This window comes from Microtetraspora sp. AC03309 (assembly GCF_020826795.1).
Classification (GTDB): domain Bacteria; phylum Actinomycetota; class Actinomycetes; order Streptosporangiales; family Streptosporangiaceae; genus Microtetraspora; species Microtetraspora glauca.
Genome location: NZ_JADDIL010000079.1, coordinates 1 through 45175, shown reverse-complemented (window position 1 = coordinate 45175; position 45175 = coordinate 1). Strand labels below are relative to the sequence as shown.

Sequence of the window (45175 nt, the reverse complement as noted above, 5' to 3'; positions counted from 1 at the left end):
GTTTCAAGGGAGTCGGTTTCGAGGGGGTCGGTTTCGAGGGGGTCGGTTTCGAAGGGGTCGGTTTCGGGAGCGAGGCGGGCGAGAAGTGCCTGAAGATCGGTCACCGCCTGCGCTACCAGACGGTGCTCTCGGCGGAGCCGATCCAGCGCAGGGGCGAGTTCGGGGAACCGCTTCTCGAAGTCGGCGAAGGCACCGTCCTCGTTGGTGTGATGGCCGTGGAGCGCGTCGCAGAAGAGCAGGCAGTGCTGGGCCAGCTTCCGGTCCAGCTTCCGGTCCAGCCGCGGTCGCCGGGAGCCGGACGGCAGCGCCTTCTCGGTGAGGTGCTGATCAGCGAAGTAGTCGTCGACGTCCTTACGGATCGCGGCGAGTTCACCGCGCAACTCATCGTGTACGCGTACGAGGAACTGAGCGATCGCGTGGTTCCGCCGGCTCTGTTCCGCGCCCGCTGAGCGATCGACGCGGTGCAGTGCGATCACGGGGATGGTGCGCGAGGTTCCGGCCTGGTAGGCCGTGAACGCCGGGTCGAGTTCGCATTGGATTTGGTAGAGCCGGTCGCGTTCCTCACCCTCGATCGGCTCCGCTCGGGCGGCGTAGGTCTCGACCCGTCCGTCGACAGTGCCGATCTCGACGGTACAGAGGGGATCGGACCGCAGGTTGTGATACCAGTCGGGGTTCTTCGGGCGGCCCGCGTTGGAGCCGAAGACGAGGACCCGATCGCCGTCCCGCAAATAGACCGCGGGGTTCGTGTGGGGCCGGCCACTCCGAGCGCCGGTGGTGGTGAGGAGGATGAGTGGGGCGCCCTCGAACATGCCGGCGACCTTGCCGCCGTTCGCGCGGAACTCCGCGATGACCTGCTGGTTGAAGTCCGAGGGTGCCGGTTGCTGCTCTGTCATGGGATCGACCTCTCCGATAGCATCGGCCGAACAGGAGAGTTTGCTTTGCAAGCAAAACTTATTTGCATGCAAAGCTAATCGGGAGGGGTCACGATGTCAACCGGTGGCCGAGGGGACGGCGGATCCGGCCTGGGCGTCGATGATGCGATTCGCACATTGCTGCTGGTCATGCCGCGCATGGTGGGGCGAGTGAAGCGGATCCAGATTCCCGAGGAACTGCGATCGTTCTCTCTCGCGCCCCGGCACCTGTCCCTGCTCGCCTATCTGCTCTTCGACGGCCCGATGGGCGTGAACGAACTGGCCGCCCGGCTCGAGGTCGCTCCGACGACCGTGAGCCTCATGGTCAGCGAGCTGAGCCGTAAGGGCATCCTGGAGCGGCGGGAGGACGACGCCGACCGGCGCAGAAAGATCGTGAGCATCGCCGACGAGCACCGCGCCGCGATCGACGGCTGGCTGGGGCAGGGCGCCACCGCCTGGCGGAAGGCACTCGAACCTCTCACTGCCGACCAGCGGCAGATGTTCATCGACACCCTGGCCGTCTACGAACGGGAGATCGCCGGGGAATGACCGTCGTCGTTGCCGCCGTCCGGGGAAGGCGTCAGGATTCGGGCGGCGGGGCGGTGCTGCCGCGCGGGGTGAGACGGGCGGCCTGGTCTTCGAGCGGGCCGGTCTCCGTGCCGTCGATCAGGGCGAGCAGCCGCTGTGCGGCGTGCGCGCCGTACGCGGGGATGTCACGGGTGAGGGCGGTCAGCGGAGGGCGGACCACCTGGGAGAGCGGGGAGTCGTCCCAGGCCACGATGGACAGGTCGGAGGGGACGTTGAGCCGCATCTCCTGGGCGACGGACAGGCCGGCCACCGCCATGATGTCGTTGTCGTAGACGATCGCGGTCGGACGTCGGGAAGAGCTGAGCAGCCTGCGGGTGGCCCTCGCGCCCTCCTCGCCGGTGTAGTCAGTGTGCACGGTCACGGACTCGGTGATCCCGATCTCGGCGCACACATCCTCGAAGGCCCGGTCGCGGATGACGGTGTGCACCAGCCGCGGCAGCCCGGCGACGCGCGAGACGCGCCGGTGGCCGAGCGCGGCGAGGTACTCCACCGTCTCGCGTATGGCGGCGCCGTCGTCCGACCAGACGGGCACCAGCGAACCGGCGGAGGAGGGGTGCCCGATCACGACAACCGGCATGCCCAGGGCCTGCATCTCCGGGACGCGGGGGTCGTCCACGTGGAGGTCGATGAGGATGGCGCCGTCGACCCGGCCCTCTCCCCACCAGCGCCGGTAGACGGCCATCTCGGTCTCGTGGTCACGGACGACCTGCAGCATCAGGGCGCATGAGTGGTTGGCCAGCTCGCTCTCGATGCCGCTGATCAGTTCCATGAAGAACGGCTCCATGCCGAGGAAGCGCGCGGGCCGGCACAGGGCGAGGCCCACCGCCTCGGCGCGGGCGCCGTTCAACGCGCGGGCGGCGCTGTTCGGCTGCCAGCCGATCTCGTCGGCGATCGCCAGGATGCGCGCCCTGGTCGTCTCGGACACGCCGGGCTGGCCGTTGAGCGCGTAGGAGACCGCCCCTTTGGAAACCCCGGCCTGCCGCGCGATGTCGGCGATAGTCGGTCTTCTCACGTGGCCCCTTGGTTAACCGGTCTAGTGCCAGCACTTTACTACATGAGGCGGATGTCTCGGAGATGTCACACCTACGCTCGGCGCTATTGACACCGTAGACACACCGAATTTACGGTCTCGGTACTTATCCGGTTCAGCGTCGGGCGTTGGCGGCGGGAAGGCGTGGTGCCGACCGACGAAAACGTCATGTGACGCCGTCTGACCGTGCCCTGATGGGCGGGCTTCGCCGTTCGGAAGGGGCATGAGGGAGTGTTCGTGGATCTCTGCCGAAGCGAGGATCGGCCGAATGGACGCCTCGCGAGGCGGAGAAGGAGGTCGGAGCGGAGTCACCGGCCGGCTTTTCCGCACCCCGCGGAAGCCCCGAGCCCGCGAGGAGTGCTCGTGGGTGGGGGACGACGCCGCGAGGCGCCGTCCCGGGCGGCCGCGGTAGGGCGAGAAGATCCACGAAGCACGACCTAGACCGGTTCATGTCGACCATCGGGGCTTCAGCTGTTTCGGACCTCCACGCGGCGATCCGCGAGGGGGAAGGAGAATCACGATGCGAAACCGAGTGCGGATCCTGATCCCGCTCCTCGCGGCCGGCCTGGTCGCCGCGTGCTCCGGTGGCGGCGGAGCGGGCACACCTGCCACCCAGGCGCCGAAGGCCGCGGACGGCGCCGCGCCTCCGGCGGCCGGCGGATCGTTCCCCCGTAACGAGACCCTCTACACGAGCGGCACCCAGTGGGGGCCTCCGGCGAACTGGAACCCGCTGCGGGAGTGGGACTTCGCCACCGGCACCAAGGGCCTCGTCTACGAGACCCTCTTCCTGTACGACCCGGACGCCGACAAGTTCACGCCGTGGCTCGCGGAGAGTGGCGAGTGGACGGGTGACAAGGAGTACACGCTCAAGCTGAGGCAAGGCGTGACCTGGTCCGACGGCAAGCCGCTCACCGCGGACGACGTGGTCTTCACCTTCGAGCTCGGCAAGATGGAGACGGTTCCGTACCACCCGGTGTGGACGTGGTTGCGGAGCGCGGAGGCCGTCGACGCCCAGACGGTGAAGTTCACCTTCACCAAGGCCAACCACCAGCAGTGGGCGAACAACCTGTACAGCAGGGCGATCGTGCCGAAGCACCTCTGGGAGGGCCGCTCCGAGGACGAGGTGATGAACGGCAGCAACGAGCGGCCGGTCGGCACCGGGCCGTACGCCTACCAGTCCCACGACCAGGACCGCATGGTGTGGGTCAAGCGGGACGGCTGGTGGGCGACGAAGGCCCTGAGTAAGGACGTCAAGCCCAAGTACATCGTGGACATCGTCAACTCCAGCAACGAGGTCGCGATGGGGCTGCTGCTCCAGAAGGGCCTCGACCTGAGCACCAACTTCCTGCCGGGCATCGCGAACCTGGTCAAGGGCAACTTCGGGATCAAGACCTACTATCCCGAGCCGCCGTACATGATGTCGGCGAACACGGCGTGGCTGGTGCTCAACACCAAGAAGAAGCCGATGGACGACGCGGAGTTCCGCAAGGCGGTGGCCTTCTCCGTCGACACGAAGAAGATCGTCGAGAACGTGTACGGCAACCTGGTCAAGGCGTCGAACCCGACCGGCCTGCTGCCCCAGTGGGACAAGTACGTCGACCAGAGCGTGGTGAGCCAGCTCGGCTTCTCGTACGACCCGGCCAAGGCCAAGAAGCTGCTCGCGGACGCCGGATACAAGGACACCGACGGTGACGGGTTCGTCGAGACGCCGAGCGGCGGCAAGATCTCGCTGAAGCTGATCGTCCCGGCCGGGTGGACCGACTGGATGGAGGCGATCCGCGTCATCAGCGCCGGCGCGAAGGCGGTCGGGATCAACGTCGAGCCGGACTTCCCCGACTACAACGCGCTCGTGGACGCCCGTAACTCCGGCAAGTTCGACATGGTTCTCAACAACGAGAAGCAGCTCGCGAACACGCCCTGGCTGTACTACGACTACCTGTTCCGCACGCCGGTGCAGAAGCTGCAGACCACGGTCAACTTCGGCCGGTACGAGAACGCGAAGGCGTGGGAGCTCGCCCAGCAGCTCGACGGCGTCAAGCCGGATGACGTCGAGGGGATGAAGAAGGTCACCTCCGAGCTGCAGAAGATCCAGCTCCAGGACATGCCGGTGATCCCGCTCTGGTACAACGGCCTCTGGTCGCAGACCAGCGACGCGGTGTGGAAGAACTGGCCGTCCAGCGCGCCCGGCGCGCCGAAGTACGCGCCGACCGTGTGGCGCAACTGGCTGGAGATGGGCGGCGTCCTGATGCTGACCGAACTCCAGCCGGTGGCGGGCTGACCGTTCGCGCCCCCTTCCCCGCGGGAGGGGGCGCTCACTTCGCGACCGGGAGGTCAGTTTGTGGCGATATTTCGGCAGGAAGCTGCTCATTTACGGTCTCACGTTCTTCGTGGCCGTCACGATCAACTGGATGATCCCGAGGTTCATGCCGGGTGACCCCGTGCAGAGCATGCTCTCCCGGGCGAACATCGCGCAGCCGGAGGCCGTCGAGGCCATGCGCGCGCACTACACGAACCTGTTCGGATTCGACCTGCCCCTGTGGAAGCAGTACGCCAACTTCTGGGCGGCCCTGCTCCAGGGCGACCTGGGCATCAGCATCTGGGTGTTCCCCACGCCGGTCACCGACGTCATCGTCCGGGCCGTGCCGTACACGCTGGGGCTGCTGGTCCCGGCCATCCTGCTCAGCTGGGTCGCGGGCAACCGGTTCGGCGCGTTCGCTGCCCGCAGGAAATGGCTGGACAACACCGCGCTGCCCGTCGGCTACGTGCTGACCGCGACCCCCTACATGTGGCTGGCGATCCTGCTCGCCTGGGGGCTGGGCATCGTCGCCGGCGTCCTGCCGGTCGCCGGGGCGTACAGCTTCGCGATGGAGCCGTCGTGGTCGTGGGAGTTCCTCGGGAGCCTCGTCGAGCACTGGCTGCTGCCGTTCGCCTCGCTGTTCCTGGTCGCCTTCGGCGGGTGGGCGATCGGCATGCGCAACATGATCATCTACGAGCTGGAGGCGGACTACGTCCACTACCTCCAGTCGCTCGGCGCGTCCCGGCGGCTGGTACGGCGGTACGCCTTCAGGAACGCGATCCTGCCGCAGATCACCGGGCTCGCCCTGCAACTCGGCGTGCTGGTGGCCGGGGCGCTGGTGACCGAGATCGTCTTCTCCTATCCGGGCCTCGGGCACCTGATCCTCAAGGCCATTCAGAACCAGGACTTCTTCCTGCTCCAGGGGACCTTCCTCTTCATCGTCATCGGCGTGCTGATCGCTAACTTCGTCATCGACGTCGCGTACGTCGTGGTCGATCCGCGTACCAGGATCGGGATGGGAGAAGCCGCGTGACCGCCGAGCCCCCTGAGTCCGTGGCCGAGTCCGCCGCCGGGTCCGCCGCGGTGACGGCCGCCGGGTCCGCCGCCGTGGCGACCGTCCGGGCCCCGCGCCGCGAGGCGCTGTACTTCGCGCTGCGCAACGGCAAGCTGGTCGCCGGACTGGTCGTCGTCCTGGTGTTCCTGTTGACCGCGCTGCTCGTGCCGCTGACCATCGACTACGGCCCGAACGACTACGTCGGGCCCGCGGCGTCCGCGCCGTCGGGGGAGTACTGGTTCGGCACCACGACCTTCGGCCAGGACGTCTTCGCCCAGTTCGCGTACGGCCTGCGCGCCACGTTCCTGGTCGGGCTCCTCGGCGGGGGCCTGGCCGCCGTCATCGGGATGGCGGTGGGGTTCACCGCCGGATACCGGGGCGGGCTGGTCGACGAGATCCTCAACATGATCACCAATATCGTCCTGGTGCTGCCCGCGCTGGTCGTCCTCCTGATCGTCAACGCGTACCTGGGGGTGCGGAGCGTCGGGGTGCAGGCGCTGTTCATCGGGCTGACGTCGTGGCCGTGGGCGGCGCGGGCGATCCGGGCGCAGACGTTCTCGCTGCGCTCGCGTGACTTCGTGGACCTGGCCAGGCTCAGCGGCGTGCGCACCCCGAAGATCATCGTCAGGGAGATCGCGCCGAACATGAGCTCCTACCTGTTCATGACGTTCATCCTGCTTTTCGGCGGGTCGATCCTGATCGCGGCCTCGCTGGACTTCATCGGGCTCGGCCCGACCCAGGGCGTCTCCCTCGGGTTGATGCTCAACAACGCGGCCCGGTGGAGCGCCCTGCATCTCGGCATGTGGTGGTGGTTCATCCCGCCGGGAGCCGGGATCACGGCCATCGTCGGCGCGCTCTACGTCATGAACGTCGGGCTGGACGAGGTCTTCAACCCCAAGCTGAGGGAGATGTGACGTGTCCCTGAGGGTCACCGACCTCCGGGTCCACTACCGGACGCTGCGCGGCGAGGTGAGGGCGCTCGACGGCGTCTCGTTCACGGTCGCCGACGGCGAGATCATGGGCCTGGCCGGCGAGTCCGGGTCGGGCAAGTCCACGCTCGGCAAGAGCCTGATCCGCCTGGACGGCCGGATGCGCCACGTGGGCGGCACGGTCGAGCTGGACGGCGTCGAACTGCCCGTCGGCGACTCGGCGGCCATGGACCGGTTCCGCTTCAGCGAGGTGTCGGTCATCCCGCAGTACTCCATGAGCGCGCTGAACCCCACCAGGAAGATCGGCAAGATGGTCGCCGAGCTGCTGGCGTCCCGGGGCGAGCGGCTGGACCCGGCCGAGCTGGAACGCCGTCTGGAGCTGGTGGGACTGTCCCGCGACGTGCTCGGCCGCTACCCGATCGAGCTGTCCGGCGGGATGAAGCAGCGGGTGGTCATGGTCGTCTCCACGCTGCTGAACCCCTCGCTGCTCATCGCCGACGAGGTCACCTCCGCGCTGGACGTGTCCAGCCAGAAGGCGGTGGCCCGGACGCTCCTCGGCCTGCGCGACAGGGACCTGGTGACCAGCATGATCGTCGTCACGCACGACATCTCGCTCGTGTACCAGATCGCCGACACGATCATGGTGATGTACGCGGGGCGGCTGGCCGAGAAGGCCCCCGCCGACGTGATCGTCACCGAGCCCCGGCACCCGTACACCCGGCTGCTGATCTCCTCGCTGCCCGAGGTCGGCGTACGGCAGGCGGACAAACGGCTCAGCGGCATCCCGGGCAGCCCGCCGTCCCTGCTCGACCCTCCGGAGGGCTGCCGGTTCCGCGACCGCTGCCCGCTCGCGTTCGACCGGTGCGCGGAGCAGCCGCCGTTCGCCGAGGTCGCGCCGGGTCACTCCGTCGCCTGCTGGAAGGCCGCGTGATGCTGCGACTCGACGGTGTCTCCAAGATCTACCGGGTCGGCGCCTTCGGCGGCCGCGAGCTGCGCGCGGTCTCCGGCGTCAGCTTCGACGTCAACCCCGGCGAGGTGGTGTCCCTCATCGGCGAGAGCGGCAGCGGCAAGAGCACGCTGGGCCGCATGGTGCTGCGCCTCACCCCCGCCAGCGAGGGGACGATCACCTTCGACGGGACGGACGTCTCGGCCATCCGGTCGCGCAAGGCGTACTACCGGCAGGTCCAGGGCGTCTTCCAGGACCCGTTCAGCTGCTACAACCCGGTCTTCAAAGCCGACCGCGTGTTCGCGATGATCAAGCAGGAGTACTTCCCCGAGATGGGCCGGGCGGAGTGGAGCGACCGGGTGGAGTCCTCGCTCGACGGTGTGCGGCTCGACCCTGGCCAGGTGCTCGGCAAGTATCCCCACCAGCTCAGCGGCGGCCAGCTCCAGCGCATGCTGATCGCCCGCGCGCTGATGCTCGACATCCGCCTGCTGGTCGCCGACGAGATCATCAGCATGCTCGACGCGTCCACCCGCATCGACGTGCTCAACCTGCTCGGCGACCTGCGGGCGCGCGGGCTGGGCATCCTTTTCGTCACCCACGACCTGTCGCTCGGCAACTACGTCAGCGACCGGACCGTGGTGCTGCGCCGGGGGAGGATCGCCGAGATGGGCCCGACCGACCGCGTCTTCGGCAATCCGCTGCACCCCTACACGCGGACGTTGCTTGACTCCGTCCCCCGGCTGCACACCAAATGGGCGGACGAGGAGCCGGCCGCCGGACAGACCCCCTGCCCGTTCCACGACCGCGCCCCGGACACCCCGGTGCGTTCGGATCTGGCCGAGGCGGAGAAGGAGCACTACGTGGCATGCGCCGGATCCGGCGCGTGTCCCGCCGCGAAGGAGACAGCGTGAGCTCGTACCACCCGCTGCACGACGGCTGGACCGTCACCGCCGTGTCCTCCACCGGGCAGCACCGGCCGGTGGTGGCCGGAGTCCCGGCGGCCGTTCCCGGCTGCGTCCACACCGACCTGCTCGCCGCGGGCATCATCGACGACCCCTATCTCGATGACAACGAGGACCGGCTGACCTGGGTGGGCCGTACCGACTGGGCCTACGAGACCACCTTCACCTGGGCGGGGACCGCCGACGAGCGGGCCGACCTGGTGTGCGAGGGCCTGGACACGGTCGCCACGATCGTGCTGAACGGCATCCAGGTGGGGACCACCGCCAACATGCACCGGTCGTACCGCTTCTCCGTCCGGCACCTGCTGCGCGAGGGCGAGAACACGCTGAAGGTGCTCTTCGAGGCCCCGTACGGCTACGCGGAGGAGCAGCGCGCCGCACTCGGGAACCGGCCGGGCGCGTACACCGAGCCGTACCAGTTCATCAGGAAGATGGCCTGCAACTTCGGCTGGGACTGGGGGCCCACACTGGTGACCGCCGGGATCTGGCGGCCGATCGGCATCCACACCTGGAGCACCGCCCGGCTGGCCGAAGTCCGCCCTCTCGTCACGCTCGACGGCCCCGACGGGCAGGTGGACGTCCACGTCACCGTGGACCGCGCCGCGCAGGTCCCGCTCACCGTGACCGCGGGCGTGGCCGGCGTCACCGAGTCCGTACGGCTCGCGCCGGGTGAGAGGACCGCGGTCGTCACCCTGGCCGTGCCGGAGCCCGAGCTGTGGTGGCCGCGCGGGTACGGCGGGCAGCCGCTCTACCCGCTGACCGTCCAGCTCGGCGACGGCGACGACGTCTGGACGAAGGAGATCGGCTTCAGGTCGGTCGCCCTGGACCGGTCGGACGACGCCTTCACCCTCGTCGTCAACGGCACACCGGTGTTCGTCAAGGGCTTCAACTGGATCCCCGACGACTGCTTTCCCAGCCGGATCACCAGGGAACGGCTCGCGGAGCGGTTCGGCCAGGCGATCGGCGCGGGCGCGAACACCCTGCGCGTCTGGGGCGGCGGCATGTACGAGAGGGAGGACTTCTACGCCCTCGCCGACGATCTCGGGCTGCTGGTCTGGCAGGACTTCCCGTTCGCCTGCGCGGCCTATCCCGAGGAGGAGCCGTTCACCCAGGAGGTGGAGGCCGAGGCGCGCCAGCATGTGGCCCGCCTGGCCGGACATCCCAGCCTGGCCATCTGGTGCGGCAACAACGAGAACATCGAGGGCCACGCCGACTGGGGATGGCAGGACTCGCTCGACGGTCGCAGCTGGGGCGCCGGTTTCTACTACGACCTGCTGCCGAAGATCGTGGCCGAGCTCGACCCGACCCGACCGTACTGGCCGGGCAGCCCCTATTCCGGCGCCCCCGACCTGCCGCCGAACGACCCGGCGAAGGGGACCGTACACATCTGGACCGTGTGGAACTCCCACGACTACACCCACTACGCGGCCTACACGCCGCGGTTCGTGGCCGAGTTCGGTTTCCAGGGCCCTCCGGCGTACGCGACCCTGCGGCGGGCGGTGCGCGACGACCCGCTGACGCCGGTCTCGCCGGGAGTCAAGCACCACCAGAAGGCGATCGACGGCAACGAGAAGCTGCTGCGTGGCCTCGGCGCCCACCTGCCCCTGCCGGAGGGCTTCGACGACTGGCACTACTACACCCAGCTCAACCAGGCCAGGGCGATGGCCTTCGGCGTCGAACGGTTCCGCGCGCTCGCGCCGTACTGCATGGGCACGATCGTCTGGCAGCTCAACGACTGCTGGCCGGTCACCTCGTGGGCGGCCGTGGACGGCGACGCGCGGCGCAAGCCCCTCTGGTACGCGATGCGCCGGGCGTACGCCGACCGGCTGCTCACGTTCCAGGACTCCTCGGTCGCCGTGGTCAACGACACCGGAGAGGAATGGACCGGCGAGCTGGAGGTCGTCCGCCGGTCCCTCGGCGGGGAGATCCTCGCCAAGGAGCGCCACCTGGTCGCGGTTCCGCCGCGCGGGGTGACCACGTGGGAGCCGCCCGCCGTGCTCACCCGGCCGGGCGGTCCGGGAGAGGTGCTGGTCGCGACGCTGGACGGGGCCCGCGCGCTGCGGTTCTTCGAGGAGGATCCCGCTGTCGGCTATCCGGTGGCCGAGTACGACACGGCGGTCGAGGAGGTCAAGGGCGGTCTGCGGGTCAGCGTCACCGCGCGTACCGTCGTGCGCGAGCTGGCGATCTTCCCGGACCGGCTCGACCCCCGGGCGACCGTGGACGACCAGCTCGTCACGCTGCTCCCGGGTGAGACCGCGGTGTTCCAGATCTCCGGGAGCGATCTGGACCGCGACGCGCTCACCCGCCATCCGGTGCTGCGCTGCGTCAACGAGGCCCGGCCGTGACGGCTTCGGGGCGGGTCGTCCTCGCGCTCGACATCGGCGGGACCAAGTTCGCCGCGGCGCTGGTCCGCGAGGACGGGTCCATGTCCGCGCGGGCCGAGATACCGGTAGGGCCGGACCCGGCGGCCACACTGGACGAGGTCGTCCGGCTCGTCGCCGTCCCCGGTCTGGCGGGCGTGGGCATCGGCTCCGCCGGGCCGCTGGACGCCGTCGCGGGCACGGTCAGCCCGGTCAACATCCCGCTCTGGCGTGATTTTCCCCTGGTCGAAGCCGTCGGCGAGCTGGTGCCGGGAGTGCCGGTCCGGCTCGCGGGCGACGCGCAGTGCATGGCGCTCGGGGAGTGGTGGCGCGGGCGGCCGGGGCGTGAGCCGTACCGGAACCTGCTGGGCATCGTGGTGTCCACAGGCGTGGGCGGCGGCCTGGTCATCGACGGTGTTCCGTACCTGGGGCCGACGGGGAACGCCGGGCACATCGGCCACATCACCGTCGACAGGGGCGGCGAGCCGTGCCCCTGTGGCGGGACGGGGTGCGTGGAGACCTTCGCCAGCGGGCCGAGCATGGTCCGCTGGGCCCTGGCTCGCGGCTGGATCCCGGACGGCCTCGCTCCCGACGCTCAGGCCGCCGCCGGCGCCCCCGGCGCTCCTGGCGCTCAGGCCGCCGCCGACGCTCCGGATCCCGCGGACGCGCGAGACACCCTCGTTGCCGGGGCACCCGATGCCAGGCTGCTCGCGCGGGACGCGGCGCGCGGGAACCCGATCGCTCGGCTGGCCTTCCAACGGGCGGCGGACGCGCTCGGCACGGCGATACTCAGCGCGGCGGCCCTCTTCGATCTTGACAACGTTGTCATCGGGGGCGGGGTGTCCGCGGCCGGGCCCACGCTGCTCGACCCCGTGCGGCAGGCGATCGCGAGGGAGGCCGGGCTCGGCTTCCTGCGCCGCCTGCGTGTCGCGCCGACCACACTCGCCAGGGACGCCGGCCTGTACGGCGCCGCCGCCCTGGCGCTCCCGCCGTGACGGTGCCGCCGTGACAGTGCCGCCGTGACAGTGCCGCCGTGACAGTGCCGCCGTGACAGTGCCGCCGTGACGCTGCCCGTGCCGCCGTCCCGTGTACGCCGTGAAACGTGGGATCTCTCGGTAGCATGGGCCGTCCACGACGGTGCGGATCGACCTGACGAGCGAGGAATGCGCATGGGGTTCAACCCGGGTTCATTCGTCGTTGAGCGTGTCCGGGCAGAGTGAGCCCGGCCTCCCCCACCACCGAGGAAGTCGAGATGGATCTGCTGACCAACCCGATCAAGCCCTATGACTGGGGTTCCCGTACCGCCATCGCGGGGCTGACCGGGAGGACCGCGTCGGGTCCCGAGGCCGAGATGTGGTTCGGCGCCCACCCTTCCGGCCCGTCGCGGCTCACGCGGGACGGGACCGAGATGACCCTCGTCGAGACGATCAGCGCCGACCCGGTGTCCGAGCTGGGACGGCCGTCGGTCGAGCGGTTCGGCGAACGCCTGCCGTACCTGCTGAAGCTGATCGCGGTGGACCGCCCGCTCTCCGTCCAGGTGCACCCCACCGCGGAGCAGGCGGCCGAGGGCTACGCCAGGGGAGATCGGAACTACAGCGACCCCTGGCCGAAGCCGGAGCTGATCTGCGCGCTCACGCCGTTCTCCGCGCTCGCCGGCCTGCGCACCCCCGAGCAGGCCGCGATGCTCGTCGAGCGGCTCGGCGTGGCGGCGTTGAAGCCCGTCGTCGCGCGGCTGGCCGACGGTGACATGCTCGGCGGGTTACGCGTGCTGCTCGACCTGCCCTGCTCCCGGGCGGACCTGGTCCAGTCGATCGTCTGGGCCGCCTCGGCCGTCCACCAGCCGGACTACGAGCTGATCAAGCGGCTGTCGCGGCTGTTCCCCGAGGACCCCCTCGTCTTGGCGCCGCTGCTGATGCGCCGGCACGAGCTCGAACCCGGCCAGGCGATGTACCTCGGGGCGGGCGTGCTGCACTGTTACCTCTCCGGGTTCGGCGTCGAGATCATGGGCAGCTCCGACAACGTCCTGCGCGCCGGGCTGACCGGCAAGCCGATCGACGTGGACGAGTTGCTGCGGATCACCGACGCGTCCGCCGTGCCGCTGCCCGTCGAGCCGGACGATGACGCCTACGTGCCGCCGTGTCCCGAGTTCCTGCTCCGCAGGATCACGCCGGGTGACGGCCGCACGCTCCCCGGCTCCCTGCCGAGGATCCTGCTCTGCACCGACGGCGTGGTGCGGGCAGGAGACGAGGTGAAGCTGCGTCCAGGGGACTCGGCGTACGTCCCCGCGTCCGAGGGGCCGGTCACCATCTCCGGCGAGGGCACCGTCTTCTGCGCGGAACCCCAGATCTCATAGCAGATGTACGGCCAGGCCGTACCCGGCGAACGCGGCCAGGATCCCGGCCAGCAGGCTGCCGACGGCGTTCAGGGCCGCTTCCGCGAACGACCCCTCCTCCAGCAGTCGTACGGTCTCGAACCCCAGCGTGCTGAACGTGGTCAGCGCGCCGCAGAAGCCGGTCGCGGCCAGGGTCATGATCACGCCGCCGGGCTGGGCTCCGACGATGAACCCGAGGACGAACGAGCCGGCGATGTTGACCGCGAACGTCCCCCAGGGGAACACGGTGTCGTGCCACCGCTGGACCATCCGGTCGATCAGATATCGGGTCGGGGCGCCCACCGCGCCGCCGAGAAAGATCAGCAGAAGGGTCACGCCCGGCGCCCGACGTATCGGTAGACCTCGACCGGCTCCACGGTGACCAGGCCTTCGGTGACCAGCTCGTCCAGCTCCGAGACGAAATCGGTGATCCGTTCCTCGGTGTCCACGATGACGATCGCGAGCGGCAGGTCCTCGCCCATGGAGAGCAGCCTGCTCGTGTGGATGAGCGACGACGCGCCGAACCCCTCGATGCCCCGGAACACGCTCGCCCCGGCCAGGCCCTTCCGGTGCGCGCGGTGCACGATCTCGGTGTAGAGCGGCCGGTGGTGGTACTGGTCGGTCTCGCCGATGTAGATCGTCAACCGGCAGGCCTCGCCGTGCAGTCTCATCACGCCTCCTCCCGGGCGTTCCGCCGTACCGGGAGGCGGGTGGCGAGACGGGCGATCGTCATGCCGCACCAGACCGCGGCCAGCCCGGCGGCGAGGCTGGCCGCCGCGTAGGTCACCGCCGTCGCCGCGGACAGCCGCGTGATCTCGACCATGACGGTGGAGAAGGTGGTGTACCCGCCGAGGAAGCCCACGCCGAGGAACGGCCGGACGTACCGGCGCGGCGGCCACACCTGGAGCACGAACACCATCAGCACGCCCAGCACGAAGCAACCGGTCACGTTGACGACCAGCGTCCCCCACGGGAAGCCGCTCGCTCCGGCCGGTATCGCGGAGCCGACGAGGTAGCGCGCGATGCTGCCCAGCCCCCCGCCGACCGCGATCACGCCCAGCACGCCGAATGTGCGCGATCGTGCTCTGGCGGGCCGTGCGCGGAACACGTCGGCCTCGTGCGGCGTCATGGCTCCGATGGTATCGACCGGGTCAGGTCATGGCCCGCGCCCGGCGGCGGGCCAGGCGGTACGCGAGACGCCGGGTCAGACGCTGGGCGAGCTGCCCGTGGGCGACGACGAGCGCGCCGAAGGCGACGGCGAGCGCGGCGAGCAGCGGCAGCCGCCCGTCGTCGGCGAGGAGAATCGCCTGGGCGTCCGCGAAGCCGGTCCGTGCCGCGGCCCACCCCGTGACCGCCGCCGTCACCCACCGGCCCGCCCGCTGTACGGCCGGGCACGCGAGCGCGGTCGCGGCGGCAGGTACGGCAAGCACGGCGAAGACGAGGAGGATCCCGGCCGTCCCGGCGAGCGAGAGCCCGCTCTCGGTGCCGATGGCGAGCGCGATGGCCCGCATGAGCAGGCGGGCGACGGCACCTGCCGACAAGCCCGCACACAGCGCGCCGACCAGTGCGGCGGCAACCGCCGCCCCCGCTGCCACCCGGACCGCGATGCCCGCTGCCGTGCCCGCTGCTGTGTCCGCTGTTGTGCCCGCTGCCGTTCCTGTCGCCCCTTGGAGCGTTCCGGCCTCGCGGCCGCGTGGTTCCTGCTCCATGTCCCGCCTCCACGCCCCGCGTCCACATCGTCCGACGAAAGGCTTTATAGGAGGGGGCGACCCCGCGCGGCAACGCCGAAAGGGAACCGGCATCGGCTCGTTACCGACAGCGCTTGGGCCACGGCGCCAGCCGGGTCGTGGAGACGATCTCCGCCCGGTCGCCGGGAAGGACGCACTCGGCCACCTCGACCACGCGTCCCATGGTGTCGATCGACGTCTTGCGCAGCACCAGCACGGGAACGCCGACGGCCACGTCGAGGATCTCGGTCTCCTCCGACCGCGGGAGCCGGACGGTGACCTCGTCCACGACGCGGTCGATCTCGATGCCGATCGTGGAGAGCTGGTGTGGCGTCCCGCCCGGCCAGGGCTCGTTCTCCGGCGAGAGGAGAGCGGGATTGGCGGCCACCATGTCGTACACGAGCCAGGATCTGACCAGGCTCAGCGGCGCGCTCTCGCCGCGGGCCCAGGTCCGGTACGAGCGGCACAACATCCGCGTGCCCTCGGGCACGCCGAACCACCGAGCCAGCTCGGCACCCGCCGGGGCCGAGCCGAACTCCGTGGAGAACTCCAGCTCTTCACGGGGCAGCCCGGTGTCCCGTTCGGCCGCGCCGGCCCGGCGACGCTCGTCCTCCGGCAGGAGCGCGCGGTCCTTCTCCCACTGGTAGCGGTCCGTCGTCCGCCGGAGCCGCCGGCGACTTGCGGTCACACGGGTTCCCTTCCCCGTGAGAGCGTTCTACGCCCGGCGCCCTGCCGGGGGCCTGTGGCGCCCGGGCTTACGGGGGCTGGCTTGCGATGTCCGGGCGTGCGCCGCCTGGGCTGTGGCGCCCGGGCCCGCGGTGTCCGGACCGACGTCGCCGGGGCCTACGGCACCGTCAACGCGGAGATGATCTTATCGATGGTCTTCTGGCCGGGCTTCTGCTTGGCCAGGTTCTTGCGCAGCGAGCTGAGCTTGGTGTCGTCCGCGGCGTAGGGCCGGTTTTCCATCACTTCCTTCGCCCACCGGTCGGGGTTGGACACCCCGGCAGCCTGGAGCGCCGCGGTGATCTCGTTCTCGGCCGCGTTGTTCGCCGAGACCTTGCCGGTCTTGCCGTTCGTCGCCGCGGCAGGAGAGGCCGCCGTGTCCGACGCCCCGTCGGAGGAGCTCCCGCCGCAGGCGACGAGCGACGCCGAGGCCGCGATCGACACCAGGGCCAACGTCAGCTTGGCTGATCTCACTGTGTCCGTCCTTCATGTTCGTGGTCATGCACCTGAAGGCTGGGGGGACACGCCTTTTCTGGATCTCTGCCGACCATGAATATCAGCTCGGAAACGCCGGACCCGGACCTTAACCTCGGTGTCTGGTCATTCCACGGTCAGGGGACGACATTGGTGATCTCCCCGCAGATGGTGCGCGGCCTTGACGACGTTCGAGAGCGCCGCCTCGACCTCCTCATATGTGCGGGTCTTCAGTCCGCAGTCGGGATTGACCCAGACCCGATCCGCGGGCAGCACCCGCAGCGCCGCCCGTAGCGACTCCTCGATCTCGGCGGTCTCCGGTACGCGGGGCGAGTGGATGTCGTACACGCCAGGTCCGAGCCCGCGCTCGAAGCCGCCGACCACGGGCTCGCGCAGCAGCCGCGCGTGCGACCTGGCCGACTCGACGCTGGTCACGTCGGCGTCGAGGGCGTCGACCGCCGCGATGATCTGGTCGGCGTCGGAATAGCACAGGTGTGTGTGGATCTGCGTCCTGTCGCCCGCGCCCGACGTCGCCCGCCGGTACGCGTCCACCGCCCACGCCAGGTAGGCGTCCTGCGAGGCGCGGCGCGGCGGCAGCAGCTCGCGCAGTGCGGGCTCGTCCACCTGGATGATGGCGACGCCCGCGTCCTCCAGATCCCGCACCTCGTCGCGTACGGCGTCCGCCACCTGGAAGACGACGTCGCGCAACGGGAGGTCGTCGCGGACGAACGACCACGCGACGATGGTGACCGGCCCGGTGAGCATGCCCTTGACCGGCCGGTCCGTCAGCGATCCGGCGTACCGGGCCCACCGTACGGTGATCGGTTCCGGGCGCCGGACGTCGCCGTGCAGGATCGGCGGCCGGGTGCAGCGGGAGCCGTACGACTGCACCCAGCCGTGGCGGGTGACCGCGAAGCCGTCGAGGTGCTCGGCGAAGTACTGGACCATGTCGTTGCGCTCGGGTTCGCCGTGTACGAGCACGTCCAGGCCGAGCCGTTCCTGGAGCGCGATGACCCGCGCGATCTCGGCCCGGACCAGGGACTCGTAGCCGTCCTCGTCCAGCCGTCCGGCCCCCAGCGCGGCGCGGGCCTCCCGGAGCTCGCTGGTCTGCGGGAACGAGCCGATGGTCGTGACGGGCAGCACCGGCAGGCGCAGGTGTTCCGCCTGCGCCGCCGCTCGCACCGCGTACGGGCTGCGGCCCTCGCGCGAGGCCGGTACAGAGGAGGCCGGTTCAGAGGAGGCCGGCACAGAGGAGGCCGGCACGGGGGAGGAGGGAGCTGGTTCGCCGCCGGAAAGCGGCGGTGGCGTGGGCGGCTCCGCACCCGGGCGCGAGGCCGGGCTCACCGGCAGGGGCAGGGGCAGGGCCGGGCTCGCGGCGAGCAGGGCGGCCAGCTCGACCACCTCGGCGACCTTCTGCTCGGCGAACGCCATCCGGTGCCGCAGCGCCGGATCGAGGTCCGTCTCCCGCTCGACGTCGTACGGCACGTGCAGGAGGGAGCAGGAGGTGCTCACGACGACCCGCGCGGTGCGCTCCCGCACGGCCAGGAGGGCGGACAGCGCCCTGTCGGGGCGGGTGCGCCAGACGTCGCGGCCGGACACCACACCGGCGACGACGGTCTTGCCCGAGAGGTCGGCGTTCTCCGGGATCCTGCCGCGGACCAGGTCCAGCCCGATCGCCTCGACCGGCGTGTCGGCGAGGGCCGGGAGCGCGTCGCCCGGATCCCCGAAGTACGACGCGACGAGCAGCGCCGGCCTGGAGGTCAGCGCGCCGAGCCGCCGGTAGGCGGTCCGGACGGCGGCGAGCTCCTCCTCCGTGCGGTCCGCCACGAGCGCGGGCTCGTCGAACTGCACCCAGCCGACGCCTTCGGCGGCGAGCGCCTCCAGCAGCCGCTCGTACGCGGGCAGCAGGTCGGGCAGCCGGTCCAGCGGGGCGAACCCGGACGGCCCGCCCGGCGCCGGTTGCGACAGCAGCAGGAACGTCACCGGGCCGAGCAGCACGGGACGCGTGTCGATGCCCAGCGTGCGGGCCTCCCGTACCTCGGCGAGGGGTTTGTCGCCGGCCAGCCGGAACGCGGTGTCGATCCCGATCTCCGGCACGATGTAGTGATAGTTCGTGTCGAACCACTTGGTCATGCGTAGCGGGGCGAGACCGTCGGCGCCACGGGCCATCGCGAAGTACGCGTCCTCCGGGGACCGGTCCCGGTAGCGCTCGGGCACCGCGTCGAACAGCACGGCCGTGTCGAGCACGTGGTCGTAGTACGAGAACGTGTTGGACGGCACCGCGCCCAGGCCGAGCGCGCCGAGCCGTCGCCAGGTCTCCTCCCGTAGGCGGGCGCCGGTGGCCTCCAGTTCCTCCCAGGCGCCGTGGCCGCTCCAGTACGACTCGAGCGCGCGTTTCAGCTCGCGATGGGGCCCGATTCTCGGATATCCGAGGACCGTGGAGGCGGGAAAGGGCGACGGGCGCACAGCGGCCATGACGACTCCGTGGTGGGGACCGCTCGTGAGCGGCCGGGCGGATCAGACCAGCGCATCGTGCCCGCGTTCCGGACCCGCGCAGCCGATCCATCACCGCCGCTTATGGACAAGCGTCGCGGAAAGCGGGGATGCGCACCGTAGATCTATCAACAGCACTTATAGAGGCCGGTGATACTGGAGCGTGGAACCCAGTCCGCCGGTACGCGACATCCGCTGCTTCGCGCTCGTCGCGCGTCATCGCAGCTTCTCCCGCGCTGCGGCGGAGATGGGCATGTCGCAGCCGGCGATGAGTCAGGCCATCGGCCGTCTCGAACGCGCGCTGCGGCTCCGGCTGTTCGAGCGGACCAGCCGTGAGGTACGGCTGTCGCAGGCCGGCGCGGCCCTCCTTCCGCAGGCCGAGGCGCTGCTGGCGACGGCGGACTCCTTCGCGGCCGAGGCGGCCCGGCTGGCGGAGGCCGCGCGACCGGTCATCCGGCTGGCCTACGCGCCGGTCGTCGGGGCACTCGCGGCGCGGGTCGCCCGGCGGTTGTCCCGGCGCAGGCCGGCGATCGGCGTCGAGCTCCGGGCCGCCGGGTGGAACGCCGCCACCGCCGCCCTGACCGAGGGTGACGTGTCGGCCGCCATCCTCAGCGCGCCGTTCCCGCTGGGGCTGACGACCGCGGCCCGATTCCACGTGCCGGTCGGACACCTGGCGGTGCCGGCGGGCGACCCGCTCGCCACCCTGACGAGGATCGGGCCGGAACGGCTCGCGGGGCATCGGATCATCGTGCCGCGTAACCGCCCGCCGGGCGGCATGTGGGCGCGGTTGGCCGGCCGGCTGCGAGGGCCGCACCAGCTGCACGCCGTGGCGGACGAGATCGACGACTTCACGGCGGTGCTGGACCTCGTCGCGGCCGGCATCGGGCTGTTGCCCGTGCCTCATCTGGTCGTCAGCTCGATCCGCCGCCATGATGTGCGGTTCGTGCCGTTCGGCGCCGGTGACCTGCGCATGACGTACGGTCTCGCCTGGCGTCCCGAGCGGGTGTCCGGCGAGTTGATGGCCCTCGCCCAGACCGTTCAGGAGTCCCTGTGGACCAGGTAGCGGGCCGGCCGTTCAGGGAAGCGGGAGCTCCAGTGTGATGGTCATGCTTCCCGTCCCCGCCAGATCGGTGGAATAGACCCCGCGCCGCGCCTTGACCTGGGTGCGCAGCACGCTCATGCCGGCGTCGTCGCCGGAGGCGTTCCTGTGAGCGGTGCCCTTGCCGGGGGGATCCGTACGGCCTTCGCAGGAGACCGTCAGCCGCAGCGTTTTCCCCGTGGTCATCGCCACCGACACCTCCCGCGCGCCCTCCACGCGGGCCAGCGCGTCCACCAGGACCCGGTAGGCGAGCCGGGCGAGTTCGTCCGGCACCTCCTTCGTCGGCAGTGCCCACACCTCGACGGGAACGGCCACGCGCTCCGCCCACCCGGCCAGGAGGGATTCCACCGCCTGCCCGAGGTCGCGTCCGCTGACGTCGCCTGCCGACGCGGACACATCGAAGATCGAGGTCATGTCGTTCCCCTTCATGAGCACACCGCTGTGGGTCGGCACGGGTCGCGTGCCTGGGCCATCACCGCCCCCGTGGTCCGGTATGCCGGAAGTAGGCGATTACGCCGAATCTTAATGATCTCGCCTGTGTGGTCCCGTTCCATAGGGCTCGGTGTCCTGCTCTACCGGGACACATTGTCAGAACCGCCGCATGGCATGAGAACGGGGCGGGGAGCTCATGACTCGATGGGGAACGCCACCACCGTGGCTCCGAGGTGCACCGTGTCGGGAGTGCGCGGGGCCTGCGCCGCGTCGTGCAGGTCGAACAGCGCGTTGATCATCCGCTCGCGGACGTCGTCCCACACCTCGGCCCGTACCCAGAGCTCCGCGTCGGCGGTCACGCCGGACCGCGCGGGGTCCCTGCGCGCGGCGCGCTCGCGCAGGGTCTGCACGAGCGTCTCGACGATCAGCGGGAACTCGTCGCGCTGGTCGGTGAGCGGCATTCCCCGCACCGCGCGGTAGCGGCGTTCCCGGCCCCCGCGCCGGGACCGGATCTCGACGAGTTCGGCCAGCCCCGCGGTGCGCAGGCGTCGCAGGTGCTGGCTGGAGAGGGCGTGCGAGATCTCCAGCTCGCGGGCGAGTTCGGCGGCGGACATGGGGGCGGCCCAGAGCAGCGACAGCATGCGCAGCCGTACCGGATGCGCCAGCGCCTTGAGCCGGGGATCCGCTTCTGCCATGCCGGTCAGTAAACACCACACCGATGCCCACGCATTGACGTGGGGATTGGTCGAACGGATCACGGGATCCGTGGCGGTGACATCGGTGCTCGGGCAGCGCGGCGCGGCCCTGTTCGCCGTGGCCGGCTACCAGATGATTCTGCTGGTCGCGGCGGCGCCGGGCGTCATCTCGGTCCTTTACGGCCTGGCCCGGCCGGTGGCGCACCGGACGCGCCAGGCGGGCCGATCCGCCCTGAGTCCGGTCTGTTCGCCTTGATCATTCATAGGTCCGCCAATAGCCTGCCGTGCGGATTCGGCGGACGACCTCCGATTGGCGGAACACATGAAGACGACGATGACGATGGGCCTGTCGGTGACGGCGGCAGCCCTCACCGCGGGCGCATTGGTGAACGTGTCGCCCGCTGCCGCCTCCGGCGCGCGTACCGCGGAGGCCGCCCTGCCGTCCTGCCCGCAGGTCTTCGGACACGGCGGCTACCCCGAGGGCGCGAACGGCTGGGCGAAGGACCAGGTGCGCCAGCCCAACAACTATCGCGCCGTCGATGCCCAGAAGGCATGGGGAGCCGACGGTGTCGAGGCAGACGTCCAGCTCACCCGGCAGGGGACCAAGGCGGTGATGTGGCACAACACCTCCACCAACGGCCTGACCGGCGGCAAGCAGAACATCACCGACATCTGGTGGGCGGCGGGCACGGGAAACCTGAAGGGCCGCCGCATCACGCGTGGTCCGTACAAGGGCGAGCGGGTCTACTCGCTCCGGGAGTGGCTGGACCACGTGAGATCCCAGGGCCTGATCGCCCTGCTGGAGATCAAGCCGGAGACGAGGAGCATCCTCGGCGATCCCGCGTACGCGGCGAAGGCGTGGAAGGAGATCTCGGACCCGATCAAGGAGCGGCAGGGCTCGCAGCGGATCCTGGTCTACTCGCAGGACTCCTGGATCCAGGGGGAGCTGGCGAAGCGCCATCCCGGGCTCATCAAGGGATCCGCCGCCAGGTGGACCGACAGCGTGGCCTGGAACGAGCCGGTCCCCGCCTGGAGCGGCAACGTGGCCCAGTGGCAGGCCGTACTCAAGCAGGCCCCGCGTAGCGTGATGACGAACTACACCAAGGACTATCGGGCCTGGCTGAAGGGCAAGTGCCGGTGATCGCACGCCGGGGCCGCGCCCGACCGGCCCCGGGTGGATGTGAAACGGTGCGCCGGGTGCCCTGGGTGACCGGCCGTGCTGATTCGCCCACGCGTCGCGCCTCGCGATAGACACATCATTCGTCGCCATTATTGGACATTTGGGGATAAGGGTTCTATTTCCTGCTTAATGCCGTACAGGTGGCGCGGTTTTCTGGGAGTTATCTATAAAAGACGCCAGAAAATATGACATCTCGACATAACAGGCTAATAGGATCTCCGTTGATCGGTCAGCGCGCGATCGAGCGGGAGGAATGACTGTGTCCGAAGATTGGGACTCGGCCGAAGACGGGCAGGAGCGGGCGCCGAACGGCATCGAGATCGGCAAGCCGAGTGTCGCGCGGGTCTATGACTTCATGCTGGGCGGCAAGGACAACTTCGCGTCCGACCGCAAGGTGGCCGAGTTGGCCCTCCAGATCGCACCGGACGCCCCTGAGGCGGCGCGGGCCAACCGCGAGTTCCTGCGCCGGGTCGTGCACCACCTGGCCGCCGAGGCCGGGATCCGGCAGTTCGTCGACATCGGCTCCGGCCTTCCCACCCAGGGAAACGTCCACGAGATCGCGCACGCGGTGGACCGAGGGGCGCGGGTGGTCTATGTGGACAACGACCCGATCGTCCTGGTGCACGGCCGCGCGCTGCTGGCCAAGAACGACACCACGACGGTCATCCAGGCCGACATCAGGCGCCCCCAAGAGATCGTGGACCACCCGGACCTGCGGCGGCTCATCGATCCTTCCCAGCCCGTCGCCCTGCTTCTGTTCGGGATCCTGCACCACCTGAACGACGACGAGGACCCCGAGAGCATCGCCGCTCTGCTCAGGGACGCCCTGCCTCCGGGCAGCTTCGTCGCGATCTCGCACTTCCACAACCCCGGGGCGGCCCGGCCCGAGGTCGCCGAGCAGGCCGCCGCGGCCGAGAAGTTGTTCAACGAGAACCTCGGCACCGGCCGCTGGCGCACACACGACGAGATCCGCGCCTACTTCGGGGACTTCGAGATGCTCGACCCCGGCCTGGTACCGCTCGCCGAGTGGCGGCCCGGCCCCGACGACCACGCCGAGCAGGGGATCACTTACTACACCTTCGTGGGAGGCGTCGCCAGGAAGCCGGACGCCGATCCGGCGTAGGGAACCCGGGGAACGCGCGGGAAACCCGGCATACCGCACCTGCCCGAGACCGGTCGCACCAGGGATTGCTTCCGGGATCTCCGCCGTCCGGGCGAGCGCAGTAGGCCAAGAAGATCCACGAAACATCCTGGTGCCGCGACCGGAAAGGTTCGCCGGAAGGAGCGGTGCGCTAGATGTGGCGGATGACCCGGGCGGGGTTGCCGACGGCGACGACCCCGGTCGGGATGTCCCTGGTGACGACGGCGCCCGCGCCGATCACGCTGTTCTCGCCGATGGTGACACCGGCCAACACGATCGCGCCGCCACCGATCCACACGTTGTCGCCGATCACGATCGGCTCGGCCGCCTCCAGCTTCGCGCGGCGCGCGTCCGGATCGACGGGATGCGTGGGCGTGAGAAGCTGCACGTTCGGGCCGATCTGGACGTCCGCGCCGATCGTGATGGGAGCGACGTCGAGCGCGGTCAGTCCGTAGTTGGCGAACGTGCCGGAGCCGATGGTGATGTACGTCCCGTAGTCCACGTACAGCGGCGGCCGGATGTGGGCGTCCGGCGCGATCGAGCCGATCAGCTCGTCGAGGAGGGGTCGGGCGGCCTCCTGGTCGGTCGGATAGAGCTCGCCGTACCGGTGGGCGAGGAGGAGGGCGCGCTTCGACGCGGCGGCCATCTTCGGATCGTCGGCGATGTAGAGGTCACCGGCCAGCATCCGCTCCCAGTTGGTACGGCTGTCGCCCGCGAAGTAGTCAGTCACGCGTACGAACGTATCGACGCGGGCAGATCCTCTGGAACTCGTGGGCCTGATCCTGGCTAGGATCAGATCATCTGTGCCTGTTCTGATGGGGGATGGTGACCGAGCGCACGCATCCGGACGGCCGCCCGCGCAGTTCTCTGGCGGCGGCCGCATCGGCGCTGTCCCAACTGGGACGGCTGCGTGACCTGCCGGTCGTCCTCATGCTGGCGTGGGTGGGCTGGCTGGCCATCCCATGGCCGTTCGGCGGTCCAGGCCAGGCTCGTGGCACGGCCGATCAACGCCTGAGTACGGGCGACCAACGCCTGAGCGCGCAGGATCGGCAACCGACCGAGGGCTTGTCTCCGGATGCGATGCCCGGCACCGACCTCGACATCGCCTCCGATCCGGGCGCGGCTGTCGCGGTGGGCTGGTCGTTGCCCGCGGCGCCGGCCCAGCCCGTGCTCCTGGTCAAGCCGGAACGGCGCCCCGCTGCGCCTTCGGGCGCTCAGGAGGCGAGCGCGCGGGAATCGATGGCGCCGGAATCGATCGCCGAGGAGCGGGCGCGCATCGCCGGAGAGGTGCACGATGCGGCCGGGCACGGCTTCGCCACCATCGCCATGCAGGCCGGAGTCGCCCTGCTCATGCTGGACGAGCGGCCGGACAAGGTCCGCGAGTCGCTTGAGGCGATCCGCGCGACCAGTACGCGGGCACTCGACCAGCTCCGGTCCGCGCTCGATCTCATCGACCCCGTCACTGAGGATCATGACCTGTCCCGGTTGGTCGGCGGCGTGCGCGCGGCGGGGCTACGCGTGGATCTGGAACCGGCCGAGCCGAAGGTGCCCGCCCACCTCCAGGACACGGTCTATCGCGTCGTACGCGAGTCGCTGACCAACGTCATGCGCCATGCCGGTCCGACCACTGCCCTGGTCCGCGCCGGCATCGGCCCGGCCGCGTTCGTCGTCGAGATCGTCGACGGGGGAAGCGGTCCTGGCACGATCGCCGAGGGCGCGTCGGCCGACGCCCGGACCAGCGAGGCCCGAATGGCCGGCGGCGGAGTGGCCGAAGGCCGTGGGCTGGCCGGGATGCGGGCACGCGTGACGGACGCCGGAGGCACGTTCAGCGCCGGCCCCCGTGAAGGCGGCGGTTTCCACGTAGTGGCCCGCTTCCCCCTGAATCCGGGCACCGTATGACGAGGGGCGTCGCGTGATCCCGCCGACGGACCGGATCCGGGTGGCGTTGGCCGACGACCAGGCGGTCGTACGCATGGGGCTGAGGGCGCTCATCGAGCGTGAGCCCGACCTGGAGTTCGCGGGAGAGGCGGCGGAGGGAGCGGAGGCGCTTCGCCTGCTGCGCGACACCCGCCCCGACGTGCTCCTGCTCGACATCCGGATGACCGGCATGGACGGCATCGACACGCTTCGGGCCATCGCCGCCGATCCCGCGCTCAACACCACCCGGGTCGTCATCGTCACCACCTTCGCGGTCGATCAGTACGTGTTCGCCGCGCTCCAGGCCGGAGCGAGCGGGTTCGTCCTCAAGGACAGCGCTCCGGAGGAGCTCGCGCACGCGATCAGGGTGGTGGCCTCGGGCGAGGCGCTGCTCTCCCCGTCCATCACCAGGAAGGTCATCGGCCTGTTCGGCCGCCACGACGTCGCACCGGTCATGGGCCTCGACACGCTCACTCCCAGAGAGCGTGAGATGGTCGCGTGGGTCGCCACCGGCCGGTCGAACGACGAGATCGCCAAGGAACTCGTCATCAGCCCCGACACGGTGCGCACCCACGTCAGTCGAGCCATGGTCAAGCTCCACGCCCGAGACCGCGCCCAACTGGTCGTCTTCGCGGTCAGGTCCGGGCTGACGATTCCTTGAGGAAACCCGCGTAGGTGCGCTGCTCCACCTGCGCCTCGATCTGCTTCACCGTGTCGAGCCCCACTCCGACCATGATGAGCACGGTCGTACCGCCGAACGGGAAGCTCTGCTGGGTCGCCGGATCGCGCAGCATCACGAACGCGACGATCGGGATCAGGGAGAGCGTGCCGAGGTAGAGCGCTCCCGGCGCGGTCAGCCGCGAGAGCGTGTACCGCAGATACTCCGCGGTGGGCCGGCCGGGCCGTACGCCGGGAACGAACCCGCCGAACCGCTTCATGGTGTCGGCCACCTCCACCGGGTTGAAGGTGATCGACACGTAGAAGTAGGTGAACGCCACGACGAGCAGGAGGTACGCCGTCATGTAGACCGGGTCGTCACCCGAGACGAGGTGACGCGCGATCCACTCCGCCACGGGGCCCGTGCCGCCCATGAACTGCGCGGCCAACTGCGGGAGGAAGAGCAGGGACGAGGTGAAGATGACGGGGACGATGCCGGCCTGGTTGACCTTCAGCGGAAGGTAGGTCGAGGTGCCGCCGTACATCCTGCGGCCGACCATCCGCTTGGCGTACTGGACCGGGACGCGCCGCTGCGCCTGTTCCATGAACACCACCGCCGCCACCAGGAAGACGCCCGCGAGCAGCATCGCCGCCAGCGCGACCGGGCTGAGCAGGAAGATGTTCGACATGTACGAGGGAAACGCGGCCACGACCTGAGTGAAGATCAGGATGGACATGCCGTTCCCGATCCCGCGATCGGTGATCAGCTCGCCCAGCCACATGATCACGGCTGTGCCCGCCACCATGGTGGTCACGATCACGACGACCGTCAGCGGGCTCTGGTCGTGCAGCAGCCGCCGGTCGCAGGTCGGGAAGATCTGGCCCGCGCGGGCCAGGGACACCACTGTGCCGGCCTGGAGGAGGGCCAGCGCCACCGTCAGGTAGCGGGTGTACTGGGTGATCTTCGCCTGTCCCTGCCGCCCCTCCTTCCTGAGAGCCTCCAGCCGAGGGATCACCACGGTGAGGAGCTGGATCACGATGCCGGCGGTGATGTACGGCACGACCCCGAGGGCGAACACCGACAGCTTCAGCATCGCCCCGCCGCTGAACAGTTGCAGCATGTCGACGAGCCCGTTGCGGCTGCCGCGCAGGCACTCCTGTACCGCGACGAGGTTCACGCCGGGAGCGGGAAGGATCTGCCCGAACCGGAACAGCACGATCAGTGCCAGGGTGAAGAGGATCTTCTTCCGGATGTCGGGCACGCGGAAGGCACGTATGAGCACGGTCAGCATGCGCCGAGTGTGGTCGCGTGGCCCCGGCCGGACATCCGCTCGCCGGAGGCTTCGCCGTACGCAGATCCGCGTAGCTTCGCAGGCCGCGCCGGGGCCGCCGGGGGATCGGGGCGGCCGGCTGTGGCCGGGGAGGGGGACGGGATGCGCTCAGTTACCGGCCGTGGCCTGCACCTGCGGTGACGTCCGGCGGATCTCGGCGAGCGCGCGAGCGAGGTCCCGGGACGACAGCCAGAGCTTGTACATGATCGCGACTTCGAAGACGAGCAGCAGCGCGGCCGCGCCGACCGTGACCGGGACGATGTACCCGAGCACCGGGCCGATGATGAACACCGCCATCTGGAACTCGATGCCGCTGATCAGGTGGGTGCGGACCCGGTGGTCGCGCAGCCACTCGCGTACGCCGATGTACCAGGCGAAGCGCGAACGGAACTCCTCCTGCAGGTCGACGACGCCCATCGTGCGGATCCTGATCTCGTCGGAGTCGAGATCAGGGTCGAGTTCGGGATCGAGATCGGGGTCCTCGCGCAGCCGGTCCGGCAGGGCGGACGGGTCCGCGAGGGTGGACTCGTCGTACGCCTTCTTCAGCGTGCGGCGCATCTGGCGTCGGACCTTCGCGATCTGGAGGGCGTCGACATAGCGCAGCATGTCGAGGAAGACGACCCCGATGCCGAGGATCAGGTAGAGCTCCTGCCCGGTCGCCTGGAACTGCCCCCACATCAGGGCGAGAGCGCAGGTGAGCACCCTGATCCGGTCGAAGACGTAGTCGAGCCAGCCGCCCAGGACGGTCCCCGTCCCCTTGAGGCGGGCGATCTTGCCGTCCATGCAGTCGAGCACGAAGCTCAGGTGGTAGAGGGCGGCCCCGACGATCAGCCAGGGCCGGTCCGCCGTCAGGAAGCAGCCGGCCGAGCCCAGGCCGAGGAGGAAGGCGCCCCAGGTGATCTGGTTGGGGGTGATGGAGGTACGGTTCGCGGTTCCGAGCACGAGGCGGCCGGCCAGGGGATCCACCAGGAACACCGTCCACCAGGCGTCCCGTGCCTTGTACGTCTGTGACCGTACGTCGTCCAATGTGAACTTCATGCAGAAAAACCCTCTTGATGTGGTTTCTGACTTAGAGCCGTTGTGGCCCAGGCGATGCGCGCACGTTTCCGTCGCGACAGAATGCCGATAAATTATGTCAATTCCCGTAATGGCGGGAAGGGTCGGGAATGTCAGAATTCATCGTCATCCAGGTCGTCCTCCTCGTCGAGGTATTCGTCCAGGTCGCGCGCGTGCGAGTCGTCCCCCATGTGCGGGTCGTCATCGGCTCCGAACAGTATCGCCATTTGCCGAAAAATCATCTTAAGCATCCAACTCGGCCTCTTGTGTGGCGTTTCATCGGACTCTTCGCCATCCATTCATTAGCTCACGGAATTTCGTCGCCCGCACGACGTTTCCGTGCGAACCTCCCCGTTCTTCCGGTGAACGGTTCCCGTACCGGGCACCCGGTCCGCCGCGCAGAGCCCTGAAGCCGTTGAAGGTCGCGGAAGGCCGCGGTAAGCCATGGAAGGCCATGGCGAGATCATGGAGAGATCATGGAGAGATCATGGCGAGGCTCGGTGGGCATGGCAGAGCTTGGCGAGCCGAGTGTGGACAGTCCACAACCTGTGGACAACTCGAAGGCGGCACTGGAGCCGATCCCGTTCCCCGCGACCGCCCCGGCCCGGGGAAACGCGACCCGCCCGGCCCGCACGCTGTGGCGGTGGATGACCGGTGAAGGCCGCGACGGGAGACGTCCTCGGAGGTGAGCCGCGGAGTCGGTACGGGGCCACCCCGTCCCCCCTCGTTCCCTCGGTCGTCTGGTGGGCCGGCCCAGTTCCGCGGCAGCCCGACGGCGCAGGAGACCGCCGTGCGCGCTCCGCTGTCCGACGTGGGAAAGGCCGCCTATCGGCGGTCCCGGTCAGGGTCTCGCGTACGAGATGGCCGTGGGACCTCGTCGATCGTGGGGCAGCTTGTCAAGAAGTCCTGAGGGGTCCGTAGACGGCCCGTCAGGTACTGGGCGGCACGGAAACTGTCAGTCCTGAGCGCCAGACTGGGCGGCATGAGTGACGATGTGCGGTTGAGAGATGTCGAAGAGGCCGACCTGGAGCTGTTCTTCGAGCAGGAGCACGATCCCGAGACGGTCCGGCGGTCGAAGTTCACTCCACGGGCGCGGGAGACCTTCATGACCCACTGGGCCACGAAGGTCCTCGGTGATCCCACCATCCTGGTGCGGACGGTCACCGTGGACGGCGAGGCGGCCGGCAATGTCGTGTCCTGGTGGGAGCAGGACAGGCGCTTCATCGGGTACGGCTTCGGCCGCCGATACTGGGGCCGGGGCATCGGCACCACGGCGCTGACCCTCTTCCTGGACCTGGAGAAGGCCCGCCCCCTCTACGCCGATCCCTTTGCCGGGAACACAGGGTCGGTGCGGTTGCTGGAGAAATGCGGCTTCCTGCGCTCCGGTACGGTCCAGCACGGCGAGCACGAGCACATCATGTTCGTCCTGGGCGAAGACCGGCCTTGACCTTCCGATCCACGGCACGCCCCATAGCGGCTCCACCGCCGACCTGACTGGTGCCCCGCGTGTTCACGCATTACGCGCCCGGCGGCTGGTGACGGACCGGTCGACGTGGACCATGGATGCTTCGCCTGCACGCTCGGGGGCCAGGACGGAAAGACGCCGTTCATCGTGGCGGCCGAGTGGCGCATGCCCGAGATGGTGCCACCCGGAACCGGACAAGTGCTCTCGACCCAGGTCACGGTCCCCGGCACGGGTCGGCCGTGGACGTCTGTGACACCGCCGAAGGGCATCCCGGGGCGCCTGAGCGTCGGAGTCCCTGGCCGCCACCAGCCGCCAGATGAGACCTTCGGCAGGAGCACGGCTCCCGAAGACCGCCACACCAGCCGAGACGATCTCCGAACCAGCTCTCTAGGAGCAGATGGCGGTGTCGAAGGCCTGGAAGATGCGCTTGTCGTCCTTCGGAGTACCGGTGACGTAGAGGGTGACCGCGCGCCCGGCGCGGTTACGGCCGCTCAGCACCCGGGTGCCGGGCAGGCCGCCGTCGTGCATCCAGGCGGATCCGCAGGTCAGAGGGTAGGAGTAGAGGCCAAGCCCATAGCGGGAGCGGGGCGGGTCGTAGGCGGCGACCGCTCCGTCGAGCATCTTGGTGATCGTCGAGTTGGGGAGCGCCTGCCAGAAGCGGTTCAGGTCGTCGGGGGTGGAGATCAGCCCACCCGAGGCGCCGAACAGGTATCCGGGCTCCCGGGTGGTGTCGACCAGCTTGGCTTGCGCCTTGGGGTCGAAGGGATTGATGCCGTAGGTGTGCGCGTGCGCGCCCCGGATGCCCATCTCACCCTTGCGAGGCCAGTAGGTGTGCGTGAGCGGTCGGAGCACGCCCTGCCGGGTGACCGTGCGGAAGTCCTTGCCCGTGACCTTTTCGATCAGCATGCCGGCGACCAGGTAGTTGGTGTTGGAGTAGAACCACTTCTCGCCGGGCGCGCCGACGGGCTCGGCGTCCAAGGCCAGGCGCAGGAAGTCGGCGTCGCCGCCGGGATTCGCGGGGTCGACCAGGTGCCAGTATTCGGGCAGGCCGCTGGTCTGGCGGAGCAGTTGCCTGACGGTGATCTGCCGGCCGTCGAGCAAGCCGGGCGCGTACTGCTCGACGAGCGCGTCCAGGTCGATCGTGCCCTGGTCCACCAGACGCATCACGGTGGCGGCGATCACCGGCTTGGTCACACTGGCGATCCGGAAGTGGGCGTCGGCGCCGACCATGGGTGTGCCGGTGCCGCGCTCGGCGGTGCCCGACGTCCAGGTGGTGACTCGGCCATTGGGCTCGCGTACGGAGACCACCGCCCCCGCCAACCCGTCCTGGGTGGTCAGCCGGGTCAGTTGCTGGTGGAGCGTCAAGGGCGGCGCAGTCGCTGCCGCCAGAGCAGGGGAGGCGGCACCAAGGAGAACGGCTGCGGCTGCGGCTGCGGCAAGAAGCTTGCGCATATTGAGGACAACTCCCTGTCGGTAAGAAGGATGTCCTCATTTTCTGGCGCAAAGGAAAGCGTGATCAGTCAAGCTGCCCGGTCTCTTGACGGTGGTGCCTGCCCTACTGGCGTGTGCGCGGCAGATCTTGTACAGGGATCTCGCCGCAAGGTCGTGATCGCCGGAGAGCAGGACCGGGTGTCCGGCGGGGGACCCGGCCCGGGATGAACGGTGACCATCGGCTGCTCTGGCGGAATACGCGGCAGCCGGCCTGCTCCTATGCATCGGCGGCCGACATCCTCGCCAAGGCGGGCGCGTTCGTTGAGGCCGTCGGGGAGGAGGAAGGATCGCACCACCCAGTGCGACTCCGTAGGCCCGCGATGGCATTTCGCCCAGCGGGTCTGCCGCTGCCCGGTGCCGTCTCCGCGAAATGTCGATCGCTGATCTTCTATACGTTTCCTCATTCCGTTAATTGCGGTCAGGCCGTTCTCAGTGTGGTTCCGCCGCGGTCTCCTGAAGACGCAAGGGCGTTTTTTTCGGCGATAGGCCGGTGTATTTTCCGGCGAAGGCCAGGATATCCGCGGTCAGGGCACGTTCTTTGCTCGCGGGAGAGGCGGCGTGGGCGGTGTCGGGTTCTCGGCGCATGAGGATCGGTCGGTCACTGCTGGTGGCGTGTTGGAGGGCCGCACACATTTTGGTGACGTGGGCCTCTCCGGTCTGCAGATCGGTTACCGCGCCGGCGAGCAGGAATGCGGGATAGAGGGCTCCGGGCGTGATGTTGTGATAGGGGGAGTATGTGAGTAGCCATTGGAGCTGTTCGGGTCGGGAGGCGGTACCGAATTCATCCGTCCATGTGCATCCCAGGCCGAAGTGTTCGTAGCGCACCATGTCACATAGCGGGCCTTCGGCGATAACCGCGGCGTACAGGTCTGGTCGCTGTGTGGCGGCGGCCGTGACCAGTAGTCCGCCGGCAGACTGGCCATAGATCGCCAGTTGGTCGCGCGTGGTTCGACCGGTGTCGATGAGCCAGGTCGCGGCGTCGTTGAAGTCGCTGATCGCGCGGTGTTTGTGTGGTCCACGGCCGGCGTCGTGCCAGGACTGGCCTTCTTCGCCGCCTCCGCGTACACAGGCGACCGCGTAGGTGCCGCCGGCGCTGACCCATGCGGCCGCCGTGGGGAAGAACCATGGGCGCATCGGCATGCCGAAGCTGCCATAGCCGTAAAGGAGGGTGGGGCGGGGGCCCTCATGTTCTTCCGCCGGGGTGAACAGGAACAGCGTGATCTCGGTGCCGTCGCCGGCGCGACAGCGAACGCTGCGACTGCGGATCTCTGCGGTATGTCCGGCTAGTGTGGCGCCGGTTTCCTGTTCCGTCTCCCCGCTTGTGGCGTCGTAGCGATAGATGGTGGGGGGAGTGGTCGCGTCGCAGTAGCTGAACCACGCGTGACGTCCGTGCGGGATGTTCGTGCGCAGGGATGACACGACGCCCGCGCCGGGAAGGGGCAGATCGGTGAGCGGCCGGCCACTGGCCAGGTCGTGCAAGGTCAGGGTGCAGGTACCGTGGCGGTCGCGCGCCACCAGCAGGAGGGGCCGCGGAAGTTCCGGGTCGTCCAGGACCAGACACTCGTCCAAGGGAGCCCGGCGATCTTCGGCTACCAGCGTGCGCCATGCAGCCGGGTCGGTACCGTGCCGGTGCGCCATACAGATGCGGCCACACGGGGCCTGGTAGTCGGTGACCAGCAGCAGATTGTTGTCCGTGAGGAAGCGTGGGAGAACACGGGCCTGTGTGGTGCTTCCGTCCACGACCTTGACGAAATGCGGGGCCTCCTGATCGATGAGCTCGGCCACGTACACATCGTTGTGTGAGGCGGGCCCGGCTATCGCAGTGATCGCCAGATAGCGGCCGTCGGCGCTGACCGTGAGCCCGTAATAGTGGTCGGGGGCATCGTCGCCGCCGAACACCACCGCGTCTGTCTGCCAGGGCGAACCGATCCGATGCAACCTCACCCGCCGATGCAAACGCATGTCGTCGGGCGCCAGTTCCTCATCAGGAACACGGCTGACGTAGTAGAACGCACCCCCTCCCGGCAGCCAGGCGAGCGAGGTGTTGCGGGCGCGTGGCAACGGCCCGTCCACCGCCTCCCCGATACGCACGTCCAGCACGATGATGTCGCTGCCGGGCTGCTCGGCGACCTCCATCTGGACAGCCACGCGTTCACCCTCGCGCGACGGCCACCAGGCGTACAGCCCGGTGTGGCCGGACGGATCGATCTCTGCCGGATCGACGAGCACCCGCCTGTTCCCCTCGGCGTCAACGACGAGCAGGCGCCGCTGCTCATCCCCACGGAGCTGCTCGGCAAGGAACATGACCGAACCACGCACCATCGGAGGCTCAGAAACGCCGAAGGATGACACCTGATCCAGCAAAGACGCCCACGATTGTTTCTCATGCCATTCGGCGCGATACCCGTGGAAGAGACGATCCTGGGCCGCGGCCCAGTCCCGTACGCGCGCATCATTTCCGTCTTCCAGCCATCGGTAGGGATCAGAAACCGGGAATCCGAACAGATCCTCCACCGTATCGCTGCGCCAAGCGTCAGGGTAAAAGAATCGCGCCACAAATGCCCCCCGATAAAATGCTCCGCCTGCCATTAGGTCGAGGTACTGCGGCCTGTACAAACCGCAGTACCTCGCCTCAATCAGCTATGACTCGCCGCGGAGAATGTCCGCCTGCCAGCCGCGTACGCCCCCAATTCGGGCAGCCGGGCTGGTCTGAGCATACGGCAGGAATCCGTTCATGTGAACCTCCCGGATCTGTCGATTCGCCCGTGGTGGGCGATATCCGACAACAACTATCCCCGCGCCCGGGATCGATAAACAACGGGCGTCAGTTCGCGACAGCGAGCGTCAATCCTGGATCATCGGTACGCGCGGACCGGAAAGCCGGTCGGCCATATCGGCTATCCTCCTTGCTAAGATTTCGCGCAAGAGAAGAAGGCTGGAATGTCACGTAAAGGTCGATCTGCGTAAAAGTAATTCGCAGCCTTTCGAGATGAATCCCGGGGTTGACGGAGTTCTTGCATCCTGAGACCGATGATGCGGACCGGGCGGCCGGCCGCACGAGGCCTTGTCCACGGCCACCGCGTCCGGGCGGGTACGCGGACGGCCGATCCGAACGCGGACCTTGATGCCGATGACATGAATACCTGCTCAGAGGCGATATCCGGCTTCCGAGATCCGAGGATGTCCGTGGTCGTCCAGCGCTGTTGTCAGCACCAGCGTTAGCAAGATTTTTAGATGGGGAGCTTTCCGGCCTACGGCTGTCCACTCAGGATCTCTGTCGCTTGTAGTACGTCCGTGACCGCGTGGTCCGCCTGGTGGTCGACATCGGGCCAGGTGCCGCGGTCGATCCAGATCGTCCGCAGTCCGGCCACGTGACCGTCGGTCATATCAGCGGTGGGTCGACGCCGGTCATGCATCCGCCGTCGATGAGACTCAGGCCGCGTGGCTGCGATCTCGAACAGACCCGCCTCGGACTTATGGATGCCTTCAAGCAGCGGGAGGCCGGCCCCCTTCGGTCGGGGGCAGGCTGCGCCGGCGAATCCCGTCAGCCGGGCGGCGTGCCGGCGGCCATGGCCTTCACGTCCGCGGTCGTCACCGGCTTCCCGCCGACTCCCCAGTCGCCGCTCTTGACCTCCTCGAGGATGACCAAGGTCAGAGAGCGCATGTTCTCGCCCTCGATCCTGACCATCGCCTCGGTCAGCTTCTGCACGATCTCGGCCTTCTGCGCCTCGGTGAACACCCCTTCGATGACCTTCACATTGATGAGCGGCATGAGTTGCCTCCATTCGACGCGGTACGCCGACCGCATCCAGACGCCGGGACGTGAGCTGAACGGTCTCTTCCGGAAGCCCCTCGGCGTGCGGTGCTCGCCGAGAGCCGAGTTGTCGGTGTACGAGATCAGGCTGGGTCTGGTCCTCGAGGAACTGGTCATCGCGGTTTCCCCGTACAAGCCCGCACCCGTGCGCCGATCGTTCCAGCCACCCAGGACCTTGTCTCTCAAGGCCAACATGCTCGCGGACGCCTCCGGCAAACGTGGCCGTTCGTGGCACTCTTCAGCAGGCTGGGCAAGTCAAGAACGCCCGCCCGCCGTACAGAGAACTCCCGCAGAGACCAAGCAACCTCGTCCGATGGCCCGCCCTCACCTGTTCCCGGCCTGGCACGGGTTGTGCGCACGATGGCAGAGGACGGGAAGGCTGCTCATTGCGTCCAACACCACGCGATCGCCCAGCGGCTCGTCGAGCATGATGACGTCCTGGCCGCGCTCCGTTATCGCGCGTCGCGTAGCTTGAGAATGTATGTCGCGGTAAGCGCAACGGCACGGTCTTCGTCATGTGACAGATCCGCGAGGGCACGTGACGCCGTGATTCCCGGGATATCCGCGAGCGCCTGTGTCAGCCGTCGACGGGCGGACGGTTCGATAGTGCCGTGGGCGAGGCAGTCAACGAGCCCGGTGGCGATCTGATCCGCCAACGCGGGATCACCCGCCAGCGCGCTCAGCACATCGGCTGCGTCGGCGTCGTTCGCCCCCTCGACGATCATGTCGATGAGCGTCGGGACCGCGTCGGCGACTCCACGTGCCGCGAGCGCCAGAGCCGCATACCTGCGGACCACGATGTCGGAGTTCGTGAGGGCGTCCTGCAGCAGTGCGGTCGCCTCACCGTTCGGAATCTCGGCGATGGACTGGACGGCACGTTTCCGCACCTCGGCTGCCGGTGAGCCGAGGCCCTCCGCCAGCAGTGCCAATCCGCCATCGCCCGATCGCGCCAGAGCCCATCGAAGGGCTCCGGCGACGTTCGGGTCCGTCTCGCTCAACGCTGCCTCGACCAGAGCTTCCACTGGCACCGGAGCCTCTTCGACTGAGGACAAGGCCGCGCGCTGGCGCTTCCCAGCGCTCTCCGACCCCAGGGCCTGGAGGAGCGCAACGGTCCGGAGGACGTCCTCCCAGTCGGCGGGTTCCGCGGCACCGATCCGACGGAGTCGGGTGAGCAGCTCCGTCTCACTCGCAATGCGTTCTCGCGTCTGGCGGATGAGGTCGTCGACGAGCGCCGAGGGCGTGAAGCCGGGATCATCCAGCGCGCGCCCGACTTCATGCAGCGACAGCCCCAATGACCGCAGACTCTCGACATGGAAGATTCGCCGGATGTCCTCGCTGGAGTACTCGCGATAGCCGGCCTCGGTACGACCCGTTGGCCGCACCAGGCCGAGTGAGTCGTAATGCCTGAGCATGCGGGCGCTGACCCCGGACCGTCGTGCCACATCACCGATCAACACTGCCTTCACCCCTCCTGGCTGGTCGTGCCGAGGGCTACGACGCGCTTCGCCTCCTCGATCGCGAACTCGAATCCGGCGTCCGGGTTGCGCAACAGCCGTTCCGTGGCGATCGCGTGCTGACGCACGCGAGGGTCGAGATCCGTCATCGCGGCGCGCAGGGTCGGCTTGATCACCTTACCGAGCGCGATCAGCGCCCGGCTGAGGCTCAACTGCGTCTCACGCTCGCCGCGCCCGAGCTGTGTCGCCAACACTCCGGCCAACTCGGGTTCTTCACCTTCGGGCACGAGTACGACCGCTGCTCGCCAGGCGCTCCGCGCGACCTCGTCGTCGGCGTCGGTCAGAAGCGCCCGTGTGATCGCCGGCCACGCTTGCCGATCCCCGATCTTGGACAGCGTGTGCAACGCCTGGCTTCGTGCCTGCGCGCGCTCCGAGCCGAGTTCATCGACGAGCTTTGGGACCGTCATTGACGATGAGTGGCGGGTGAGTGCCCACGTGAGTATTTCACGCACGTAAAAGTCGGGCTCGATCGCGCATCGTTCGATGAGCTTGTCGATGAACCGAGGGTCCGGGGTCGTGCCGACCGCCAGTGCTGCCTGCAGCCGCATCGACGAGCTGCTGTTCTCCAGCCCCTGGAGAGCGCGCAGCGTGTTCGTGTCCTCTTTCGGCATGGTCATCGGGACCACCTCCTTGGCTGCAGTGAAGACCTTGTCACCGTGTCAAGGTCAAGCGGCGCCACGCGGTGAGATGGCCAGGCACCCTCTGCCCACCGAGTCCGGTACTTCGGGACAAGGGGGTGCCGAGCCCTTCGGAATCGGGGTGAAGGCCATGGAAGCGATGGAGAACCTGGAAGCGCAGCCGCCAAGAACTCCCCGGCGTATGGGCGCGGAACGTATCGACAGTGGCGACGGGGAACTCGGGAAGGCCCTCCCCGGCCGGCCCGGCATGATCTCGATGATGCGTGCCGTTCCGCAGGGTGAGCGCCGCGGGGTCATCCCTTCTTTGATCTCCCATGGCAAAGAAGCCCGCTTGTCCGTATGATCGCCCAATGTCTGATGGAAAGTGCACCCACTGCGGCCACCAGGGCCTGGAGCCGGGCTTCCTAGCCGACCATCAACAGCCCGGCTTCGGCGTCTGGGTGGAAGGTGAACTGGAACGGGGAATATTCGGCGGAGCCAAGCTGATGGGCCGCCCCAAATGGCCGGTGGAGGCCCATCGTTGCCCGCAGTGCTACCACTTGGAACTCTTCACCAGCCGCGAACTGTAACCCGTAGCGGAAGCGGAAAACCGACGAGAAGCCCAGAAAGATCAGCCAGGCCGGGAAGCGGTCCCAGCCTGGCCTTTCTTCGCTGGGGCAGTGACGAAAGAACCCGCACTGTCAGCGTGGGAATCGCATGGATCACAGCTTGTAGGGTTCCTGATCTGGGCTTCGGGGCGGTCGTGAGCGACCGTGATTGACCCCTCGTCGCCCCGATTAATGGCCCGCTGACGGCCCGGCGGTCACTCGTCCCACTCATCGTGATCGAGCACGAGGTTCACCGAACCAGGTGTTAGTTGTCCTGCTGATGCTTCTAGATGGAAGTGCGTGCTCAAGGGTGTATCGGACTCGGAGAGCGTGAGAAGGAGTTCAGCAAGAGAGCGAAGTGCGATCTTGTCTCCCTCGATCACGACCTCGTCGTCGTATGCCCGGACGGTCAGTTGGTGATCCATGGGCCATGATCGTGGGACTCTGTAGTCGCGGCCGGATACGGGGGTGCGAGTGGTGGGAGGTTCAGCCACGCGGGGACGATCGTTCACGCCGTCAGTGTCCACGGTTATGCGTTCACACAGACGACCGCCCGACTGATCATTCCGTATGCCGTCGACCCGCCCGCAGGGGAAGCAGGGCGAAGCGGGCTTGGTCGGCACAAGCTGACCGGCCAAGCATTCGTGTGGATCCCTGTGGACAACTGTGAGCCCGCCCTGAGACCGTCACCTGCAGGCCTTTGCCTACGGCTTTTCATCGTTCTACTCTTGATCGCCATGAAACGGGTTCTGATCGTTCTTTCCGTGATAATCGCCGCTATGCTCCCCTACGGGACAGCCCACGCGTATCCGGTTAAAAACAACAAGCTCACCGCCAATGCGATCTACAGCAGCGGCGCGCTCGACACCACTGAGTGTCCGGAGAAGTCCATCAAGCGGCGTAATGCGACGCTCGCCAAGTCGTACGTGAAGGCCGTGGTGGGCTGCCTCAACACCACATGGGCAGCCCAGTTCGAGAAGTCGGGCCAGTCATTCAGGGCCCCGAAGCTGAAGCTCGTCACCAAACCGCCCGCCAAGTTCTGCGCGCTCAAGTGGGATCGGTCCAAGGAGGAGGCGTACTACTGTGACGAGACCGAAACGATCTTCATCGTGCTCGGCAACGGCCTGCTCGACGACCCTTCCGATCTGTACCTCTTCAACCTGGTGAGCATGGAATACGGCCAGCACGTTCAGACGCTCACAGACATCTACAGCGAGTGGCTGGACATCGACTTCCGCAATAAGAAGGAGTACCGCGAACAATCCCGCCGCTACGCGTTGCAGAACGACTGCTTCGGCGCCGCTTTCCTTGCGAGCGTTTGGAAATCCCTCGACCGCTCCTCGGCGGATTGGAAGCTGCTGCTCTCATACGTCAAGGACTGGGCCGGCAAGGACAACGGGACGAGGACGAACATTGCGTACTGGATGAACCAGGGGTTCACCAGAGGCGACCCGGGGGCATGCAACACCTGGGCGGCATCCGCCAAGCGCGTGGCTTAACCGACTGATGACGACGTGGGCCAGGGGTGGCGACGGACGCCCACCACGACGCCCAATGACGTCGGCCACAACCGCCCTCGCGCCAAGATTGTTTGTCCCGTAGCTGACCTCTCAGATCAACGGTGTCCGACCAAGGCAAATCACCTGGTCGGGCGCCGTTTTCGAGGTGGGAGCGGAGAGCGTGGTGCGCGGAGAGTGTGGGATTCGAACCCGCGAGGAGCGCCAAGCCCCTAGCGGTTTCAAGAGGGCTGCGCTCCGCATGGCGACAGACTCTCTGGCCTGGGCGGGAGCCTCTTCCTAGATCTCAACCAAGGAAGATCATCCCGCACATATCCCGCGAGCTCCTCAGCCAAGAACGTTGAGCACGGCCTTGACCGATCGATCGGCACCCCGCTCCATGTGCCGTCGAAGGGGTTCAGCCACTGGAGCGCGCCTAGGGTTGGTCCAGGCCCTACGTCATAGGGTCAACCGGCGCGCCCGGGGCGGACCAAGCCGGACTCGTAGGCAAAGACGACCAACTGCGCGCGGTCGCGCGCGGTGAGTTTCACCATGGCCCGGGAGACATGCGTGCGGGCGGTCGCCGGACTGATCACCAGCCGCTCGGCGATCTCATCGTTGGACAGGCCTCGACCGACCAACGCGACGATCTCCCGTTCTCTGCCGGTGAGCAGGCCCAAGGCTCGCGCGGCAGGCCCCGTCGGCGACGGGCCGGACGCGAACGCCGCGACCAACCTGCGCGCGGCTTGCGGGGCGAGAAGGCTGTCACCGGCCGCGGCCACCCGGATCCCGCGCAGCAGTTCGGCCGGTTCTGCGTCCTTGAGCAGGAATCCAGCCGCGCCCGCCCTGATCGCCTCGAAGACCAACTCGTCCTCGTCGTATGTGGTGAGCACAAGCACCCGTACGTCGGACATGTTCGGGTCCGCCGCGATCGTTTGAGTGGCCTCCAGCCCGTCCATCACCGGCATCTGGATGTCCATCACGATCACGTCAGGACGATGGGCTCGAGCGGCGGCGACCGCCTGCCATCCGTCCCCGGCCTCGGCGACCACCTCCAGATCCTGCTCGGCCGTCAGCAGCGCGCGCAGCCCGGCGCGGATCATGACCTGGTCGTCGGCGAGTACGACCCGCAGCACGCTCACACTGTCCGCCTCAGCGGCAGACGGGCATGGAGGGCGAACCCGGTACCAGGCGCCGCTCCCGCACGCATCTCACCGCCCACCGCGCTGACGCGCTCGGTCATTCCCCGCAACCCGTGACCAGGAGGGCCGACCGGCCCCGCGGTCCTCACGCCGTCGTCCGTCACATCGATCTCCAGCCAGCCGTCGACACACCTGAGACAGGCCCGAGCGTGAGCACCGTCCCCCGCATGGCGCATCACATTGGTCAGCGCCTCCTGCACCACTCGATAGGCGGTGGAGCCGATCACCTCGGGAACCACCCGGTCATCGAGATCGATGTCCGCTTCAACGCTCAAACCGCTCCCTCGCACAGTCGCAAGCAACTCCTCCAGGTCAGCCAGCCCCGGTGCCGCCTCCTCGCCTGGCTTCCGGACCACGGCCAGCGCGGCCCGGGCCTGCGCCAGAGCGTCGGTGCTGATCTGCCGGATACCTCGCAACGCTTCACGCGCCTGCTCCGGCTGCCGGTCCACCAGATGTAGCCCGACGCCGGCCTGCAGGCTGATCGAGGCCAGGCTGTGGGACAGCACGTCATGCAACTCCCGGGCGATCCGCAGCCGTTCCTGCACAACCCGAGCTGCGGCCTCCCGCTCCATGAGCCGTCGGTGGGTGTGTGCGAACCGTGCGGCGACCACCGCCACAACCGCCCATACCACCGCCACAGTGAGCATCCTGACCGGGTCCCAGCCCTCCGGTGGCCCCGTGGCGACCGCTGTCGCCGCACCACCGACCACGGCGAGCGGAACCCACAACCTCGCCCTGCCGACCTCCGAGACCAGTACCAGCAGACCGGCGAACGCGCCCAGGTACACCGGCCAGCCGGCGAACCGCATCCCCAGGTAGGTCGCCGCGGCGCCCACCGCGAGCGTGAAGGACAGCAACGGCGCCACCCGCCGTACGGCAAGCGCGGACCCGGAGAACACCAGCAGCGCCGCCCCGAGGGCGGTTACCGGCCGGGCCTCAGGCTGGACCACACGCGCCACAGCCGACACCGCCACCATGAATGCGGACAGCATCACCGCCGCAGCCACATCCCAGGCGGGCACACGCATAGCAGAAGACTAGATCTTCCGCTCTGCCGGGACACGGCCTCGCCGTCGCCTGAGCAGTTCGGGCGAATGCCGCGCACGCCTGGCAGGGTCTGCCTTGGGCTGTCAGCCCCGCAGACCTTGCCGAGGCTGGGCTGCGTGCAGTTGACCTGCGCGGTTTCCTCCCGGATACGTTCAGCAACGTACGACGGGATCCCTGGATACCCGAGCCCACGTAGGTGAAGTGCCGCTGAGCAGCCGACGACGTGACCCATGGCCGAGCGGGACGCTACTGGCAGCAGCGCGACGGCGAACTCCCCCATCGTGACGTCGGCGGTTTCCCAGGAGGTACCGGAAATGATTCCTTCCGCGTTCGGGCGCTCATCTCGCCCGGCGACCTTGAATGAGCACGCATCGGATTCGTCCGCCCCAGACGAGAATTCTTCCGAGAAAATGCCCGGATATGAGCGGCTATGGCGGCTTGTCCTGGCGGTGGCGATCGTCGGCGGACCGCTCGGTTACGACGTCGGAAGCATCCTCATCCCGGCCGTCCACGAGGACGGAGCGACGAGCATCGCGGCGAACGCCGCCGCAAATCCGATCACCAACGCCGTGCACCTGGCCGCGTACGTCCTCGCCTCCTTCTTGCTCCCTCTCGGAGCGGTCGGCCTCGCGTATCTCGCCTATGCCCGGGCACCGTGGCTGGCCACGATCGGTGGGCTGCTCGCGGTGGTGGGCTGGCTGCCGTTCTCGGCTCTGACCGCCCTGGACGACCTCACCATGGCCATGGCCGCCCTACCTGACAGCGGTTCGTACGCCACGCTGTTGGACCGGTTCGCGAACGACGCGGTGATGGGCGGTTACCTGCTCGTCTATATCGTCGGGCATCTGGTGGCTTACGTGTTACTCGCTATCGCGCTGCGCCGAGCCAGAGTCCTCCCGAGATGGGCGGCCTGGTCCATGTTGGCCAGCAGCCCCCTGACAGTCGCCCTCTTCGTGTTGCCGGGCCGCCCCCTTGTCCTGGGTGATGTCGCGTTGACCCTGCTCGTGATCGGCAGCATCCCCGCAGCCCGAGTCATGGCCACTCACAACCGTCTCTCCACCCCGTAACAGGAATGTGCGGGACATCCGCGCACAGCGCGCGATGGGTCGCCGGCGGCGCAGCGCAGCACGGGGCACGGGGTGCATCTCCCTTGACCGGCTCGCCCCCACGCTGTAGCAGCCGTGCGGGGTCACCGCACCAACGGGCGCCGAGTGCGAGCGGATCGGTTCGGAAGTCTCGCCGCCCCTTCGTTCCCGGAGAAGAACGATGTTCGCCTCTGGTTTTCCTGGATGTCAGGGTCGTGATCTCGTGCGTTGGTTGATTACCGGCACTCTCGCCGTCGATATACGTATTGCGACGAGGAGCACGTGTCATGCGCTTCAGTTCTCCGTTCCGCCTGGCCTCGGCGCTTGGGGCGGCCCTCGCCGTCGCTGTCGGCGCCGGCGCCGCCCTGGCGCCGGCCGCGCTCGCCGCACCCGGTGCGCCGGGCACCCGGCCGTCCTTCTGCCAGCACGACAACCGCAGCACGCCGTTCGCGCAGTACCTCTGTGCTCAGCCCGGTGACCTGCTCGACGTCCGCATCGGCGACGTGCACCCGACCCAGCCGTCGCTCGGTTATGACGAGGTGTACTACAAGCTCGGCCGCTACACGCTCGGCAAGGACGCGATCAACAAGAAGTTCGACGACTGGTGTGAGGCCGACGGCCGAGCGGCGGCGGCGTCCGCGTCGCCCGGCGCGCGCCTGGACGACCCGTCCTCGTTCACCTGTCAGCTCTCGGTCGGCGCGGAGACCGCAGACAGCATCGCCGCCATGAAGACCGTCGTCATCGGCCCCGGTGGCGAGCCGTTCCTCACCGACGGGCACCACACACTCACCTCCTTCTTCGAGAGCCCGGACGGCGGCGCCGACATGCACGTACGGCTGCGGGTGCAGGCCAACCTGAGCACCCTCACCCGTCAGGACTTCTGGAGCCAGATGCAGGCGCACAAGTGGGTGTGGCTGCGCGGCCCCAACGGCAACCCGGTCACCGTGAACAAGCTGCCGAAGAGCGTGGGCCTGGCCAACTTCACCGACGACAAGTACCGCAGCCTGCTCTACTTCGGCCGCGACATCGGCTACGCGCAGAACGGGCTGCCGTTCCAGGAGTTCTACTGGGGCAGCTGGGTCCGCGACGCCAAGCCGATCAACCTGGCCAACTGGAACCAGAATGATCACGGCAGCTATCTGGCCACCGTCAAGGCACTGACCGAGGCGATCACCGCGTTGCCCAAGAACACCGTCGTCGACAACGGCTTCACCGCCGCCCAACTGGGCGCGCTGGCCCAGTGGAACGACGGCAAGGCCGCCAACAAGGGCGAGTTCGACAAGCTGAGCAAGCCGTACTCCGACGCCAAGCCCGGCAAGCTGGCGTACACGCTGGAGTACAAGCGGGTGCACGGCCTGGGCTGAGGCATCCGGCGGGCGCCCTCACGGACGATCTCGTCGATCAGCGAGGAGGAGACGGGGCCTTCGGCGGCACGGCGGTCGCCGTCTGCGGGGTCAGGGAACGGTGAGCATCGGGTTGCCTTCCCAACCGACGTTGGCGCGTCGGCCATGCTGTGAGACCTCAGACGATCACCGGGAAGGTGCACCCCTTCCCGGCCGATCCACAGATCTCAAGCATTGCTCTGTATGTGAGAAGGCCCTCCGGTCGCCCGTAGGGCCTTTCGCATGTGCTTCCCGTGTCGAGATACCAAGATGACCTGCTCGCCATGGATCCTTCGGGTCGCGAAGGAGAAGACATGTTCAAGTAGCAATCTGACATTGCTGTCTTTCACTGCTGTACGGACATGCGAAAGGCCCTCCAGGCTGATCCCAGAGGGCCTTTCACCTGCTGCGCGGCCGAGAGGATTCGAACCCCTGACCTTCTGATCCGTAGAGAAGGGCAGGTGCCTCGTCGATGGCGTACCGCGCTGCTCGGGCGGTTGATGCGGGCTGGTGGGGTGTGATCGCGTAAGACGGTGTTGCTGTACGGCACTGCTGTACAGCAGCCTGCCCGGGTGGGTCCCACGCGCTTCCTCGCGTCGGTTGGTACCAGTCGCCCCACAGGCGCCTGAGCGGAGCTTTGATCTCGACGCGGTCCCCCTATGCGTGTAGAAGGTGGTATCCGCGCAATTCCCCGCCACCAGCAGGAGTGAAACGAGTGTCTGCCCCCTACTCTGATGAAGGAACGGACGACGCCTCGTCGCAGTACACCAGCCGCCCATCGCGATGGCCCGCTTTGGCAATGGCTGCCTCATGGATCACAGGCATCCTGTGGATCGTGGTGTACTACGTGGACCCCACCCTCCCGGTTATCGGCGACTTGGGGAATTGGAACCTACTGGTCGGCTTCGCGCTTCTCGTTCTGGGCGTGGTGTTCGCGTTGATTCTGGCGGTGACAGCGGTCGTATCGGCACGTCGCCGGCCCTGACGCGTCTCGACACCTGGCCTGCTCGGGGTAAACGGCTGGTCGACGATCCTGCAACTCCCGGCCGGGCAGCGCGCCCGCAAGGCCCTCGGCAAGGAAG

The 45175-nt window shown here is 68.4% G+C and carries 44 protein-coding genes; 22 read left to right on the top strand and 22 right to left on the bottom strand.

Translation table 11 applies throughout. The annotated features are described in order from the left end of the window. Positions 1-893, bottom strand: an 893-nt coding sequence (locus tag IMZ11_RS34740; protein ID WP_228646674.1) for a nitroreductase/quinone reductase family protein, incomplete at its 3' end; no start/stop codon positions are given. 189 nt (positions 894-1082) lie between these two features. Between IMZ11_RS34740 and IMZ11_RS34735 the strand changes: the two genes are divergently transcribed. Then, positions 1083-1460, top strand: a complete 378-nt coding sequence (locus IMZ11_RS34735) for a MarR family winged helix-turn-helix transcriptional regulator (RefSeq protein WP_228646673.1) — start codon at positions 1083-1085, stop codon at positions 1458-1460. A gap of 31 nt (positions 1461-1491) precedes the next feature. Here IMZ11_RS34735 and IMZ11_RS34730 read toward each other — a convergent pair whose 3' ends face one another. Further along, positions 1492-2511: a LacI family DNA-binding transcriptional regulator gene (locus IMZ11_RS34730; RefSeq protein ID WP_228646672.1), complete on the bottom strand. Its 1020-nt coding sequence runs from the start codon at positions 2509-2511 to the stop codon at positions 1492-1494. 538 nt (positions 2512-3049) lie between these two features. On the opposite strand from IMZ11_RS34730, the gene IMZ11_RS34725 reads away from it, so the two are divergent. The 8 genes from IMZ11_RS34725 (at position 3050) to manA (ending at position 13429) form a co-directional block, all read left to right on the top strand. After that, positions 3050-4807 (top strand): ABC transporter substrate-binding protein, encoded by a 1758-nt coding sequence (locus IMZ11_RS34725; protein WP_228646671.1) that lies wholly within the window; start codon positions 3050-3052, stop codon positions 4805-4807. A gap of 58 nt (positions 4808-4865) precedes the next feature. Continuing rightward, a complete protein-coding gene (locus tag IMZ11_RS34720) occupies positions 4866-5858 on the top strand; it encodes an ABC transporter permease (RefSeq protein WP_061261609.1) in 993 nt (330 codons plus the stop codon). 50 nt (positions 5859-5908) lie between these two features. Beyond that, positions 5909-6793 (top strand): ABC transporter permease, encoded by an 885-nt coding sequence (locus IMZ11_RS34715; RefSeq protein ID WP_228646679.1) that lies wholly within the window; start codon positions 5909-5911, stop codon positions 6791-6793. A gap of 1 nt (position 6794) precedes the next feature. Next, positions 6795-7739, top strand: coding sequence for an ABC transporter ATP-binding protein (locus IMZ11_RS34710; protein ID WP_228646670.1), 945 nt, complete (start codon positions 6795-6797; stop codon positions 7737-7739). Next, complete coding sequence (locus IMZ11_RS34705) at positions 7739-8665, top strand: ABC transporter ATP-binding protein (RefSeq protein WP_228646678.1); 927 nt, start codon at positions 7739-7741, stop codon at positions 8663-8665. Before IMZ11_RS34710 ends, IMZ11_RS34705 begins: the two co-directional genes overlap by 1 nt. Continuing rightward, on the top strand, positions 8662-11061 hold the full coding sequence (locus IMZ11_RS34700; RefSeq protein WP_228646669.1) for a glycoside hydrolase family 2 protein: 2400 nt from the start codon (positions 8662-8664) through the stop codon (positions 11059-11061). The genes IMZ11_RS34705 and IMZ11_RS34700 overlap by 4 nt, the downstream gene beginning before the upstream one ends. Further along, positions 11058-12071 carry an ROK family protein gene (locus IMZ11_RS34695; protein ID WP_228646668.1) on the top strand — a complete coding sequence of 338 codons (1014 nt, stop codon included), beginning with the start codon at positions 11058-11060 and terminating at the stop codon, positions 12069-12071. Before IMZ11_RS34700 ends, IMZ11_RS34695 begins: the two co-directional genes overlap by 4 nt. A gap of 257 nt (positions 12072-12328) precedes the next feature. Then, the gene (gene manA / locus IMZ11_RS34690; RefSeq protein ID WP_228646667.1) at positions 12329-13429 is read left to right on the top strand and encodes a mannose-6-phosphate isomerase, class I; all 1101 of its coding nucleotides are present in this window, start codon (positions 12329-12331) and stop codon (positions 13427-13429) included. On the opposite strand, the gene crcB (IMZ11_RS34685) is transcribed toward manA, so the two are convergent. The 7 genes from crcB (IMZ11_RS34685) to metE all read right to left on the bottom strand — a co-directional run bounded on the left by crcB (IMZ11_RS34685) (position 13424) and on the right by metE (position 18846). Then, on the bottom strand, positions 13424-13783 hold the full coding sequence (crcB, locus tag IMZ11_RS34685; RefSeq protein WP_061261604.1) for a fluoride efflux transporter CrcB: 360 nt from the start codon (positions 13781-13783) through the stop codon (positions 13424-13426). The two genes, manA and crcB (IMZ11_RS34685), sit on opposite strands and share 6 nt — an antisense overlap. Next, the gene (locus IMZ11_RS34680; protein ID WP_228646666.1) at positions 13780-14118 is read right to left on the bottom strand and encodes a DUF190 domain-containing protein; all 339 of its coding nucleotides are present in this window, start codon (positions 14116-14118) and stop codon (positions 13780-13782) included. The genes crcB (IMZ11_RS34685) and IMZ11_RS34680 overlap by 4 nt, the downstream gene beginning before the upstream one ends. Beyond that, positions 14118-14576 (bottom strand): fluoride efflux transporter CrcB, encoded by a 459-nt coding sequence (gene crcB, locus IMZ11_RS34675; protein ID WP_228646665.1) that lies wholly within the window; start codon positions 14574-14576, stop codon positions 14118-14120. Before crcB (IMZ11_RS34675) ends, IMZ11_RS34680 begins: the two co-directional genes overlap by 1 nt. A gap of 22 nt (positions 14577-14598) precedes the next feature. Next, complete coding sequence (locus tag IMZ11_RS34670) at positions 14599-15156, bottom strand: hypothetical protein (RefSeq protein ID WP_228646664.1); 558 nt, start codon at positions 15154-15156, stop codon at positions 14599-14601. A gap of 100 nt (positions 15157-15256) precedes the next feature. Further along, a complete protein-coding gene (locus tag IMZ11_RS34665) occupies positions 15257-15862 on the bottom strand; it encodes a UTRA domain-containing protein (RefSeq protein ID WP_061261600.1) in 606 nt (201 codons plus the stop codon). Between the two features lie 155 nt (positions 15863-16017). After that, positions 16018-16371, bottom strand: a complete 354-nt coding sequence (locus IMZ11_RS34660) for a hypothetical protein (RefSeq protein WP_228646663.1) — start codon at positions 16369-16371, stop codon at positions 16018-16020. 126 nt (positions 16372-16497) lie between these two features. After that, positions 16498-18846, bottom strand: a complete 2349-nt coding sequence (gene metE / locus IMZ11_RS34655) for a 5-methyltetrahydropteroyltriglutamate--homocysteine S-methyltransferase (protein WP_228646662.1) — start codon at positions 18844-18846, stop codon at positions 16498-16500. Positions 18847-19027: 181 nt separating this feature from the next. On the opposite strand from metE, the gene IMZ11_RS34650 reads away from it, so the two are divergent. Next, positions 19028-19927: a LysR family transcriptional regulator gene (locus IMZ11_RS34650; RefSeq protein ID WP_228646661.1), complete on the top strand. Its 900-nt coding sequence runs from the start codon at positions 19028-19030 to the stop codon at positions 19925-19927. Positions 19928-19939: 12 nt separating this feature from the next. Here the strand turns inward: IMZ11_RS34650 and IMZ11_RS34645 are convergent, their stop codons facing one another. Together IMZ11_RS34645 and IMZ11_RS34640 are read right to left on the bottom strand one after the other, a co-directional pair. Then, complete coding sequence (locus IMZ11_RS34645; RefSeq protein WP_228646660.1) at positions 19940-20377, bottom strand: hypothetical protein; 438 nt, start codon at positions 20375-20377, stop codon at positions 19940-19942. A 212-nt stretch (positions 20378-20589) separates the two neighbouring features. Continuing rightward, on the bottom strand, positions 20590-21090 hold the full coding sequence (locus IMZ11_RS34640; RefSeq protein WP_228646658.1) for a helix-turn-helix transcriptional regulator: 501 nt from the start codon (positions 21088-21090) through the stop codon (positions 20590-20592). A gap of 70 nt (positions 21091-21160) precedes the next feature. Here IMZ11_RS34640 and IMZ11_RS34635 point away from each other — a divergent pair, with 70 nt between their 5' ends. The 3 genes from IMZ11_RS34635 to IMZ11_RS34625 all read left to right on the top strand — a co-directional run bounded on the left by IMZ11_RS34635 (position 21161) and on the right by IMZ11_RS34625 (position 23393). After that, on the top strand, positions 21161-21346 hold the full coding sequence (locus IMZ11_RS34635; protein WP_228646656.1) for a hypothetical protein: 186 nt from the start codon (positions 21161-21163) through the stop codon (positions 21344-21346). Between the two features lie 66 nt (positions 21347-21412). Next, positions 21413-22231 (top strand): glycerophosphodiester phosphodiesterase family protein, encoded by an 819-nt coding sequence (locus IMZ11_RS34630; RefSeq protein WP_228646654.1) that lies wholly within the window; start codon positions 21413-21415, stop codon positions 22229-22231. A gap of 298 nt (positions 22232-22529) precedes the next feature. Next, the gene (locus IMZ11_RS34625; protein ID WP_228646652.1) at positions 22530-23393 is read left to right on the top strand and encodes an SAM-dependent methyltransferase; all 864 of its coding nucleotides are present in this window, start codon (positions 22530-22532) and stop codon (positions 23391-23393) included. 169 nt (positions 23394-23562) lie between these two features. On the opposite strand, the gene IMZ11_RS34620 is transcribed toward IMZ11_RS34625, so the two are convergent. Beyond that, positions 23563-24141 (bottom strand): sugar O-acetyltransferase, encoded by a 579-nt coding sequence (locus IMZ11_RS34620; protein WP_374463138.1) that lies wholly within the window; start codon positions 24139-24141, stop codon positions 23563-23565. Positions 24142-24233: 92 nt separating this feature from the next. Here IMZ11_RS34620 and IMZ11_RS34615 point away from each other — a divergent pair, with 92 nt between their 5' ends. Beyond that, positions 24234-25310 (top strand): sensor histidine kinase, encoded by a 1077-nt coding sequence (locus IMZ11_RS34615; protein WP_228646650.1) that lies wholly within the window; start codon positions 24234-24236, stop codon positions 25308-25310. Between the two features lie 13 nt (positions 25311-25323). Then, entirely contained in the window at positions 25324-25989 is a 666-nt protein-coding gene (locus IMZ11_RS34610; RefSeq protein WP_228646648.1) for a response regulator transcription factor, read from the top strand. Here IMZ11_RS34610 and secY read toward each other — a convergent pair. After that, positions 25964-27277 carry a preprotein translocase subunit SecY gene (gene secY, locus IMZ11_RS34605; protein WP_228646646.1) on the bottom strand — a complete coding sequence of 438 codons (1314 nt, stop codon included), beginning with the start codon at positions 27275-27277 and terminating at the stop codon, positions 25964-25966. The genes IMZ11_RS34610 and secY overlap by 26 nt on opposite strands. Before the next feature lie 147 nt (positions 27278-27424). Next, complete coding sequence (locus IMZ11_RS34600) at positions 27425-28354, bottom strand: CDP-alcohol phosphatidyltransferase family protein (RefSeq protein WP_228646644.1); 930 nt, start codon at positions 28352-28354, stop codon at positions 27425-27427. A gap of 1000 nt (positions 28355-29354) precedes the next feature. Here IMZ11_RS34600 and IMZ11_RS34595 point away from each other — a divergent pair. Continuing rightward, a complete protein-coding gene (locus IMZ11_RS34595; RefSeq protein ID WP_228646642.1) occupies positions 29355-29819 on the top strand; it encodes a GNAT family N-acetyltransferase in 465 nt (154 codons plus the stop codon). 405 nt (positions 29820-30224) lie between these two features. On the opposite strand, the gene IMZ11_RS34590 is transcribed toward IMZ11_RS34595, so the two are convergent. The 5 genes from IMZ11_RS34590 to IMZ11_RS34570 all read right to left on the bottom strand — a co-directional run bounded on the left by IMZ11_RS34590 (position 30225) and on the right by IMZ11_RS34570 (position 37273). Beyond that, positions 30225-31289 carry a serine hydrolase gene (locus IMZ11_RS34590; protein ID WP_228646640.1) on the bottom strand — a complete coding sequence of 355 codons (1065 nt, stop codon included), beginning with the start codon at positions 31287-31289 and terminating at the stop codon, positions 30225-30227. Positions 31290-31757: 468 nt separating this feature from the next. Next, positions 31758-33917, bottom strand: coding sequence for a prolyl oligopeptidase family serine peptidase (locus tag IMZ11_RS34585; protein ID WP_228646638.1), 2160 nt, complete (start codon positions 33915-33917; stop codon positions 31758-31760). Positions 33918-34872: 955 nt separating this feature from the next. Next, positions 34873-35259: a 4-oxalocrotonate tautomerase family protein gene (locus tag IMZ11_RS34580; protein ID WP_228646636.1), complete on the bottom strand. Its 387-nt coding sequence runs from the start codon at positions 35257-35259 to the stop codon at positions 34873-34875. 335 nt (positions 35260-35594) lie between these two features. Further along, positions 35595-36599, bottom strand: a complete 1005-nt coding sequence (locus tag IMZ11_RS34575) for a MerR family transcriptional regulator (RefSeq protein WP_228646676.1) — start codon at positions 36597-36599, stop codon at positions 35595-35597. A gap of 5 nt (positions 36600-36604) precedes the next feature. After that, complete coding sequence (locus IMZ11_RS34570) at positions 36605-37273, bottom strand: HEAT repeat domain-containing protein (RefSeq protein ID WP_228646634.1); 669 nt, start codon at positions 37271-37273, stop codon at positions 36605-36607. 151 nt (positions 37274-37424) lie between these two features. Here IMZ11_RS34570 and IMZ11_RS34565 point away from each other — a divergent pair, with 151 nt between their 5' ends. Together IMZ11_RS34565 and IMZ11_RS34560 are read left to right on the top strand one after the other, a co-directional pair. Then, on the top strand, positions 37425-37637 hold the full coding sequence (locus IMZ11_RS34565) for a hypothetical protein (protein ID WP_228646632.1): 213 nt from the start codon (positions 37425-37427) through the stop codon (positions 37635-37637). Positions 37638-37644: 7 nt separating this feature from the next. Continuing rightward, positions 37645-37863 (top strand): hypothetical protein, encoded by a 219-nt coding sequence (locus IMZ11_RS34560; RefSeq protein WP_082777499.1) that lies wholly within the window; start codon positions 37645-37647, stop codon positions 37861-37863. 233 nt (positions 37864-38096) lie between these two features. On the opposite strand, the gene IMZ11_RS34555 is transcribed toward IMZ11_RS34560, so the two are convergent. Beyond that, positions 38097-38306 (bottom strand): hypothetical protein, encoded by a 210-nt coding sequence (locus IMZ11_RS34555; protein WP_228646630.1) that lies wholly within the window; start codon positions 38304-38306, stop codon positions 38097-38099. A 312-nt stretch (positions 38307-38618) separates the two neighbouring features. On the opposite strand from IMZ11_RS34555, the gene IMZ11_RS34550 reads away from it, so the two are divergent. Further along, on the top strand, positions 38619-39380 hold the full coding sequence (locus IMZ11_RS34550; RefSeq protein ID WP_228646628.1) for a neutral zinc metallopeptidase: 762 nt from the start codon (positions 38619-38621) through the stop codon (positions 39378-39380). Between the two features lie 464 nt (positions 39381-39844). On the opposite strand, the gene IMZ11_RS34545 is transcribed toward IMZ11_RS34550, so the two are convergent. Further along, complete coding sequence (locus IMZ11_RS34545) at positions 39845-40513, bottom strand: response regulator transcription factor (RefSeq protein ID WP_228646675.1); 669 nt, start codon at positions 40511-40513, stop codon at positions 39845-39847. Between the two features lie 2 nt (positions 40514-40515). After that, positions 40516-41607, bottom strand: a complete 1092-nt coding sequence (locus IMZ11_RS34540) for a sensor histidine kinase (protein WP_228646626.1) — start codon at positions 41605-41607, stop codon at positions 40516-40518. A gap of 429 nt (positions 41608-42036) precedes the next feature. On the opposite strand from IMZ11_RS34540, the gene IMZ11_RS34535 reads away from it, so the two are divergent. The 3 genes from IMZ11_RS34535 to IMZ11_RS34525 all read left to right on the top strand — a co-directional run bounded on the left by IMZ11_RS34535 (position 42037) and on the right by IMZ11_RS34525 (position 45078). Further along, entirely contained in the window at positions 42037-42693 is a 657-nt protein-coding gene (locus IMZ11_RS34535) for a hypothetical protein (protein ID WP_228646624.1), read from the top strand. A gap of 305 nt (positions 42694-42998) precedes the next feature. Continuing rightward, entirely contained in the window at positions 42999-44075 is a 1077-nt protein-coding gene (locus IMZ11_RS34530) for a ParB/Srx family N-terminal domain-containing protein (RefSeq protein ID WP_228646622.1), read from the top strand. Between the two features lie 733 nt (positions 44076-44808). Further along, positions 44809-45078 (top strand): cell division protein CrgA, encoded by a 270-nt coding sequence (locus IMZ11_RS34525; protein ID WP_228646620.1) that lies wholly within the window; start codon positions 44809-44811, stop codon positions 45076-45078. Positions 45079-45175 lie beyond the last annotated feature (97 nt).

Coding starts and splice junctions, on each gene's coding strand:
- IMZ11_RS34725 (WP_228646671.1), top strand. CDS start 3,050: ATGCGAAACCGAGTGCGGATCCTGATCCCGCTCCTCGCGGCCGGCCTG.
- IMZ11_RS34705 (WP_228646678.1), top strand. CDS start 7,739: ATGCTGCGACTCGACGGTGTCTCCAAGATCTACCGGGTCGGCGCCTTC.
- manA (WP_228646667.1), top strand. CDS start 12,329: ATGGATCTGCTGACCAACCCGATCAAGCCCTATGACTGGGGTTCCCGT.
- IMZ11_RS34680 (WP_228646666.1), bottom strand. CDS start 14,118: ATGAGACTGCACGGCGAGGCCTGCCGGTTGACGATCTACATCGGCGAG.
- crcB (WP_228646665.1), bottom strand. CDS start 14,576: ATGACGCCGCACGAGGCCGACGTGTTCCGCGCACGGCCCGCCAGAGCA.
- IMZ11_RS34670 (WP_228646664.1), bottom strand. CDS start 15,156: ATGGAGCAGGAACCACGCGGCCGCGAGGCCGGAACGCTCCAAGGGGCG.
- metE (WP_228646662.1), bottom strand. CDS start 18,846: ATGGCCGCTGTGCGCCCGTCGCCCTTTCCCGCCTCCACGGTCCTCGGA.
- IMZ11_RS34645 (WP_228646660.1), bottom strand. CDS start 20,377: ATGACCTCGATCTTCGATGTGTCCGCGTCGGCAGGCGACGTCAGCGGA.
- IMZ11_RS34640 (WP_228646658.1), bottom strand. CDS start 21,090: ATGGCAGAAGCGGATCCCCGGCTCAAGGCGCTGGCGCATCCGGTACGG.
- IMZ11_RS34630 (WP_228646654.1), top strand. CDS start 21,413: ATGAAGACGACGATGACGATGGGCCTGTCGGTGACGGCGGCAGCCCTC.
- IMZ11_RS34615 (WP_228646650.1), top strand. CDS start 24,234: ATGGTGACCGAGCGCACGCATCCGGACGGCCGCCCGCGCAGTTCTCTG.
- secY (WP_228646646.1), bottom strand. CDS start 27,277: ATGCTGACCGTGCTCATACGTGCCTTCCGCGTGCCCGACATCCGGAAG.
- IMZ11_RS34600 (WP_228646644.1), bottom strand. CDS start 28,354: ATGAAGTTCACATTGGACGACGTACGGTCACAGACGTACAAGGCACGG.
- IMZ11_RS34595 (WP_228646642.1), top strand. CDS start 29,355: ATGAGTGACGATGTGCGGTTGAGAGATGTCGAAGAGGCCGACCTGGAG.
- IMZ11_RS34590 (WP_228646640.1), bottom strand. CDS start 31,289: ATGCGCAAGCTTCTTGCCGCAGCCGCAGCCGCAGCCGTTCTCCTTGGT.
- IMZ11_RS34585 (WP_228646638.1), bottom strand. CDS start 33,917: ATGGCAGGCGGAGCATTTTATCGGGGGGCATTTGTGGCGCGATTCTTT.
- IMZ11_RS34580 (WP_228646636.1), bottom strand. CDS start 35,259: ATGACCAGTTCCTCGAGGACCAGACCCAGCCTGATCTCGTACACCGAC.
- IMZ11_RS34570 (WP_228646634.1), bottom strand. CDS start 37,273: ATGACCATGCCGAAAGAGGACACGAACACGCTGCGCGCTCTCCAGGGG.
- IMZ11_RS34565 (WP_228646632.1), top strand. CDS start 37,425: ATGGAAGCGATGGAGAACCTGGAAGCGCAGCCGCCAAGAACTCCCCGG.
- IMZ11_RS34560 (WP_082777499.1), top strand. CDS start 37,645: ATGTCTGATGGAAAGTGCACCCACTGCGGCCACCAGGGCCTGGAGCCG.
- IMZ11_RS34555 (WP_228646630.1), bottom strand. CDS start 38,306: ATGGATCACCAACTGACCGTCCGGGCATACGACGACGAGGTCGTGATC.
- IMZ11_RS34550 (WP_228646628.1), top strand. CDS start 38,619: ATGAAACGGGTTCTGATCGTTCTTTCCGTGATAATCGCCGCTATGCTC.
- IMZ11_RS34540 (WP_228646626.1), bottom strand. CDS start 41,607: ATGCGTGTGCCCGCCTGGGATGTGGCTGCGGCGGTGATGCTGTCCGCA.
- IMZ11_RS34535 (WP_228646624.1), top strand. CDS start 42,037: ATGCCCGGATATGAGCGGCTATGGCGGCTTGTCCTGGCGGTGGCGATC.
- IMZ11_RS34530 (WP_228646622.1), top strand. CDS start 42,999: ATGCGCTTCAGTTCTCCGTTCCGCCTGGCCTCGGCGCTTGGGGCGGCC.